This is a genomic window from Pseudoalteromonas sp. 120-MNA-CIBAN-0494 (assembly GCF_040308885.1).
Classification (GTDB): Bacteria; Pseudomonadota; Gammaproteobacteria; order Enterobacterales; family Alteromonadaceae; genus Pseudoalteromonas; species Pseudoalteromonas nigrifaciens.
Genome location: NZ_JBEOOE010000001.1, coordinates 230,686 through 288,356, shown reverse-complemented (window position 1 = coordinate 288,356; position 57,671 = coordinate 230,686). Strand labels below are relative to the sequence as shown.

At 40.8% G+C, this 57,671-nt stretch carries 51 protein-coding genes (2 of these 51 only partly in view); 33 read left to right on the top strand and 18 right to left on the bottom strand.

Going from position 1 to position 57,671, the window contains the following annotated elements; all coding sequences use genetic code 11:
- Positions 1 to 945: the 3' portion of a general secretion pathway protein GspB gene (locus AAEY55_RS01315; RefSeq protein WP_182677833.1), read on the top strand. Its footprint begins 171 nt before the window's first position; only the last 945 of its 1,116 coding nucleotides appear in the window; its start codon lies beyond the left edge, outside the window; its stop codon occupies positions 943 to 945.
- A gap of 7 nt (positions 946 to 952) precedes the next feature.
- Here the strand turns inward: AAEY55_RS01315 and AAEY55_RS01310 are convergent, their stop codons facing one another.
- Together AAEY55_RS01310 and putA are read right to left on the bottom strand one after the other, a co-directional pair.
- Positions 953 to 2,146, bottom strand: a complete 1,194-nt coding sequence (locus AAEY55_RS01310; RefSeq protein ID WP_182677831.1) for an HD-GYP domain-containing protein — start codon at positions 2,144 to 2,146, stop codon at positions 953 to 955.
- A gap of 120 nt (positions 2,147 to 2,266) precedes the next feature.
- On the bottom strand, positions 2,267 to 6,070 hold the full coding sequence (putA, locus tag AAEY55_RS01305; RefSeq protein WP_089368644.1) for a bifunctional proline dehydrogenase/L-glutamate gamma-semialdehyde dehydrogenase PutA: 3,804 nt from the start codon (positions 6,068 to 6,070) through the stop codon (positions 2,267 to 2,269).
- 169 nt (positions 6,071 to 6,239) lie between these two features.
- Between putA and AAEY55_RS01300 the strand changes: the two genes are divergently transcribed.
- Entirely contained in the window at positions 6,240 to 6,722 is a 483-nt protein-coding gene (locus tag AAEY55_RS01300) for a winged helix-turn-helix transcriptional regulator (RefSeq protein WP_011328920.1), read from the top strand.
- Between the two features lie 67 nt (positions 6,723 to 6,789).
- On the opposite strand, the gene AAEY55_RS01295 is transcribed toward AAEY55_RS01300, so the two are convergent.
- Positions 6,790 to 7,395: a TIGR04211 family SH3 domain-containing protein gene (locus AAEY55_RS01295; RefSeq protein WP_011328919.1), complete on the bottom strand. Its 606-nt coding sequence runs from the start codon at positions 7,393 to 7,395 to the stop codon at positions 6,790 to 6,792.
- Between the two features lie 216 nt (positions 7,396 to 7,611).
- Between AAEY55_RS01295 and AAEY55_RS01290 the strand changes: the two genes are divergently transcribed.
- Positions 7,612 to 9,132: a CYTH and CHAD domain-containing protein gene (locus tag AAEY55_RS01290; protein ID WP_182684338.1), complete on the top strand. Its 1,521-nt coding sequence runs from the start codon at positions 7,612 to 7,614 to the stop codon at positions 9,130 to 9,132.
- 60 nt (positions 9,133 to 9,192) lie between these two features.
- Here AAEY55_RS01290 and AAEY55_RS01285 read toward each other — a convergent pair whose 3' ends face one another.
- Entirely contained in the window at positions 9,193 to 10,713 is a 1,521-nt protein-coding gene (locus AAEY55_RS01285; protein ID WP_011328917.1) for a S10 family peptidase, read from the bottom strand.
- Positions 10,714 to 11,064: 351 nt separating this feature from the next.
- Here AAEY55_RS01285 and AAEY55_RS01280 point away from each other — a divergent pair, with 351 nt between their 5' ends.
- From AAEY55_RS01280 to mrcB, 4 genes are all read left to right on the top strand, one after another.
- Entirely contained in the window at positions 11,065 to 12,330 is a 1,266-nt protein-coding gene (locus tag AAEY55_RS01280; RefSeq protein WP_011328916.1) for a diguanylate cyclase, read from the top strand.
- A 181-nt stretch (positions 12,331 to 12,511) separates the two neighbouring features.
- Positions 12,512 to 12,850, top strand: a complete 339-nt coding sequence (locus tag AAEY55_RS01275; protein ID WP_011328915.1) for a P-II family nitrogen regulator — start codon at positions 12,512 to 12,514, stop codon at positions 12,848 to 12,850.
- 9 nt (positions 12,851 to 12,859) lie between these two features.
- Positions 12,860 to 14,089, top strand: a complete 1,230-nt coding sequence (locus tag AAEY55_RS01270; RefSeq protein ID WP_011328914.1) for an ammonium transporter — start codon at positions 12,860 to 12,862, stop codon at positions 14,087 to 14,089.
- Positions 14,090 to 14,265: 176 nt separating this feature from the next.
- Positions 14,266 to 16,608: a penicillin-binding protein 1B gene (gene mrcB / locus AAEY55_RS01265; protein WP_182678688.1), complete on the top strand. Its 2,343-nt coding sequence runs from the start codon at positions 14,266 to 14,268 to the stop codon at positions 16,606 to 16,608.
- Between the two features lie 75 nt (positions 16,609 to 16,683).
- Here the strand turns inward: mrcB and hemL are convergent, their stop codons facing one another.
- From hemL to AAEY55_RS01245, 4 genes are all read right to left on the bottom strand, one after another.
- Positions 16,684 to 17,964 carry a glutamate-1-semialdehyde 2,1-aminomutase gene (gene hemL / locus AAEY55_RS01260; RefSeq protein WP_011328912.1) on the bottom strand — a complete coding sequence of 427 codons (1,281 nt, stop codon included), beginning with the start codon at positions 17,962 to 17,964 and terminating at the stop codon, positions 16,684 to 16,686.
- Positions 17,965 to 18,000: 36 nt separating this feature from the next.
- Complete coding sequence (locus AAEY55_RS01255) at positions 18,001 to 19,017, bottom strand: aspartate carbamoyltransferase (RefSeq protein ID WP_011328911.1); 1,017 nt, start codon at positions 19,015 to 19,017, stop codon at positions 18,001 to 18,003.
- A 117-nt stretch (positions 19,018 to 19,134) separates the two neighbouring features.
- A complete protein-coding gene (locus AAEY55_RS01250; protein WP_011328910.1) occupies positions 19,135 to 19,569 on the bottom strand; it encodes a CopD family protein in 435 nt (144 codons plus the stop codon).
- A 16-nt stretch (positions 19,570 to 19,585) separates the two neighbouring features.
- Positions 19,586 to 21,268: a chloride channel protein gene (locus tag AAEY55_RS01245; RefSeq protein WP_058373927.1), complete on the bottom strand. Its 1,683-nt coding sequence runs from the start codon at positions 21,266 to 21,268 to the stop codon at positions 19,586 to 19,588.
- A gap of 253 nt (positions 21,269 to 21,521) precedes the next feature.
- On the opposite strand from AAEY55_RS01245, the gene erpA reads away from it, so the two are divergent.
- Positions 21,522 to 21,860, top strand: a complete 339-nt coding sequence (gene erpA, locus AAEY55_RS01240; protein ID WP_011328908.1) for an iron-sulfur cluster insertion protein ErpA — start codon at positions 21,522 to 21,524, stop codon at positions 21,858 to 21,860.
- Positions 21,861 to 22,175: 315 nt separating this feature from the next.
- On the opposite strand, the gene AAEY55_RS01235 is transcribed toward erpA, so the two are convergent.
- Complete coding sequence (locus AAEY55_RS01235) at positions 22,176 to 22,364, bottom strand: hypothetical protein (RefSeq protein WP_011328907.1); 189 nt, start codon at positions 22,362 to 22,364, stop codon at positions 22,176 to 22,178.
- Between the two features lie 401 nt (positions 22,365 to 22,765).
- Here AAEY55_RS01235 and AAEY55_RS01230 point away from each other — a divergent pair, with 401 nt between their 5' ends.
- Entirely contained in the window at positions 22,766 to 23,005 is a 240-nt protein-coding gene (locus tag AAEY55_RS01230) for a helix-turn-helix domain-containing protein (RefSeq protein WP_011328906.1), read from the top strand.
- A 75-nt stretch (positions 23,006 to 23,080) separates the two neighbouring features.
- Here AAEY55_RS01230 and AAEY55_RS01225 read toward each other — a convergent pair whose 3' ends face one another.
- From AAEY55_RS01225 to AAEY55_RS01210, 4 genes are read right to left on the bottom strand one after another with little or no spacing between them, the layout of a single operon-like run.
- Positions 23,081 to 24,460, bottom strand: coding sequence for an AmpG family muropeptide MFS transporter (locus tag AAEY55_RS01225; RefSeq protein WP_011328905.1), 1,380 nt, complete (start codon positions 24,458 to 24,460; stop codon positions 23,081 to 23,083).
- A gap of 50 nt (positions 24,461 to 24,510) precedes the next feature.
- A complete protein-coding gene (locus AAEY55_RS01220) occupies positions 24,511 to 25,131 on the bottom strand; it encodes a peptidylprolyl isomerase (protein WP_011328904.1) in 621 nt (206 codons plus the stop codon).
- A 2-nt stretch (positions 25,132 to 25,133) separates the two neighbouring features.
- Positions 25,134 to 25,694 carry a YajG family lipoprotein gene (locus AAEY55_RS01215; protein WP_182678696.1) on the bottom strand — a complete coding sequence of 187 codons (561 nt, stop codon included), beginning with the start codon at positions 25,692 to 25,694 and terminating at the stop codon, positions 25,134 to 25,136.
- Complete coding sequence (locus AAEY55_RS01210) at positions 25,695 to 26,843, bottom strand: methyltransferase (RefSeq protein WP_011328902.1); 1,149 nt, start codon at positions 26,841 to 26,843, stop codon at positions 25,695 to 25,697.
- Between the two features lie 43 nt (positions 26,844 to 26,886).
- Between AAEY55_RS01210 and AAEY55_RS01205 the strand changes: the two genes are divergently transcribed.
- From AAEY55_RS01205 to cyoE, 17 genes are all read left to right on the top strand, one after another.
- Positions 26,887 to 27,477, top strand: coding sequence for an alpha-ketoglutarate-dependent dioxygenase AlkB (locus AAEY55_RS01205; protein ID WP_011328901.1), 591 nt, complete (start codon positions 26,887 to 26,889; stop codon positions 27,475 to 27,477).
- A 62-nt stretch (positions 27,478 to 27,539) separates the two neighbouring features.
- Positions 27,540 to 27,845 carry a BolA family transcriptional regulator gene (locus AAEY55_RS01200; protein WP_011328900.1) on the top strand — a complete coding sequence of 102 codons (306 nt, stop codon included), beginning with the start codon at positions 27,540 to 27,542 and terminating at the stop codon, positions 27,843 to 27,845.
- 116 nt (positions 27,846 to 27,961) lie between these two features.
- Positions 27,962 to 29,155 (top strand): enoyl-ACP reductase FabV, encoded by a 1,194-nt coding sequence (fabV, locus tag AAEY55_RS01195; RefSeq protein WP_086993907.1) that lies wholly within the window; start codon positions 27,962 to 27,964, stop codon positions 29,153 to 29,155.
- 345 nt (positions 29,156 to 29,500) lie between these two features.
- Positions 29,501 to 30,844 carry a Na(+)-translocating NADH-quinone reductase subunit A gene (locus AAEY55_RS01190; RefSeq protein ID WP_011328898.1) on the top strand — a complete coding sequence of 448 codons (1,344 nt, stop codon included), beginning with the start codon at positions 29,501 to 29,503 and terminating at the stop codon, positions 30,842 to 30,844.
- A 4-nt stretch (positions 30,845 to 30,848) separates the two neighbouring features.
- Positions 30,849 to 32,051, top strand: coding sequence for an NADH:ubiquinone reductase (Na(+)-transporting) subunit B (locus AAEY55_RS01185; protein WP_011328897.1), 1,203 nt, complete (start codon positions 30,849 to 30,851; stop codon positions 32,049 to 32,051).
- Entirely contained in the window at positions 32,044 to 32,817 is a 774-nt protein-coding gene (locus tag AAEY55_RS01180) for a Na(+)-translocating NADH-quinone reductase subunit C (protein ID WP_011328896.1), read from the top strand. The genes AAEY55_RS01185 and AAEY55_RS01180 overlap by 8 nt, the downstream gene beginning before the upstream one ends.
- A complete protein-coding gene (locus tag AAEY55_RS01175; protein ID WP_011328895.1) occupies positions 32,817 to 33,449 on the top strand; it encodes an NADH:ubiquinone reductase (Na(+)-transporting) subunit D in 633 nt (210 codons plus the stop codon). Before AAEY55_RS01180 ends, AAEY55_RS01175 begins: the two co-directional genes overlap by 1 nt.
- A 10-nt stretch (positions 33,450 to 33,459) precedes the next feature.
- Positions 33,460 to 34,068 carry an NADH:ubiquinone reductase (Na(+)-transporting) subunit E gene (gene nqrE / locus AAEY55_RS01170; protein ID WP_011328894.1) on the top strand — a complete coding sequence of 203 codons (609 nt, stop codon included), beginning with the start codon at positions 33,460 to 33,462 and terminating at the stop codon, positions 34,066 to 34,068.
- 18 nt (positions 34,069 to 34,086) lie between these two features.
- Entirely contained in the window at positions 34,087 to 35,319 is a 1,233-nt protein-coding gene (nqrF, locus tag AAEY55_RS01165; protein ID WP_011328893.1) for an NADH:ubiquinone reductase (Na(+)-transporting) subunit F, read from the top strand.
- Between the two features lie 159 nt (positions 35,320 to 35,478).
- Entirely contained in the window at positions 35,479 to 36,510 is a 1,032-nt protein-coding gene (locus AAEY55_RS01160; RefSeq protein WP_350549809.1) for an FAD:protein FMN transferase, read from the top strand.
- 94 nt (positions 36,511 to 36,604) lie between these two features.
- Positions 36,605 to 36,817 (top strand): (Na+)-NQR maturation NqrM, encoded by a 213-nt coding sequence (gene nqrM / locus AAEY55_RS01155; RefSeq protein WP_011328891.1) that lies wholly within the window; start codon positions 36,605 to 36,607, stop codon positions 36,815 to 36,817.
- A gap of 373 nt (positions 36,818 to 37,190) precedes the next feature.
- Complete coding sequence (locus tag AAEY55_RS01150; protein ID WP_041454755.1) at positions 37,191 to 37,610, top strand: hypothetical protein; 420 nt, start codon at positions 37,191 to 37,193, stop codon at positions 37,608 to 37,610.
- A 315-nt stretch (positions 37,611 to 37,925) separates the two neighbouring features.
- Positions 37,926 to 38,840 carry a ubiquinol oxidase subunit II gene (gene cyoA / locus AAEY55_RS01145; RefSeq protein WP_086993897.1) on the top strand — a complete coding sequence of 305 codons (915 nt, stop codon included), beginning with the start codon at positions 37,926 to 37,928 and terminating at the stop codon, positions 38,838 to 38,840.
- Between the two features lie 2 nt (positions 38,841 to 38,842).
- Positions 38,843 to 40,846 carry a cytochrome o ubiquinol oxidase subunit I gene (cyoB, locus tag AAEY55_RS01140; RefSeq protein ID WP_179807874.1) on the top strand — a complete coding sequence of 668 codons (2,004 nt, stop codon included), beginning with the start codon at positions 38,843 to 38,845 and terminating at the stop codon, positions 40,844 to 40,846.
- A complete protein-coding gene (gene cyoC, locus AAEY55_RS01135) occupies positions 40,843 to 41,490 on the top strand; it encodes a cytochrome o ubiquinol oxidase subunit III (RefSeq protein WP_011328886.1) in 648 nt (215 codons plus the stop codon). The genes cyoB and cyoC overlap by 4 nt, the downstream gene beginning before the upstream one ends.
- A complete protein-coding gene (cyoD, locus tag AAEY55_RS01130) occupies positions 41,490 to 41,849 on the top strand; it encodes a cytochrome o ubiquinol oxidase subunit IV (RefSeq protein WP_011328885.1) in 360 nt (119 codons plus the stop codon). Before cyoC ends, cyoD begins: the two co-directional genes overlap by 1 nt.
- Before the next feature lie 9 nt (positions 41,850 to 41,858).
- The gene (gene cyoE, locus AAEY55_RS01125) at positions 41,859 to 42,743 is read left to right on the top strand and encodes a heme o synthase (protein WP_192532400.1); all 885 of its coding nucleotides are present in this window, start codon (positions 41,859 to 41,861) and stop codon (positions 42,741 to 42,743) included.
- Between the two features lie 168 nt (positions 42,744 to 42,911).
- Here cyoE and AAEY55_RS01120 read toward each other — a convergent pair whose 3' ends face one another.
- Positions 42,912 to 43,820, bottom strand: a complete 909-nt coding sequence (locus AAEY55_RS01120; protein ID WP_011328883.1) for a histone deacetylase — start codon at positions 43,818 to 43,820, stop codon at positions 42,912 to 42,914.
- A gap of 86 nt (positions 43,821 to 43,906) precedes the next feature.
- A complete protein-coding gene (ettA, locus tag AAEY55_RS01115) occupies positions 43,907 to 45,580 on the bottom strand; it encodes an energy-dependent translational throttle protein EttA (RefSeq protein WP_011328882.1) in 1,674 nt (557 codons plus the stop codon).
- 240 nt (positions 45,581 to 45,820) lie between these two features.
- On the opposite strand from ettA, the gene metA reads away from it, so the two are divergent.
- Genes metA through metH form a run of 3 tightly spaced genes read left to right on the top strand, consistent with a single transcriptional unit; the run spans position 45,821 to position 50,480 of the window.
- A complete protein-coding gene (metA, locus tag AAEY55_RS01110; RefSeq protein WP_011328881.1) occupies positions 45,821 to 46,768 on the top strand; it encodes a homoserine O-succinyltransferase in 948 nt (315 codons plus the stop codon).
- Positions 46,758 to 47,837 carry a homocysteine S-methyltransferase family protein gene (locus AAEY55_RS01105; protein WP_011328880.1) on the top strand — a complete coding sequence of 360 codons (1,080 nt, stop codon included), beginning with the start codon at positions 46,758 to 46,760 and terminating at the stop codon, positions 47,835 to 47,837. The genes metA and AAEY55_RS01105 overlap by 11 nt, the downstream gene beginning before the upstream one ends.
- A 12-nt stretch (positions 47,838 to 47,849) precedes the next feature.
- Positions 47,850 to 50,480 (top strand): methionine synthase, encoded by a 2,631-nt coding sequence (gene metH / locus AAEY55_RS01100; protein ID WP_350549712.1) that lies wholly within the window; start codon positions 47,850 to 47,852, stop codon positions 50,478 to 50,480.
- Between the two features lie 135 nt (positions 50,481 to 50,615).
- Here metH and AAEY55_RS01095 read toward each other — a convergent pair whose 3' ends face one another.
- Entirely contained in the window at positions 50,616 to 51,104 is a 489-nt protein-coding gene (locus tag AAEY55_RS01095) for an Sbal_3080 family lipoprotein (protein ID WP_011328878.1), read from the bottom strand.
- Positions 51,105 to 51,241: 137 nt separating this feature from the next.
- Between AAEY55_RS01095 and AAEY55_RS01090 the strand changes: the two genes are divergently transcribed.
- Together AAEY55_RS01090 and AAEY55_RS01085 are read left to right on the top strand one after the other, a co-directional pair.
- Entirely contained in the window at positions 51,242 to 52,216 is a 975-nt protein-coding gene (locus AAEY55_RS01090) for a transposase (RefSeq protein ID WP_350549709.1), read from the top strand.
- 460 nt (positions 52,217 to 52,676) lie between these two features.
- A complete protein-coding gene (locus AAEY55_RS01085) occupies positions 52,677 to 53,432 on the top strand; it encodes a hypothetical protein (RefSeq protein ID WP_350549706.1) in 756 nt (251 codons plus the stop codon).
- Between the two features lie 56 nt (positions 53,433 to 53,488).
- Here AAEY55_RS01085 and AAEY55_RS01080 read toward each other — a convergent pair whose 3' ends face one another.
- Positions 53,489 to 53,692: a CsbD family protein gene (locus AAEY55_RS01080; RefSeq protein WP_350549703.1), complete on the bottom strand. Its 204-nt coding sequence runs from the start codon at positions 53,690 to 53,692 to the stop codon at positions 53,489 to 53,491.
- A 266-nt stretch (positions 53,693 to 53,958) separates the two neighbouring features.
- Here AAEY55_RS01080 and AAEY55_RS01075 point away from each other — a divergent pair, with 266 nt between their 5' ends.
- Both AAEY55_RS01075 and hrpB read left to right on the top strand, forming a co-directional pair.
- Complete coding sequence (locus tag AAEY55_RS01075; protein ID WP_011328874.1) at positions 53,959 to 54,372, top strand: group II truncated hemoglobin; 414 nt, start codon at positions 53,959 to 53,961, stop codon at positions 54,370 to 54,372.
- Positions 54,373 to 54,521: 149 nt separating this feature from the next.
- Positions 54,522 to 56,948, top strand: coding sequence for an ATP-dependent helicase HrpB (gene hrpB, locus AAEY55_RS01070; RefSeq protein WP_350549700.1), 2,427 nt, complete (start codon positions 54,522 to 54,524; stop codon positions 56,946 to 56,948).
- Positions 56,949 to 57,023: 75 nt separating this feature from the next.
- Here the strand turns inward: hrpB and AAEY55_RS01065 are convergent, their stop codons facing one another.
- Positions 57,024 to 57,671, bottom strand: partial view of a LysR family transcriptional regulator gene (locus tag AAEY55_RS01065; protein WP_011328872.1) — the 3' portion only. The gene runs 219 nt beyond the window's last position; only the last 648 of its 867 coding nucleotides appear in the window; its start codon lies beyond the right edge, outside the window; it ends in the stop codon at positions 57,024 to 57,026.

The following is a 57,671-nucleotide window of genomic DNA, read 5'->3' as shown; positions in this document are numbered from 1 at the left end:
TTTGTTAGTGGAAAATGGCTACAAAACAGCTCATTTAATAGTAATAATGAGCAAGTTAGCACTACAGCAATATTAAAAAATACTAATGCCGATAAAGAACCAACAATAACAACCAAATCGGATATAGATAATACAGCAAAATTACAAAGTGCAGAGCAAAACATAGCTGTATTAGCGGCGCAACCATCAGCGCCAAAAACGGCCCCGCCAGACGCAGTAAATACAGCAACTTCCATTCAAGGGCAGTTAGTATATGTACAAACCCCAAGTGGTATTGTACAAATGTTACTTACGCCGCAAGGGCAATATATTCCAATAATGGAAAATCAAGCCACACTCCAGCAAAACCTAAATCCGCAAAATAGTTTTGCTCAGGGTACGTATGCGCAAGGCGCAATTAATCAGCAGGGATATTCACAACCACATTATAATCAACCTAGCTTCAATCAAACGAATAACCAGGCAACACAAGCAGCTGGGCAGCAACCTCAAACAAATATGCCTTCATCGGCATCGCTTGATTTAAGTAAGTATAAAGTGCTTGGTAAACCGCTCGATTCGCAAGGCTCTACAGCACAACAAACTAAAAGACCTGCGCTTGGAAAGAGCCCAACATTACTAGAAACAGCTTTTGATCAAGCTATTCAAGATACAGAAAAAACACAAAACTACGAAGTAACGCAAGCAACGCGCAGCTCATCACGCGTGCAACCAATAGAGCTGTTGCCAGATGGATTACAAGCCATGTTACCGCCACTTAAATATCAGGCGCATATATATTCGTCTGCACTCGATAAGCGTTGGATCAAGCTCAATGGTCGCGAGCTTTTTGAGGGCGATAGTATAGGTGCATTAACAGTGCGAGAAATAACACCAGAGCAAAGCGTACTTGATTTTGACGGCTACGAATTTAGCTTAAAGGCGCTACAAGATTGGCCGCAATAGCGGCTAATTAGGGTAAAATTGAATTTTTATAAAAGCGTTGTAAGTCAATATTGTATTCGTTAGTTTTAACTGCCGACTCAAGCGTATCTTGGCTTTTTTTATGTGCTAAATCTATGTCTTGCACTTGGGTGTAGCGCCCATGCTTTGCACTATAGAAAGTTTTAACAACGGGCTTTAGTGGGCTGGCAGGGTTGCTCTGTGTCACCAGTCCCACTTTTTGACTCGAGAGCTTAACCAGTGTGCCTACCGGGTGAATACCGATACACTGAATAAATTTAGTTAATAACTCACTATCAAAACTATCAGGGCAACCTTCTTTTAATATTTTAAAGGCTTTTATCGGCTCCATGCCCGCTTTATAAACGCGCTCAGCAGTGAGTGCATCATACACGTCAACAATTGACGCCATACGCACATACTGGCTTATTTCATCGCCTTTTTTACCAAACGGATAGCCTTTACCATCTAAGCGTTCATGGTGCATACCGGCAATATCAACAGCTATACCTTTGAGCCCTGCAGCTTGTAAAATTTCTTTACTAAAGCGCGCATGATTTTTCATTATTGTAAATTCTTCATCAGTAAAACGTCCTGGCTTATTGAGTACTGCATCGGGAATTTTTATTTTGCCAATATCATGCAGTAGCGCGCCAGTAGTTAGCTGTTCAATTATATTTTTATCTATATTTAAATGCTTGGCAAAAATACTAATTAAAATAGAAACATTAATAGAGTGCTCTAACAGGTAGGCATCTTTTTGGCGCATTTGAGTAAGACATGCAAGTGCATCTTGATTTCTAAATACCGAATCCATAAAACCACTAGCAAGCTCTCTAAAAGGCGCTATGTCTATATTTTTACCTGCTTTTATATCTTTAAATGCTTTAATCTGTAGTGATTTAGCTTCATCGTAAAGCTTTTTAGCTTTGCCCATTTCTTGCTCGGCACTGTGCGTTTTTTGCCAAGGATCGCGCTTTGCTATAGGGGAAGGTGTCTTAGCTGGATCTTTTTCAGGCACTGATTCGATGAGGGTTTTATCTGGATCTATTTCAACTTCTAAAATACCGACATTTTTTAATTTATCGATACCGGCTTGAGTTTTAACCCAGCCTTGGCTTTTTATTTTTATACGTCCGGTTTGCTTTGTTACGCTTTGTACAAACATGCCAGGTAATAACTGCGAAATTGGAATGACTTTCAATTTAATTCACTTCATATAAGTATTCTACTGGTTAAAGTAACAAAAATATTACAATTAACATAGTAAAAAAGGCACCCTAAGGTGCCTTTTTATACGAATAAGTAATTAGTGCTAAACTAGTTACTCATCATCTTCAACAAGCGTCATCAGCGATGTATTACCACCCGATGCCGTTGTATCTATACTGATGGTTTTTTCAGTTACTAAACGTTTAATAAGCGTATCGTAATATTCAGAGCTGATCACTGGCAAAATAGCACCTTTACGCTGCGCTAGTTGCTGGCTGAAATAACCAAAGCGAGAAGAGCGTGCTGCAACCACAGCGCCGGCTAAGTGCGGATGTGCCAATATAGCTTGTAACTGATTTGGTTTAGCTACTTGGAACACGCCTTCGGCAACACCGGTGGCAATAAATTTATCTCTAAAGGCAACCGCTTCTTCATAAAATATTTCAGAAGCCACGGTAATTACCGTATTACCCGCAGCAATTGCAGTAATGATCGATAATGCCCAAAAGTTAAATGATGTGCTCTTATCAGCGTAACATACAACACAACCACGTGCTTCAAGGTGCAAAGTATTAGACTCACCTGTTGGCCCTGGTAATGTAGTAAATTTACGCATGTGCTTTTCTAAGCGATTAAGTTGTGCACGTGCATCGGCAAGTGTTAGTGCTAAATCGTCTGCTAAGTCGTCAATAATTTCAACTGTGGCTATTTTAGCAAGCAATTGACGCACCGCAGAGACACGGTCGTTTAGTGGTGTTGAGCGCCAAATTTTTTCATCGCGCATAGAGTTAATCATTAGCTTTTCTACTTGCTCGTTTGCACCGCTGTAGTGGTGTAAATCCAGCTCGTCTGGCGTTAGATTGGTCATTTGCACGTTTTCTGGTGATGCTTTTTCTTTTACTAAACGTTGTAAGTAGTTAGGGCCGCCGGCTTTAGGGCCAGTACCAGATAAACCACGGCCACCAAATGGTTGCACACCAACAATAGCGCCAATCATATTACGGTTAACGTATACGTTACCTGCACGCGACATTTTAGCTAGGTATTCACAGCGCTCTTCAATGCGCGAATGCACGCCCATAGTTAAGCCGTAACCTGTGTTGTTTATTTGATCCATAACACTGTCTAGTTCGCTCGATTTAAAGCGTATAACGTGTACACATGGGCCAAATACTTCGCGCTTAAGTACCGATAAGTCTTTTATTTCGTATAAGCGAGGAGCAAAGAAGTACGCACCATTTACTGTGTTATCTGGAATTTTACACTCGTAATGTAATGTCGCATTACCTTTTAAGTACTCAACGTGATCGTTTAAGCTTTTCAGCGCTTTTTCATCAATTACCGGGCCTACGTCAGTAGATAGTAACGATGGGTCGCCTATATGTAATTCAGCCAGTGCACCTTTAAGCATTTCGATTATGCCATCGGCAACGTCTTCTTGAATAAATAATACACGTAACGCTGAACAGCGTTGCCCAGCACTTTGAAAACCAGAACTAATTACATCGTCAACCACTTGCTCAGGGAGTGCTGTTGAGTCAACGATCATACAGTTTTGGCCGCCTGTTTCAGCAATTAACGGTACTTGAATATCGCTACGAGCCGCGAGCGTTTGTGAAATAAGCGTGCCTGTTTCAGTCGAGCCAGTAAACATAATTGCTTGAACGCGTTCATCCGGAACAATTGTTTTACCTACGTCACTACCACGGGCTATTACCGTTTGCACAACATGCTCTGGTAAACCTACCGATAGCATAAGCTCAATGGCACGCAGCGCAATTAGACTCGTTTGCTCAGCTGGTTTTGCAATAACGGTATTACCGGTCACAATAGCAGCGGCTACTTGGCCTAAGAAAATAGCTAGCGGGAAGTTCCATGGGCTAATACATAAAATAACACCACGGGCTTCAAAGCGCTCATCTTGCGATAGCTCTTCAGCGCGGGCTGCGTAGTAACGACAAAAATCAACCGCTTCGCGTACTTCATCAATACCATCTTTAGCTATTTTACCGGCTTCTTTAATACAAATAGCCACTAGCTCGTCATGATGACGCTCTAAAATATCGGCAACGCGGCGTAATAAGTTAGCGCGTTCTTTTACCGATGTTTGTGACCATGATTCAAAAGCGTTTTCTGCGTTGGCTAGCAAAACTTGCATTTCATCGCTAGATTGCAGTTTTATATGGCCAATTATTTCTTTGTGGTTTGCCGGGTTTTTAACTGCCACAGAGCCTTCAGGTACTTGGCTTTGCTCAATTAAGTGTTCGTTAAACCACAGATCAAGGTTTTCTTTAAACGGGGTGATCACGTTTATATCGGTTAAATCCATGCCTTTTGAATTGGCACGCTCGGCGCCATATAAGTCAATTGGCATTTTAATTTGCGTATTGTATTTATTACGTAAACCTTGCAGTGTTTCTACCGGATCAGGTAATAGTGTCTCAACCGGCTTAGTGGTATCTACAATGGCATTAACAAACGATGAGTTAGCACCATTTTCTAATAAACGGCGTACTAAGTAAGCCAGCAGGTCTTCGTGTTGGCCCACTGGTGCGTATACGCGGCACTGAATTTTTTCCTCGGTAACAATTTGGTCAAATAAAGATTCGCCCATACCGTGTAAACGTTGGAATTCAAAACCGGTGTTATCACCTTTAGCCACTTCTAATATAGTTGCTGCTGAGTAGGCATTATGGGTAGCAAACTGTGGGTAAAGTACATCACGTGCTTCGAGCATTTTCATGGCACACGCTTTATAAGACACGTCGGTGGTTGCTTTGCGAGTAAATACCGGAAAATGCTCTAAACCATCTTGTTGTGTGGTTTTTATTTCAGTGTCCCAATAAGCGCCTTTAACTAAACGCACCATCATTTTGCGACCCACACGGGTTGCAAGTTCAGTTAGCCATTCAATTACAAATATAGCGCGTTTTTGATACGCTTGAACCGCTAAACCAAAGCCGTTCCAACCTGCTAGGTCGTCATCACTAAATACCGCTTCAATTACATCTAAAGAAATATCTAGACGGTCTGCTTCCTCAGCGTCAACAGTAAAGCCAATATCATATTGTTTAGCTGCTAGCGCAAGCTCTTTAAGCTTAGGCACAATCTCGGCCATTACGCGTTCTTTATGCGTAAACTCATAACGAGGATGAATAGCAGAAAGCTTAACTGAAATGCCTGGGCTTTTTATTGGGCCACGGCCATTTGCCGCTTTACCAATAGCATGAATCGCGTTCATGTAACTGTCAAAGTAACGCTGCGCATCTTTCATGGTGCGCGCGCCTTCGCCTAGCATGTCGTATGAATATACATAGCCTTTTTGTTCTTTATCGGCAGCACGTACTATTGCTTCGTCAATGGTACGACCCATAACGAATTGCTTACCCATAATTTTCATCGCAAAGTTTACTGATTTACGAATAACAGGCTCGCCTAAACGACCTATGGTTTTTTTAAGCATACCAAATTGCTGTTCTTTGGTTTTATCTGTGTAGTTAACCATTTTACCGGTTACTAATAGGCCCCAAGATGATGCGTTAACAAATAACGAATCGCTGCTGCCTAAATGAGAGCTCCAGTCGCCTTTTGCTAATTTGTCACGAATTAATGTGTCTTGAGTTGCTTTGTCTGGTACGCGAAGCAGAGCTTCGGCTAAGCACATTAATACTACGCCTTCTTCACTAGAGAGTGAAAACTCATTTAATAGTGCATCAACACCGCTTTGACCATCTTGGTCTTTACGAATATTTAAAACAATTTGGCGAGCTCTTTCCCAGGCACGACTTCGTGCTTTAACACCTACTTCAGCAAGTGGTAAAATATGATCGATAACCGCATTTTCGTCGATGCGGTAGAAGTCACGGATTTTTTGTCGAATTGGACAAGTCGTTGTCAAATCGCTATTGAATAACATAAGCAACCCTCAGGAGTGTTAAAACTTAAGGTAAAATTAATTACCACTAAATATTCGTTGGTGTAAGGCGTGCATTCTAATTAAAATTCAGCAGAATATGCTGGTTAAATTTGGCGTTTTACGCTAATTTACAGGGCATATTTTCTACTTATCCGTATAAAGTTCTGTTATGACGAGTCCAAATAGATTACGCCTGCTTGATCGTATCGATTTAGCTATTTTAGACGTTCTGCAACAGAACGGCAGAATTTCAAATGTTAACCTCGCAAAGCAGGTTAATTTAAGCCCCAGCCCTTGTCTTGATCGTGTAAAGCGTTTAGAGCAAGAAGGCTATATTGAAGGCTATGTTGCCAAGCTTAGCGAAGCCAAGCTTAATCAAAGCTTAGTTGCACATGTACAAGTGTCGCTGGTGACTTCAAATACCGCGGTATTTAAAGTGTTTAGAGAACACATTTTAAAAATTAGGCAAGTAGTGGAGTGCGACATGGTTGCTGGTGGCTACGACTACTTGCTGAAAATCAGGGTATCAAACATGGACGAGTACAGGCAAGTGCTTGGCGACTTAGTTGATATTCCAGGAGTGGGGACGCACCACACTTATATGGTAATTGAAAAAATAAAACAAGATCCGGGTCTGCGCCTAGATTTGTAATATAAACTGCAGGCATAAAAAAAGCATCTAATGATGCTTTTTTTATGCGACTAATTAAGTTGTCGTGTTATGCCCAGCCTTGGTAGCGCTTACGGCGAGACAACACAATCGTTAATATAATACCTAAAAACAATCCTAAAAATGCAATAGCACCGCCATAAGTAAGTAATTGGCGTTTTTCTTTAGAGCTAGTAGCTTGCTTTAAAGTGCGCTCTTGCTCAAGTGTAGTTTTTAATTGAGTTATTTGTGTAAACAATTGTTTGTTTTGGTTTGTTAACTGCACGTTTTGCTCTTGCAACTGCGGTAATTCAACTTGTGCTTGGCGCAGTTCATTTTGTATTGAGCTCATTTCATCACTTAACGTTTGGTACTGCTTATGTAAGCCAGCTGTTTGTGTGATGTATTTAGCTTCAACCCAACCTTCACGATCTTTATCATCCTTAACTTTTAAAAAACCGTTTTCTTCACTCGATAATAAGGTCAGTTGTGTGCCTGCATCAATAGAGCCGAGTAAACGATAGTTTTTGCTCGCACCAGAGCGCATAAACGTATAAAGATTGTCAATTATATAAGCTGTTTTTGCATTGGTGGGGGCTGCTGTTTGAGCTTCTTCTGCTTGGCTCGCAAATGTTGAGGCTGTTAAAAACAGCCATAATAAACAGTGTTTTAGCATTTATTTACCTTGTTAATCTAACCGTGTCCGTTTAGAACGTGATTTTATATTTCACATAAGTATAGCGATAATATGGATTAAATAGCGCAATAGCAAGGTTGATATTGTAACCGGTGTTATTTTATTAGCGGCCCATTTTGACTAAAATATTTGCAATATGGGGCGGCTTTGTTTATTTTGACCACTTATTAATTTTAAGGGTAATCCGCATAACTAATGGATACTGAGATAGAACTAAAATTTTTGGTATCAGATGCCGTCATTCCACTGATCCCCTCATTAATTACACAATTTGCAAAAACAGTTACTAATAAGCCATCTCGAAGTTTACAAAATGCTTATTATGATACGCCAAGCCGTGAGCTTAGAGCCCTTGATATTGGCTATAGAACGCGTTGTGCTGATAATAAATGTGAGCAAACAATTAAACTCGCCGGTGAGGTTGTTGGGGGCTTACATCAACGCCCTGAATTTAACTTACCAATAGAGTCTAATCGTCCAGATTTAATGGCATTTGACCCATCTATTTGGCCTCATGGCATGCAAGCCAATGTTATTGCAGAAAATATACATCCGATTTTTAGTACTAACTTTATTCGCCGTACTTGGTTAATTGAGACTCAAAACGGTGCAAAAATTGAAGTAGTGCTTGATAAAGGTGAAATTGCCGCAGCGGGTAAAGTTGAGGTGATCAGCGAGCTTGAAATTGAACTTGTTGAGGGCAGCCGTAATGAATTATTTGCGCTAGCCGATAAATTAGTAAGCCAAAACTGTATTCGCTTAGGTTTGTATTCAAAGGCCGCAAGAGGGTATCGCCTTGCTGACGACACGCCACTGCAACCAAGTAAATCTATTGGGTTTGTTAAACTCAAAGGGCAAGTAACCCAAGAGCAAGCATTAATAGAGGCTATGGGTTTTGGTATTCGTTTTGTGCAAAAGCACGAACAATGTTATTTCGATAAGCCAAGTTTAAAAACATTAAAGCGAGTAACCGACGGTATAAGCTTAATTCGTCATAACTTTTGGTTGTTTGACGATATTGTTAGCAAAGAAAGTACTGAGCATTTACGCAACGAATTAAAGTGGTTACTCAGCGAGTTAGCGTGGGTTGAAAATGCAATTCAATTAAAAACCTATACTTCTAAACGCCACGCTTTTTATAAAAAAATAAACAACGCACCGGCATTAACACAAGTTATTAATGACCTAAAAGAGCTACAGCCTAGCATTGACGACATTTATGCGCTGTTTCATAGTGCACGCTATAATCGTTTAATACTGTCGTTAACAACCTGGTTAATAGACAAACAATGGCGCAAGTTTTGGGATCAAAAGCAATTACAAAACGCTGACCAATCGGTAGCCAGCATTGCTAACCGTTTGTTTGATAAAGATTGGCGAAATTTGCATAAGCTGTTACCTAAAGAACAAACTTTAACCGCGAATGATTACCTTAATATACGCACACAATTAGAGAACAGTTTACTAAGTGGTAATTGTTTAGGTGCGTTATTTGATAAAGAAGAGCGCTTAGAGTTTAGACTCCCTTGGCTTGATATTTCTCATGGTATGTACGAGCTTAGTACCCTTGACTATTTAAAGCAGCTTTGCGGTGGTCAAGAAGATGAAAAGCTAGCTAAAATTCAAACATGGCTAGCACAAAAGACAGAATATTTGGTAAGTGCAATGGAGCAAAGTAGATTGGCTTCGTTCGATATAAAGCCTTATTGGCTTTAGATTTACAGAATATGATTAAATAAAAAAGGCTCATTATGAGCCTTTTTTTATATTTGCTGATTAGTATTTAGCAGCTTGGCCTTCTTTAGGTAATGCCGCCTTTATAAACTCACGTAAGTCGGTATTAGAGCTCTCTAAATCCGCATGGCGTAAGTACATCATATGTCCGCTTCTGTAGCCTTTAAAGCTTAAGCGGTCTTGCATTTTGCCACTTGGGTCTAACTGCCATAACGTATATTTAGCATCGAAGTAGTTAGTTGCACCGTCATAATAACCCGATTGAATCATTACCTTTAAATACGGGTTTTGCGCCATAGCTAAACGCAAGTTTTCGCCGGTGTTATTACCGCTTCTATCCCATGGGTGCACATTACCAAACAGGTTATATTTAATATCTGTTTTATAATTTAGCTCTTCACGTAAGTAATGATTAATAGCGGGTGTGAAAGAGTGTAACCACGACGTGAGTTCTGCCCAGTAATCAGGCGACTCGCCCGCATCGCGTTTATCAATACCTAAATAACGCGAGTCTAAGCGTCCTACCATTTGGCCGCGGTCACGTAATAGCTCTTTCCAAAAAAACTGCGTTGGAATATCTAAGTTATTTTGCTCTACAAAGGTTTCAGAAAGCCCAGCATATTGCGCCATTTTTTTAATTATGCGGCGCTTTTCATCATCTGCAATAAAGCCGCCTTTAGCCAGTGCGGGGATCAGTTCGTTAATTGTAAACTGCTCAACTTCAGGCAGTAACTCGTCTAGGTCTTTAGCTTGTAAGTTGGCATTTAATGCTTTGTGATACCAAGCTGTAGCGGCAAAGTAAGGCAGGCGGTTAGCTGCTTTAATTGGGCCGTCGCGCTTAATGCCAATATCGGTTGGTGAAACCAATACTACGCCGTTAATGTACATCCATTGGCTATTTTGCAGTTCATGGGCAAGGCCCGATACACGTGTTGTACCGTAGCTTTCGCCAATTAAAAACTTAGGAGAGCGCCAGCGCTCGTTTCTGTTTACAAAGGTATTAAGCCACTCAGCGAGGTACTTAATATCGGCTTTTACGCCAAAAAACTGCTCTTTTTGCTCAGCTTTAGAGAGTAATTTACCGTCTTTATCTTCAACTACGCGAGAGTAGCCGGTGTTTACCGGATTTACATATACAATATCGGCAATGTCGAGCACTGAGTAAGGGTTGTCTTTAACCCCATATGGTTGAATAGGGTAGCCTTCATCATCAATTTTTAATACGCGAGGGCCAGTATAAGCAAGGTGCATCCAAACCGATGCCGAGCCAGGGCCGCCATTAAACGAAATAAGCAAAGGGCGCTTTGCTCTGTCATCTACCTTATCGCGGGTGTAGTAAGTATATTGCAAGGTTGCTATAGCATCGCCTTTGTCATCCCAAACAGGTTGCGTACCGGTTGCAACCGTATATGAAAAGCGCTGATTATTAATTTTTGCTTTGTGCTCAGTAACCACTTTGCTGTCGATATCAATACGACGCTGGTTATTATCGGCAAAGGAGGCACTACTAAGTGTTAAGGCAATGGCGGCAATAGGTAAAAAAATACTTTGGCTAAACTTCATGAATGACCCTTTTTTATTGTTAATGTTCTATTAAAAGAAATATTCAGTAAAAAAACAAAAGTATTGAGACTAGTTGCCGATAATAGTGGTTGAGTAAATAGAATGTGTAAAAACTTAGCTTTTAACGCCTTGTATCGCTCTTTATTCCGATCGTAATGAAAGTAATGTATATTCGCATTTATTTATAAGTAACAGCTTAAATAAGTGAGATTTACTTTAAAAAATAGTGGCAAACCGACAGGGTGTGTAATTTGCTTTTTAATAAATTTAAAATCTCATTAAAGGCTTTAAATTTATGATGAACACATGGTTATAAAACAAGTAATCAAATTAGAAGTAAAGAGAAGCCCTATGCAAAGACTGTTGATAGTTGAAGATAGTAAAGTAGTACAACAAGTCCTTCGCCATATATCTGCACAGTATCTTGATGTTGCCATTGATTTTGCTTGGTCTTTATCTGAGTGTAAAGAGTTTGTAAGTAAGCACAGCTATACATTAGCCTTAGTTGATTTAACGCTCCCCGACGCACCAAATGGTGAGGTGGCCAAATATACCTTATTAAAAGGTATTCCTACTGTGGTGCTTACTTCTAAGATGGATGAGTACAAGCGCCTGCAAATGTTAGAATTAGGCGTAATTGATTATGTGATAAAAGATAACCGTGACTCATATAATTACGCTATAAAATTAGTTGCACAGCTGTTGCGTAACCAAGGCTGTAAAGCATTAATAGCCGACGACTCGGTTTTAAGTCGTACTTTAATGAAGCAAATGCTAGAAAAACAATTATTTGCAGTCAGTGAGGCGCACGATGGACGCCAAGCATTAGATATGCTCAAAAACGATGCTGAAATTAAATTACTCATGACAGACTATGCAATGCCAACAATGGATGGTTTTGAATTAGTTAAAGCGGTGAGAAACTTTAGAGGCCGTGATGACTTAGCAATTATTGGGTTATCAGGCGCGAGTAAGCATGGTTTATCGGCGCGATTTATTAAATATGGTGCTAATGATTTTTTAACTAAACCTTTTATGAATGAAGAGTTTCATTGTCGTGTATTGCAAACCATGGAGCAGTTATCGTTAATTGCAGACATTAAAGAAAGTGCTTTTCGAGATCATCTTACCGGGCTTTATAATCGTCGTTACTTTTATCAGTATGCTGAAAAACTACTCAAAAATAAAAATCAGAAAAATAGCTTAGTGTTACTCGATATAGATTTTTTTAAAGCAATAAACGATGAATTTGGGCATGACGGCGGCGATCAGGCACTTAAACAAGTGAGTAATTTAATCCGGACTTCATTTTCTAACAGTACAGTGGCACGTATTGGCGGTGAAGAGTTTGCAATTATATTAACGCAAGTAGAAGTTGAACAAGCCGAGAAGTGTTTAAATTTATTTATACAAAAGTTCGCAAGTTACGACTTTACTATCAGTGATAAAACCTTATCAATAACAGCAAGTATAGGCCTAGCCGAATTTCAAAATACCAGTTTAACCGCTGCTATGCGTGTTGCCGATAGAGCTTTGTATCAAGCTAAGGAGCAAGGGCGCAATTGTGTGGTTTTAAATAGTACTTTGCAGCTAGCAGAGGTTACAGCTATACGTTGAGTTAAATACACACGCACCAATCAAGTATTATATATAAAAAAACGCACCTAATTGGTGCGTTTTTTTGTTTTAAATATAAAATATTTTTATAAGTTATTGTTTTTTATTGCCATATATAAATGGCATAAAGCTTGGATTGTATTAACTAAGAAAAACAATAACGTGTCCTAAGGGGACTAAAATGAAAATGATTAGTGCAATCATAAAGCCATTTAAATTAGATGAAGTGCGTACAGCACTCGCTGATTTAGGCATAGAAGGGATGACAGTTGTTGATGTAAAAGGCTTTGGTCGACAGCGTGGTCATACCGAATTGTATCGTGGGGCTGAATACCAAGTTGATTTTATTCCTAAAATTAAACTCGAAATTGCCACTCGTACTGAAAACTGCCAACGCGTAGTTGACTCAATTACGCAAGTTGCAGGCACCGGAAAAATAGGTGACGGTAAGATTTTTGTGTACGACCTAGATCAAATTGTTCGTATTCGTACGGGCGAACTTGATGAAGATGCACTTTAAGGGGGATTTATGGAAAGTACACTGATAGAACTAAAGTTTTCGCTCGACACCTTTTATTTTTTAATTTGTGGCATATTAGTAATGTGGATGGCCGCAGGGTTTGCCATGCTAGAAGCGGGTTTAGTACGCTCAAAAAACACCACCGAAATATTAACTAAAAATATCGCCTTGTATTCAATTGCATGCACCATGTTTTTACTCGTTGGTTACAATATTATGTATGTAGGGAATACCGAGGGAGGCATCATTCCTTCATTTGGTGGCTTAATTGGTACACAAGCCGCTGATGCTGATCACTCTCTAGAATCTGATTTTTTCTTTCAAGTTGTTTTTGTTGCCACGGCTATGTCTATTGTCTCGGGTGCGGTGGCTGAGCGCATGAAGTTGTGGGCATTTTTGGTGTTTACCTTGGTGTTAACTGGGCTTATATATCCTATTGAGGGTTACTGGACTTGGGGCTCTGGATTTTTATCGGCAATGGGTTTTGTTGACTTCGCGGGCTCAGCAATAGTGCATGCAACCGGCGCATCAGCGGCATTAGCTGGCGTATTATTACTGGGTGCACGTAAAGGAAAATATGGTAAAAATGGCGAAATATACCCAATTCCGGGGTCAAACTTGCCTTTGGCAACGTTAGGTACGTTTATTTTATGGATGGGCTGGTTTGGTTTTAACGGCGGCTCGCAGCTACTTATATCAGATGCAGAAAACGCGACTGCTGTAGGAAAGATTTTATTAAACACCAATGCTGCTGCTGCAATGGGGGCTGTTTCAGCACTATTTGTTTGTAAAGCATTATGGGGTAAAGCCGATTTAACTATGGTATTAAATGGCGCGTTAGCTGGGCTGGTTGTGATTACCGCCGATCCGCTTTCACCTTCACCATTGATGGCGTGTTTATTAGGGTTATTAGGCGGCTCATTAGTGGTATTTAGTATTGTTATACTTGATAAGGCAAAAATAGACGACCCAGTTGGCGCTATTTCTGTGCATGGCGTATGTGGAGTACTTGGTATTATGCTAGTACCTGTGACAAACGCCGAGGCAAACTTGGTAACTCAGTTAATAGGCTTGTTGTGTATTATTGGTTTTGTGTTTATTTCTTCGCTGCTGGTGTGGGCAATCTTAAAGCATACTATGGGCATTAGGGTTACCGAAGAAGAAGAGCTAAACGGTATGGATCAACACGATTGTGGCATTGACGCCTACCCAGAATTTGTATCGGTTCGTAGTAATTAAATTTAAGTTATTGTGTGTTGTCCAAAGCGCTACTTAGGTAGCGCTTTTTTATTTCAGGGGAGGTTAACTTTAGTGCTGCTAAGATGGGTTGTTAATTTACCTTATAATGGTGAACTAGTAGGTGACTATGCTAAGCTCACGTCCGTAAAATAAACCTTGGAATAAATTACATTTAAATGGCTGATAACAAAAAAACACCGACAGGTAAAACCCCCACAAAGCGCAGCGCTAAACCCTCTAAAAGTACACCGCGTAACGGCGCTAAAAAAAGTACAAAAAACAAATCATCAGTTGCTCAGCGATCTTTACTCAATAAACTATGGTCTATTTTTTGGAAACTTAGTTTAGCGACATTTATTGCTATGGCGCTTTATTTTATTTACCTCGATGCAAAAATAACTCGTCAATTTGAAGGTAATAAATGGCAGCTTCCTGCGCAAGTTTATGCACGCTCGATGGCGTTTTACCCCGGGCAGTTCTTATCAAGCCAAGAGGTTATTTGGGAGTTAGAGCGGCTAAACTACTCAGCCGTTAATAGGTTAAGTCGTACAGGGCAATATGTTAAAACTGCCAACAGCATTAAAATATATCGTCGCGATTTTGAATTTTATGACGCGCTAGAACAGGCGCATATAATTGAACTGCGTTTTGGCGGGCAAAAAATTGCTAGTATTAAAGACAAGTTTGGTCGGCGTTTAAACAACGCTAGGCTGGAGCCGGTGCAAATAGCGCGTATAGGTAACGACTCTAAACAAGACCGTGAATTTGTACCGCTGGATAAATTTCCGGCAATGCTAAAAGACACGCTTTTAGTGGTTGAAGATCGTAATTTTTATCAGCACCACGGCGTATCGGTATTTTCTATTTTACGTGCGTTGTATAGTAATATTCGTGCTGGGCGAACAGTTCAGGGCGGCAGTACGCTAACGCAACAACTGGCTAAAAATATTTACTTAACCCGAGAGCGCTCACTTACACGAAAAATAAACGAAGCGTTTATTGCGCTTATTTTAGATTACCGTTATTCAAAAGATCAAATACTTGAAGCGTATTTAAATGAAGTATATTTAGGGCAGTCTTATAACCAAGGTGTACATGGTATGGGCTTGGCTGCTGAATTTTACTTTTCTAAACCAGTAGATGAGCTAGAGTACGATCAAATAGCGCTGCTGGTGGCTATGGTAAAAGGGCCGTCTTATTACAATCCACGTCGTTACGAAGAGCGCACAATGGAACGTCGTGACTTAGTGCTGCGCTTAATGGTTGAAGACAAACTTTTGAGTACTAATGAATACCGCGCTGCATTAAAACGTCCTTTGAATATAGCGCCAATGAAAGCCAGTTTACAAAAATCGTACCCAGGTTATTTAGAACTAGTAAATCGTGAACTCAAGCAGTTATTGCCCGATCAAAATGTGTTAGATGCCGGTGTTCGTGTGTTTACCTATTTTGACTTACAAAAACAAACGGCAATGGAAGAGTCGATTCAGGCAAGTTTGCCTTATTTAGAAAAACGCCCTAATACTCGCGCGCTTGAAGCGGCGATGATCTCAGTTAACGTAGAAAAAGGTGGCGTATCGGCATTAGTTTCTGGGCGCGATGTGCGTTATTCAGGCTTTAACCGAGTACTTGATACCAAACGTAATATTGGCTCATTAGTTAAGCCTGCGGTGTATTTAAGCGCGCTGCAGTTACCACATTATAACCTAGCCACTTTACTTGACGACTCACCGGTGCAAGTTACCAATGAGCAAGGTAAAGTATGGCAACCTGAAAACTACGATCGTCAATTTCGCGGAGCGATCCCGTTATACAAAGCTTTTAGTCGCAGTATAAATATACCTGCGGTAAATCTTGGCCTTGATGTAGGGGTAGATAAAGTTGCAAATACACTAAGAGGGTTAGGCGCGCAGGGAAGAATTAACGAATACCCATCGTTGTTATTGGGGGCACTTGAAATGTCTAGTTTTGAGGTAGCACAATTGTACACAACCATTGCTGCCGATGGCGAATATAGAAAGTTAACCGCTATTTCTGCGTTAACCGACTCAATAGGCAAAGTATTGTATAAGCATGAGGTGAAATCTGAGCCGCGTTTTGCTAAAGATGCCATGTACATGACAAAATACGCAATGAAACGAGTGACTAAAGATGGCACCGCAAAACGGTTAAACTTACACTTTCCGTCGATTCAACTTGCGGGTAAAACGGGCACTAGTAACGATTTACGCGATAGCTGGTTTGCGGGGTTTGATCAAAACACAGTGACCGTTGCTTGGCTAGGCCGAGATGATAACAAAAGTACCGGCTTAACCGGTAGTGTAGGGGCTTTAGAGACCTATATTCGTTATTTAAAACCGCTAAATCCCGAAGCGATAGCCGATACTCGTCCACCTTCAATTCGCTGGGCGTTTATTAACGAGCTAACGGGTAAACAAGCGCCACCAGGGTGCGGCAAAGTTATTCAGCTACCACTAAGAGCCAGTGAATTTGAACCAAGGCCGCAGTGTATTCGTTAAGCAGTTTTGAATAACTACAAGACATAAAAAAAGCCCGTTAGGGCTTTTTTTTATTGGCTGAATAAAACTGATGTTTTACAGCTTAGCAAACGCGCGCTCTGCGGCTGCAATGGTATCTTTTATTTCTTGCTCGTTGTGCGCTGCACATACAAAGCCTGCTTCAAAAGCAGAGGGGGCTAAGTAAACACCTTCTTCAAGCATCAGGTGGAAAAAACGTTTAAAACGCTCTAAATCACACTCAGTAGCTTGTTTGTAAGTTGTTACTTTTTCAGCATCAGTAAAGAAAAAACCATACATGCCACCGGCGTAGTTAGTGGTTAATGCAATGCCTGCTTTTTTAGCGCCGGCTTCAAAACCTTCACAAATTGCTTTACTGGTTGCTTCTAGTTTTGCATGTAATCCTGGCTCGCTTAATAACTCTAGCGATTTTAAACCTGCAGCCATGGCAATTGGGTTACCCGACAATGTACCCGCCTGATAAACTGGGCCAACCGGTGCAATATAATCCATAATTTCGGTTTTGCCGCCAAAAGCGCCAACTGGCATGCCGCCGCCAATTACTTTACCTAAACAGGTTAAGTCTGGTTTTATATTGTAGTAGGCTTGTGCACCGCCAAGTGCAACTCGAAACCCGGTCATTACTTCGTCAAAAATAAGTACCGATTTGTATTCGTCACAAACGTCGCGCAAACCTTCTAAAAATCCCGGAACCGGTGGAATACAGTTCATGTTACCAGCAACAGGCTCAACAATAATGCATGCAATTTCGTCGGCATATTTAGCAAAAATAGCTTTCACTTCATCTAAATTATTAAACGATACAGTAAGCGTATGCTTTGCAAAATCTTCAGGAATGCCCGGTGAATTAGGCACGCCCATAGTCAATGCGCCAGAGCCCGCTTTAACTAATAATGAGTCGGCATGGCCGTGGTAACAGCCTTCAAACTTAAGTATTTTATCGCGGCCAGTAAAACCACGCGCTAAGCGAATAGCGCTCATGGTGGCTTCTGTGCCTGAGCTAACCATACGTACTTTTTCGATTGATGGTACTAGCTCTTTTACTTTTTCAGCCATTAAAATTTCGGCTTCGGTAGGCGCGCCATAACTTAGGCCGTTTTCTACCGCGTCGTGTACTGCTTGTTTAATTGCAGGGTGGTTATGGCCCATGATCATAGGGCCCCAAGAGCCAACATAATCGATATAGCGATTACCATCGGCGTCAAATGTAAACGCACCCTCAGCTTTAGTGATAAATAGCGGTGTGCCGCCTACACCATTAAAAGCACGTACTGGTGAATTTACGCCACCAGGAATAGAAGCTTGAGCGCGTGCAAATAAGTCTTGGCTAATTGTCATGAAAAATCCTATTGTTTTGTCACAAAAAAAGTGGGTTTAGCTATCGCGTTTGCGGCTAAACCAAGGTACGTCTACTTCATACTGCTCGACTTTGTTTTCTACGCCGAGGGTTAAAGCAAACAGTGCCATACGAATTAATACGCCATTTTGTACTTGGCGAAATATAGCTAAATTGTCATTTGCGTTTAAGTCGTTATCTAGCTCGTTGGCTTCTAGGCGACTATCGCGTGGTAGCGGGTGCATTAACACTGAATTAGGTTTGCAATGTGCAGTGTAAATTGATTGACTAATTCTAAACCCACCACGGTATTTGTTGGCTTCTTCTTGCGAAGGAAAGCGCTCTTCTTGAATACGCGTTTGATAAACTATGTCGGCAGCTAAGTTACCTTCCATTTTGTTTACCAATTCAATTTTATGACCTGCATTATCTACTGCATCTAATATATAGCTAGGCATTTGTAGACCATCGGGTGCAACCATCGAGAATTTCACGTTTTTATAGTGGCATAATAGTTTTGATAAAGAGTGCACAGTGCGACCATATTTTAAATCGCCTACTAGCGCAATGTGCATACCATCTATGTTTTGCTCAAAACGGTTAAGCTCACGCTCAATGGTTAATAAATCGAGCAGTGCTTGAGTGGGGTGCTCGTTAGGGCCATCGCCACCATTAATCACAGGGATTGAGCAGCCTGTTGCAAATTCACTTACCGAACCTGCATCGGGGTGGCGCATAGCGACAGCATCGGCATACGCCGAAATAACACGGGCGGTGTCGTAAAGCGACTCGCCTTTAGCGAGCGCTGAGCTTTGCATGCCGGTTGTTTCGCGAACGAGTCCGCCGAGTAAGTTAAAAGCGGTGCCAAAGCTTACGCGTGTGCGTGTGCTAGGTTCAAAAAATAAGTTGGCTAAAATGGCACCTTCTAGCACGTTAGTACGCTTTTGTTTTTTAGCGTAGGGTTCCATTTTTTTAGCTACTGCAAATATACGTTCAATACAGTCTCTGTCGAGTTGATTAACTGAGAGTATATTTTCACCTTGGAAACTTAACATGGGGTTATTCCTACTTATTCAAAAAGGCGCGATAATCCTTAAAGGAGCACGCAATCGCGCATATTATAGCAAAGTTACTTAGCTAGTTGGCAGAGTAAATTACCTAGAAACATTTTATTATAAACTGGGTTTTATTACCGCCAGTGCCACTATTATTAATAGTGCTATAACGGGTAACTCATTAAAAATACGATAAAAACGGTCACTTTTAGTGTTACGGTCATGTTTAAAATCAGCTAAAAGCTTAAAACAGTAACCATGGTATAGGTATAAAATAATTACTAGCACTAGTTTATAATGCAACCACATGCTGTACTTAAACCAATCGCGGCCATATTCAACTATAGTGAGTACACCAAATACCGCGGTTAACACGGCAAACGGAGTGACAAAAAAAAGCAGCCTACGTTCCATTACTTTAAGCATAGAGTTGCATGCCCTTTCTTCGCTCATAGCGTGGTACACAAATAACCGTGGTAAGTAAAAAATACCGGCAAACCAGGCAATCATAAAAAATATATGCAAGGTTTTGTAAATTAATAATGCGCTCATATTACCCTCATTTAAATTAAAGTAAGCTGTTACGAATGGTTAAAATATGATGGATTTGATCCCAACGTAGTAATCCCATAATTTGTTGATTATCTAATAAGTTATATACATACAATGCGCCACTGCGCTTATCATTTAATAGCTCAAAGGCATCAGCTAAAGTGGCTTGGCTGCTAATACCGGCCAAGCTAATATAGCTAAGGTTAGTTGCTTGATCCGACATTAAGCTCAAGTCATATTCAGCCAATCGGTAACCATTTTCTTCATCGAATACAATTAATGGGGTTTGGCTGTCCATCGCATCAAGGGTGTTTTTTATTTGCTGTTTATCGTCGGAGTAAAGCAACTTAAAGTCTTCATCCATTTCATCCATTACCCCTACTTTTTGTAGTGCCTCAGTAGCGGGAGATACCTGGTAAGGTAACTCTTGAAAATCCAGCTGTTGTAAAAATATCGAGCGATTACCAAACACTTGCAGCGCGGTAACATAAGCGGTGGTAATAACTATCATTGCAGGCACTATTATTTCTGGAGACGAAGTGAGCTCCATCACTGTGGTTAAAGCCGCAAGCGGTGCATGCAGCGTTGCTGCTAATAATCCTGCCATGCCAAGTACACCATAAGTGCCTGCTATATCTGTACCTGGGCTAATAAACTGGGCAAAAAAGGCCATTAAAGTACCAATTAAAACCCCCAGCCCTATAACCGGTCCAATTAAACCACCGGGAATACCCAAACCTATCGCAAATAATGTGGCGAGTAACTTAGCAATTAAAATAGTAGTTAATAATTGCATGTCTTCAGGGGATTCAACCGCAATAGTAATTGCACTCATACCCGACCCCATAGCTTGGGGGACGGTATACGCAATTAAGCTGGCAATACAGCCAGCAATAAGTAAGCGAGGAAACATGCTAAGTGGTTTAAACGTTTTAATAATTAACATTAAGTTTTGATTAAAGCTATAGGCTATTGCGCCCAGCGCCATGCCACACAATATTAAGTACGGGTAATGCCAGCCACTTAGCGGTGCAATGCTTATAAGTGCTAACTCTGAGCCTTCGCCAAATACAAATTGGGTTGCTAAAGCGCCAGTAACAGCTGCAAGCATAATTGGCACAAATATATGTACTTTGTATTCTCGAAGTACTACTTCCATTACAAAAATAACCGCTGCTAACGGCGTGTTAAACGAGGCGGCAATACCAGCTGCAATGCCACAGCCACTAAGGGTACGCATGGCATTATGAGGTAAGTGCAGTTTAGTTGCTAAGATACTTGCCCCAGTTGCACCTAAATGCACCGAAGGTCCTTCGCGCCCCACCGAAAAGCCGCTGATCAGGGCCAATGCACCACCAACAAATTGGTTTAGGGTGTTATACAGTGGCATTTGCCCGTAATGGCGTTTAATACGATGAATTACAAACGGAATACCCAAGCGATAATGTTTAAAGCCAGTAAAAGCCGCAAAAAGCGCAATTAAGAGTGCCGCAATAAGGGGCATTAATACGCGTTCTAAAGTGGGGAGGGTGGTAAAGTCGTCGGGAGTTTCTAAAAATATACTTTGAAAAAAAAGAATCGTTAAGCGAAATAAAATAATAAAAAATGCAGCTATTAATCCGGCACTTACGCCTAATAAGCATAATTGTACGGATGTTTTAGGTTTGGCTAATCGACGCCTGAGTTGCTCAAGCCACATGCTTTATTTCCCCGCAGCATTTTTCAGCGGCCATTTTAGCAAAAGCCAAACGCTAAGTCGTTGTGATTTTGTAAAATAATTACATTTATAGAAAAGTTAACGTTAAAATACGCAAATAAGCGACGTTGGACTCAATATTAGGTTTAGTTTGCTGCTAGCAGGAGCGAGTGCCTGCAACCTTTATTTTACTATACTTGATTAAAACACTCGGGTATTAGATAATCACGGCATTACGATATTGAGGGTTTTTAAAATGTCTGAAGAATTACCAATTAAGTTCACTGACGCGGCAGCCGATCGTGTTAAACAGTTAATCGATGAAGAAGAAAATCCAGAACTTAAATTACGCGTATATGTAACGGGTGGTGGTTGTTCTGGTTTTCAGTACGGTTTTACCTTTGATGAAAAGGCCAATCCAGGTGATTTAGAAATCGTCAAAAATGGCGTGATGCTGGTGGTTGATCCGATGAGTTTACAATATTTAGTAGACGGCGAAGTTGATTACACTGAAGGATTAGAAGGCGCACGCTTTTTTGTAACTAATCCTCATGCAACTACAACCTGTGGCTGTGGTTCAAGCTTTACTATTTAACAAGGGTCTGTTGATCTTTCAAGGTTAAATTTGCAGCAGTCTGTTTGGTGTTTAGGCAAGGCAGAGCCTATGTGGTGTGGTTATTCCCCATAAATAGGCGATAACGTAGCATCAATGCCAAACAGGCGCTGCCCGAAGGGTTCTGCCTAGGGGCAATTAACTCTTTGTTGCTCGGTTTTTACTTAGCCCACTAGGTTACAAACCTAGCGCCGCGATTAAATTGCCCCTAGTTGGAACAAATATTAACCCGCAAAGGTCAACAAACCCTGGGTAAACAATAAAATATTAAAGCCGCTTTTGCGGCTTTTTTAATGCCTAAAATTCGCTAGGAGTGAATTCGGTTATTTGCATCATTAATATAAAAAAGCCAAGTACAAAAGTAGAAAACGCGAGTATATATACAAAGCCTCTTTTGCCTTTTTTAATAGGTACACCATGGTGGCGAAGAAAAAAACACCAGCCTAAGCACAGTATAATAGGAAGTAAAAAAAGTAGCCTGAACATTATTTAGCCTTTTAGGGTGCTCGTTATTGATTAAGCATAAACATGTAACACTAAAATGGAACAAAATTGTTACAAATATTTATTAATGGTTTAAGCTATCTATTCAGGCTTGGTAAATATATATTCATTATTTAACCTGTGCCGAATGTAATTAGCCATTTTACCAATGAGTTAATAGTATACAATATATAAGAATGAGACGGGCAAAATTTCATTCACCACCACAATAAGTAAGTATTATTTATAGCGTTTTTTAGCTCACAATGAGTAATTTGTAATTTGTAATTAGTAAAGCTGAGCTGCAATCAATGCCCAATTAGGCTGTTGTGCAGTGTACTCACTGAGCGCTATTAATAAATTGCATCAATTAGTATTTACACCGCATTAAGTAGGAGATGTACATGATGGGTAAAACAGTTTCATCAGAAGAAAATGCAAAACTGACCAAATGGCTTAAAAGTAAACGTCATGACAAAGGGCATACAATGCGTAGTTTAGCGCAGTTATTAGGCACACCACATTCGTTTATCGGCAAAATTGAAAACCAAGAGCGCCGCTTAGATGTAATTGAATTTGTGCGCTACTGTAATGCACTCGAAGTTGATCCGCATGAGGCATTAAACTTACTTAAAGTTGATTAATAGCCGCAAGTTACTTGGCATATTTTAATGCACCTTTAAATATGCCAAGTAAATAATTTATTTTAAGTATTGAGTTTAAGTATTTTGGTGATAATTACGCTCTAGCTGATACAGTTTATGACGAATTAAGTATAAAAATATCAACGATGGCAACACCATTAATGCCGTAAGAATAAAAAATAGCGACCAGTTACCCGCCAGCCAATCATCTATTACTACCCCACTGTAACTCGACAGTAAAGTACGCCCTAAGTTACCCAGCGACGCAAGTAACGCATAATGTGTTGCACTAAATGCTCTATCGCATAGCATAGATATAAATGCCACCATAGCTACTAGCGACCATGCCTGAGTAAAACCATCAACCACAATAGCCATGGCGTATAAATGCTCTTGTGGGCCGGCAAGTGCAATCCAAGAAAACATTAAATTAGATGCCGCCATTGCCACACCACTAATAAATAAGCCTTTAACAATGCCGTATTTATGATTAAAAATACTGCCTAAAAAGGCAAATACGATGGTAATTAATCCGGTGCCTAGCTTAGAGTAATTGGCTATTTGGGTATTACTAAAGCCAACCTCTTTATAAAATACAATCGACATGCGAGCTAAAAACGCTTCGCCAATTTTAAATAAGAAAATAAATGCAAGCAGTGCCAACGCGGTTTTAACGCCATTTTTAGCAAAAAAGGTTTTAAACGGATCAACCACAGTAACTGCAAGCCAAGCGAGTGTTTTAGTTAATGGTGTTTGCTTGCTGGCGGCAAGTTTTTCAAGGTATACCCGCTCAAGCTCAGCGTGCACTGCTTCGCGGTTTGATTCGGGTTCTTTTGCCCAAAATACACAGCTCATTAGTAGCAGCATTATGGCGGATAAAAAGTAGTATACTTGCGGCCAATCTATCGAAGGTATATCGGCCATATAAAACGGAATGGCCCCAAGTAGCGCATAACCCGACCACCAACCCGAGGTTGCCATGGCAGCGGCGGCGGTCGCTTTGTGAGATTCATTTTCGCCCAGGGCGTCTATTCTAAAAGCGTCAATAGCAATATCTTGAGTGGCAGAGGCTATGGCTATTAATAAACAAAGTGCGGCGACGAGCGCTAAATTGGCTTTTAAATCAAGCCCTGCTAATAGCAGTGTGCCAAGTAAAATAAAGCTTTGGCAAAACAGTATCCAGCTTCGGCGTTGGCCTAACCATTTGTATAAAAAGGGTAGTTTGGTACGATCAATTAACGGCGACCATAAAAAGTTAATGCTGTAAGCGCCAAACACAATGCCAAATAAGCCAATCATACTGCGGCTTAAGCCTTCGTCTTTTAGCCATGCCGACATTACAGAGCCAATCAGCACCCATGGAAAACCACTACTCATACCAAATATAAAAATATTGATAAGGCGTTTGTCTTTAAAATAAGAAAAATATTCGCGAATAGAGAGTGTTTTGCTCATAGGGCCTTCATTGGCTTTAACACAGAGCAGCTAGGCTGCTCTTTTAATTGTTACAGGGGAACTTGTTCAAGTAATTTAATATTTAAAATAACTACAGGCTCTTTGGGTACAAAGTCGTAGCCAATTTTTTCGTTAAATCCGGTTTTTACCGCCATAATTTTATCTAGCGTGTCGTAGCCGTCCATTACATTGCCAAATACCGCAAACCCCCATTCTCTGCCAGGGTTTAAATGGTCGTTATCGTCCATATTAAAAAAGAATTGGCGCGTTCCTGAATGAGGTTGGCGGTCTTGATACGCCATAGCTATGCTATACATATCGTTTTTTAAGCCATTACCGCTTTCGTTAAAAATAGGATCGTTTTCGTGTAGTCCATCGTAGTCTTTATCGTAGCCGCCACCTTGAATAACAAAGTCGCGGTCGTTTTCTACATCACGCTCAATACGATGAAACACACTGCCTTGATAGCTTTTATCCATTACGTAGGTTAAAAAGTTATTTGCAGTAATGGGGGCTTTAGAGCGGTCAAGCTCAATCACTATGCTACCCAGTGAAGTGACTATTTCAACACGCGGAAAAATATTATCTTTTTGTACAAAACGGCCTTCTTGAGCAGCAAGCGTAGTGGTACTAAAGAATAGGCTTAAGCAGATTAAAAAAAGTCGTTTCATTGTTAACCTTCTAAAAATTCTATTAATTCAGGGTCAGATACAATGCGGGTAATAATTTGCTCAGTCAACTTATTAAGCTGACCTTCTATTTTTGCTCTGTCGTGCCCCAGTGGCCCTGCTAAATTAGCATTGCCTCGGTATACTTTGCTAAAGTTACTGGTAGCGCGAATAACACGCACGCCAAACTCTATAGAAGCCGCGCTGGTGTGGCTCATTAGTTTTTCGGTAACAACTGCTTGCAAAGCATGAATATCTACTTCAAAGCGCACCGTGGCTAAGTTAGAAATGCTGGCACCGTTACGACTTAGGGCGCTGTCGAGCGCACTTTTTACTGAGGCTGTAATACCATGGCTGGCAAAAGTTTTAGTTTTGTCAGACTCTATAAGTTTTAAGGTGGCAGTATCGCCTCTTAAATCAATTACACTGGTACTTAAGCTGTTGTTGATTGAACTTATTTGCCCATTTTTATAAACAGGATTAAGTATTATCTGATTTGGCTGATTACTACATGCAGGCAGTGCCAAAAACACCAACCAAGGTAAAAGGTATTTTATAATTTGCATTTATAACATTCCGGTATTTTTTGTGGCACTAAGTACAACAAACTTTTTGTTAGAACCTAGTAGCTTGCAGTTACCAAACATACGGTTTAGTTTGTCGTGGTAATCTAAATGACGGTTACCAATAATACGCAATTCGCCACCTTCTTTTAAAGTATCTTTTGCTTCTTTAAACATTTGCCATGCAATGTGGTCGGTAACCGCTTGAGCTTGATGAAATGGCGGGTTACATAGCACCATATCAACACTGTCGCGCTCAAATCCCGATAAACAGTCATTTTCAACAAATGAACATTGCTCATATTTAGCTTCCATATTGAGCTCTACATTCAAGCGTGCCGATTCAACGGCCATATACGACTCATCAACAAAAGTAATATTTGCATTTGGGCAACGCGATAATGCCATTAAACCCACCACGCCATTACCACAGCCTAAATCAATAATGCTTTTAGCTTTATTGGTTTCTGGTAAGTAGTTAAAAAAGAACCGTGCGCCAATATCTAATGAATCACGCGAAAACACATTTGCATGGTTACTAATAGTAAAGTCAGTGCCTTCAAGTGGCCAATTTACCGGAAAATCAGCGGCTTTATACCCACCTTGTGCGTGGCTTATAATTAAGCGTGACTTTTTAACCGCTAAACTTGTTTTTGTTTCGCCAATAAACTGCTCAAACGCTTTAATTGTTGAATTATGCACATCTTTTGTTTTTGCCGCGGCAATAACAGGCGTTCCGGGTGCAAGCACTTCGCTAAGCTCAGACAGTTGATACTGTAAAAAGCCTAATGTGCGTGGTACTTTAATAAGTACCAAATCAACTTGTTCAGGTAAAGCCGATAAACTATCGAGCTGGCTAAAGGTAATAGCAGGTATTTTATTCTCTGCTAAGTTATAAGCTGCTGCTTGGTGGCTAATATAAGAGTCGTTTACTGAACAAACCGTTAATTGCTTGTGGCTAAAATAACAAGAAAGCGCGCCAAAACTATCATTTAAAATCAGCAAAGAGCGACAATCAGGATGATGTTCGCTAACATAGTCGATTAAATATTCGTCGGCTGAATCCCAAGCTTGTAAGCTGCGGTTTTTTTGATCCAAAGGAAAGCGTTCAAGAGTAAAGGTTTTATCGCCGAGCTGTGCTTGCATGGTCATAATAGTTTAGTGATCAGTAATCAAATGATAGGTAAATTCTAACATGCAACGGCCAAACGCCAACCCCCAACTGTTACCAAATGGCTTTTCTTATCAAAGTAGGGCGCTTAGTGCACAAAAAAGCCTCGATTTGTTCTACTATTTACAGCAAAACCTGTGTTGGCAGCAGCCTAATGTTACGGTTTACAATAAAACGGGGCCAATTCCTCGGCTGCAGTGTTTTATCAGTGAAAACAATATTGAGTATGGTTATTCTCACAGTAAGTTAATAGTAGAGCCTTGGCCTGATGTTTTACTGGCGATGCGCAAACGTTTAGAGCGGCATTTAAACCAGCCATTAAATTCACTATTAGTAAATTATTACCGCGATGGTAACGATACTATGGGGTGGCATAGCGACGATGAAGCAGAGCTTGGCCATCAACCTACTATCGTTTGTATATCGCTTGGGGCTGAGCGAGTATTAAAACTAAAACACAAAGCTAGCAATAAAGTTACTAATTTAAAGCTACATAGCGGCAGCTGTTTAATTATGAGTGGCAATAGTCAGCGCGACTATCAACACGCTATTGCTAAGCAAACTACCTTGGCTCATCCGCGAATAAGTTTAACCTTTCGCTTGATAAAGCGTTAGCCATTAGGCTTAGCAAGTTGCTATAGTGGGCTTATAAATAAGTAACAATAATGGTTTATGTCATGCAGCAACAAATTCAACAAAAAATCAGCGATGCAATTGCCTGTAAGCATTTAAATGTAATTAACGAAAGCCATATGCACAGTGCTGGCAGCGACTCGCATTTTAAAGTGATAGTGGTTAGCGAAGAGTTTGCTGGTAAGCGCTTATTACAGCGCCATCGCGAAATTAATGAAATTTTAAAAGATGAATTAGCCAATCATATTCATGCACTGGCTATTCATACTTATACGCCAGATGAGTTTGCTGAACATAATGGTGAAGCGCCTGATTCACCCAATTGTATGGGTGGCTCTAAGTCAGCTTAAACAATTAATAGCGATTTGATTGATGTTTACACTCAAGATTAACTGATCAGATCAGTGTTTTTAGTATTAGCCTTTAAACTAGCGCTAATTTTTATTGTAAAGATATAGGATGATCAATGGTCATTAAGCCTAAAATTCGTGGATTTATCTGCACCAATGCCCACCCAGTGGGCTGTAGCGAACATGTTCAAGAACAAATTAATTATGTAAAGCAACAAGGTGCATTAAAAAATGCGCCTAAAAATGTATTAGTTATTGGTGCCTCTACAGGCTATGGCCTTGCATCGCGTATTACTGCGGCGTTTGGTGGCGGTGCTAAAACATTAGGTATTTTCTTTGAAAAAGAAGGCACTGAGCGCAAAACGGGTTCTGCAGGTTGGTACAATACAGCTGCATTTCAAAATGCTGCAGACGAAGCAGGCCTTTGGTCAAAAAATATTAATGGCGATGCGTTCTCAAACGAAATTAAGCAAAAAGCAATTGATACTATTAAAGCCGATTTAGGCAAAGTAGATTTAATTATTTACAGCTTAGCGTCTCCGCGTCGTACCGATCCTAATACCGGTGAAGTGTTCTCATCTACGCTTAAGCCAATTGGTAATGCAGTTACAACTAAAAATCTGAATACCTCAAAGCGTGAAATTGATGAAATAACCGTTGAAGCGGCAAACCAAGATGATATCGACAATACTATTAAAGTAATGGGCGGTGAAGATTGGGAAATGTGGATTGATGCACTAAAACAAGCCGATGTGCTAGCCGATAACTTCAAAACCACTGCTTATACCTACATAGGTAAAGAGCTAACATGGCCAATATACGGGCATGCAACGATTGGTAAAGCAAAAGAAGATTTGGATCGTGCAACGGCTGCTATTAAAGCTTCGACTAGTGATTTAAATGGCGAAGCGTATGTATCGTCACTTAATGCGGTAGTAACACAAGCTAGCTCGGCTATTCCTATTATGCCTTTGTATATTTCTGCTTTATTTAAAGTGATGAAGGCCGATGGCACCTACGAAGGTACTATTGAGCAAATACAGGCGTTATTTAGCGAAAACTTATACGGCGACACGCCACGTTTTGACGAAGGCGGTCATTTATTCCAAAACTATAAAGAGCTAGAAGATGACGTACAAGCACGTATTCAAGCTATTTGGGATAAAGTAGATACTAGTAGCATTGATGAACTAACCGATTATGTTGGTTATCATAATGAGTTTTTACGCTTGTTTGGTTTTGGTATACAAGGCGTAGATTATGAGCAAGAGGTTGACCCTGTTCAGCCTATTGCGAATATGATTGACTAATCAATTGTACAAAACAGTTTGAAAAGTCGCCTAGTGCGACTTTTTTATTACTGATTTTTTTATAAAAATAATGTTTCTTAGTAAACGTACAACTTTGGTCTAGCTTGAATTTTATTAAATAGCTACATCAAGCGTAAATAAGTCTTTCTCTGGTATAATTTTTATAAATACACTCGCATAGTGTTGCACAATGATGTTAAAATCATAGCAATATGTGAGGAGTTTTACTGCGTTGCTTGTTTAGTATTTATAGCAAGTTAGTTTTACACAACTTGTTATAGTTAATATGGCGACGTGGTTGATACGATTTTTCAGTTTCTTTCCGTTAATGTAGTGCAAGTGCGTATGATCAATATAAAAAAAGGTCTGGACTTACCCATAGAGGGCGCTCCTCAGCAAGTTATTCATGATGGTTCTACCGTCAAACGTGTAGCTGTGCTAGGTGAAGAATTTATCGGTATGCGTCCAACCATGCATGTTCGTGTGGATGACCAAGTGAAAAAAGGCCAGGTACTTTTTGAAGATAAAAAGAACCCAGGTGTATTATTTACTGCTCCAGCTTCTGGCACAGTAAAAGAAATTAATCGTGGTGCTAAACGTGTACTGCAATCTGTTGTTATTGAAGTTAACGGCAGTGAGCAAATCACCTTTGGTACTTTTTCTGATGCCGAGCTTTCGAGCTTAGATCGTGAAAAAGCCAAAGAAGTACTTATACAGTCTGGTCAGTGGACAGCACTTCGTGCTCGCCCATTCAGTAAAGTAGCGGCAGTGGATGCAAATCCTAGCTCTATTTTTGTGACCGCAATCGACACTAATCCACTTGCTGCAGATCCTGCGGTAATTATTGCTGAAAATGTGCAAGCATTCGAAGCAGGTTTAGCTGTTGTGTCGCGTTTAACCGACGGTAAAGTATTTGTTTGTAAACAAGCAGGTAGCCAAGTTCCTAGCTCATCTATAGCTCAAGTAGAAGTACATGAGTTTGGTGGTGTGCATCCGGCTGGCCTTGTTGGCACACATATCCATCATCTTGATGCAGTATCTATTAGCAAGCAGGTTTGGCATATTGGTTACCAAGACGTTATCGCCTTTGGTCACTTATTCCTTACCGGTGAAATTTACACTGATCGTGTAATTTCTCTTGCAGGTCCTCGCGTTAAAAACCCTCGTTTAGTGAAAACACAATTAGGTGCTTCATTGGATGATTTAGTTGCTGGCGAATTAGAAGACGGTGATAACCGTGTTATTTCTGGTTCAGTATTGTCAGGTTCTATTTCAAACGGTGTTCATGCATTCTTAGGTCGTTACCACGTTCAAGTATCTGTTTTACTTGAAGGTCGCGAAAAAGAATTGTTTGGTTGGATTGCACCAGGTAGTGATAAATTTTCCGTAACGCGTACCTTTATTTCTCACCTTGCACCGAGTCGTTTATTTAAAATGACAACGTCAACAGGTGGTTCAAAACGTGCCATGGTACCAATTGGTAGCTATGAGCGTGTAATGCCGTTAGATATTTTGCCAACTCTATTATTACGCGACCTATTGTCACGCGATGTAGACAGTGCAATGTCATTAGGCGCGCTTGAACTAGATGAAGAAGATTTAGCGTTATGTACCTTCGTTTGTCCGGGCAAATACGAGTATGGCGCAGCCCTACGCGATTGCTTAACTACGATCGAGAAGGAAGGCTAGAGAGATGGGTTTAAAAAAATATCTTGAAGATATCGAGCCGAATTTTGAAGCCGGTGGTAAATATGAAAAGTTTTATGCTCTGTATGAAGCAGCAGCAACTATTTTTTATACACCAGGCTACGTAAATAAAGGCGCGACACACGTTCGTGACAACATCGACCTAAAACGCATGATGATTTTAGTGTGGATGGCAACGTTCCCTGCTATGTTTTTTGGTATGTTCAATATTGGCCATCAGGCCGCTGGTGCTTTAGCACAAGGTTTTGAACTAGCTAATATATGGCAAGTTGATTTGTTTCAACTGTTAGGCGGTCAATTAACCGCTGATGCAGGCTGGGGCGCTAAAATGTTCTACGGAGCGTGTTTCTTCCTACCAATTTATGCAGTTACTTTTGCTGTAGGTGGTTTTTGGGAAGTTATATTTGCTTCAGTGCGTAAACACGAAATTAACGAAGGTTTCTTCGTAACATCAGTGTTATTTGCACTTATTTTGCCAGCAACTATTCCTTTATGGCAAGTTGCGCTTGGTATTACATTTGGTGTTGTAATTGCTAAAGAAATCTTTGGTGGTACAGGTCGTAACTTCTTAAACCCTGCGTTAGCTGGTCGTGCGTTTTTATTCTTCGCATACCCTGCACAAATTTCAGGTGACACAGTATGGACAGCAGTAGATTCGTTCTCTGGTGCGACTATGCTTGGTCAAGCGTTTGTTGGCACACTTGATTTTTCAAACATGGAGTTATGGTGGAATGCGTTTTACGGTTTCATTCAAGGTTCTGTAGGCGAAACATCAACACTTGCATTATTAGTGGGTGGCTTGTTCCTTATTTACGTGCGTATCGCTTCTTGGCGTATAGTGCTAGGTGTATTTTTCGGTATGGTAATCACTGCATTACTGCTAAATACAGTTGGCTCTGAGACTAACCCAGTATTTGCTATGCCTTGGCATTGGCACTTTGTACTAGGTGGTTTTGCGTTTGGTATGTTCTTTATGGCTACCGACCCTGTGTCTGCTGCATTTACCGATAAAGGTAAGTTAGCTTATGGCGCGCTTATTGGTTTTATGGTTGTTATGATCCGTGTTGTGAACCCTGCTTTCCCAGAAGGTATGATGCTAGCAATCTTATTTGCTAACTTATTTGCTCCACTGTTCGATCACTTTGTAGTGCAAGCTAATATCAAACGGAGGTTGGCACGTAATGTCTAGTAATAACGAATCAATCGGTAAAACGTTAGCAGTAGTTGTTGCGCTATGTTTAGTGTGTGCAATTATCGTATCGTTTGCTGCTGTACAGCTTCGTCCTTTACAGCAAGCTAATAAAGCGAAAGATATTCAAAGTAATATCTTAGTTGCAGCGGGAATCGGAAAAGTTGAAAATGTTTCTGAAACATTCAACAACAAAATCGAAGTACGCTTAGTTAATATGAAAACGGGTGAGTCTTTTGCAAGCGACTCAAGTGAAGAAGTTCAGGCTAAGGTTAATGCATTTGACTTTGAAAAAAGTAAATTTGACCCTAAGCTAAGCTTTGCGCTTGCTGAAAAAGGCATTACTGACATTGCGGGCATTCAGCGCGTAACGACAGAGGCACCTGTATACATCTCTAGAGCAGATAATGGGTCAGTTGACACTATTATTGTTCCTATTCAAGGTTACGGTTTATGGGGCTTAATGTATGGTTTCCTTTCGCTTGAAAACGATGGCGAAACAATCAAAAACATTATCTTTTATAAGCATGGTGAAACACCTGGTTTAGGTGGCGAAATCCAAAATCCACAGTGGACTGCAAAATGGGAAGGTAAAGAATTACCTATCGATGTTGTAAAAAGTGGCGCTAGCAATGAGCATCAAATTGATGGTCTATCGGGTGCAACTTTAACGTCTAACGGTGTTGATAATACAGTTGACTTTTGGACTGGTGACAATGGCTTTGGTCCATTCCTTGCGGAAGTACGTAAAGGAGCATTGAAATAATGGCTGATACTAAAGAAATGAAAGCGGTCCTATTTGGTCCGGTTTTAGCTAACAACCCAATCGCACTACAAGTACTTGGTATTTGTTCTGCGCTAGCGGTAACATCTAGCTTAAAAAACGCATTAATCATGTCAATTGCTTTGACCTTGGTAACCGCGTTTTCTAGCTTCTTTATCTCGACTATTCGTAACCAGATCCCATCGTCAGTACGTATTATTGTACAAATGACGATTATTGCATCTTTGGTAATTGTTGTTGACCAAGTACTACAAGCATTTTCTTACGCTACGGCAAAAGAGCTTTCGGTATTTATCGGTCTAATTATTACTAACTGTATTGTAATGGGTCGTGCTGAAGCATACGCAATGAAGTCACCGCCACTTATGTCGTTTCTTGACGGTATTGGTAACGGTTTAGGTTATTCAGTAGTACTACTTACCGTTGGTTTCATTCGTGAACTATTTGGTAAGGGTTCACTATTCGGTGTTGATATTATCCCATTAGTACAAAATGGTGGTTGGTATCAACCTATGGGTCTATTGATATTACCACCGAGTGCATTCTTCATCATTGGTTTATTCATATGGGTACTACGTACTTATAAGAAAGACCAAGTAGAAGCTAAAGCGTAAGGGGCACACAGTGGAACATTATATTAGTTTATTTGTAAAAGCCGTTTTTATTGAAAACTTAGCGTTATCATTCTTCTTAGGCATGTGTACTTTTTTAGCAGTATCTAAAAAAGTAACCACATCAATTGGCCTAGGTGTAGCGGTTATTGTTGTATTAGGTATTTCGGTACCAGTTAACAACTTAGTTTACCATGCAGTGTTAGCACCGGGTTCACTTACGTGGCTTGGTTACCCAGATGCAGATCTTAGCTTTTTACGTTTCTTAACTTTCATTGGTGTTATTGCAGCACTTGTGCAAATTTTGGAAATGGCATTAGATAAGTTCTTCCCAGCACTTTACAACGCGTTAGGTATCTTCTTACCACTAATCACAGTTAACTGTGCAATTTTTGGTGCGGTATCTTTCATGGTTGAGCGTAACTATAACTTCGGCGAGTCTGTGGTTTATGGTATTGGCGCTGGTGTTGGTTGGGCACTTGCAATTACATTACTTGCAGGTATCCGTGAGAAAATGAAATATTCAGACGTTCCAGATGGCTTACGTGGTTTAGGTATTACCTTTATTACTGTTGGCTTAATGGCTCTTGGCTTTATGTCATTCTCTGGTATTTCACTGTAAAGGTAGCGAGGATAAATCATGGGTTATACTGATATTTTCTTAGGAGTTGGTGTTTTCATCGCTATCGTTGTACTACTAGTTTTAGTGATCATTGGTGCTAAATCTCAGTTAGTTGCAAGTGGCGATATCATCATTGGGATTAATGGCGACCCAGACAAAGCCATTAAAACATCAGCAGGTAGCAAGCTATTAGGCGCGCTATCTGAGTCAGGTATTTTCGTATCTTCTGCATGTGGTGGCGGTGGCTCTTGTGGTCAGTGTCGTGTACACATTAAAGAAGGTGGCGGCGATATTCTGCCAACTGAACTTGATCACATTTCTAAAGGTGAAGCCCGTGAAGGCTGTCGTTTAGCGTGTCAGGTAAATGTTAAAAATGACATGGAAATTGAGCTTGAAGAGTCAATTTTCGGTGTTAAAAAATGGGATTGTGAAGTTATCTCTAACGATAACAAAGCAACGTTCATTAAAGAACTTGTACTACAAATTCCAGATGGCGAGTCAGTGCCGTTCCGTGCGGGTGGTTACATCCAAATTGAAGCGCCAGCTCATCATGTTAAATATGCTGATTTCGATGTTCCAGAAGAATATCGTGGTGATTGGAATCATTTTGGTTTCTTCGACCTGGAGTCAAAAGTAGACGAAGAAACAATTCGTGCTTACTCAATGGCTAACTACCCAGAAGAAGAAGGCATCATTATGCTTAACGTGCGTATCGCTGCTCCACCGCCAAGAAACCTAAGCCTGCCATGTGGTAAAATGTCTTCGTACATTTGGTCACTAACTAAAGGCGATAAAGTAACTATTTCTGGTCCATTTGGTGAGTTCTTCGCTAAAAATACTGACGCAGAAATGATCTTCGTTGGTGGTGGTGCTGGTATGGCGCCAATGCGTTCTCATATCTTTGATCAACTTAAACGTTTGAACTCTAAGCGTAAGATGAGCTTTTGGTATGGTGCACGTTCTAGACGCGAAATGTTCTATGTTGAAGATTTTGACGGCCTAGCTGCTGAAAACGATAACTTCGTTTGGCACACCGCGCTTTCAGATCCGCAAGCAGAAGATAACTGGGAAGGCTACACAGGCTTTATCCATAACGTGTTATTTGAGAACTATCTTAAAGATCACGAAGCCCCTGAAGATTGTGAGTACTACATGTGTGGTCCTCCAATGATGAACGCGGCAGTTATTACTATGCTTAAAGATTTAGGTGTTGAAGACGAGAATATCTTACTAGATGATTTCGGTGGCTAATAGCTAAATGGGTTGAACCTATTTCAATCCTTAAAGGTCAACAAGATCTATATCAAAACAACTTAGTTTTGGTTAAAATATCAGCCTCGTAGCATATTATGCTACGAGGCTTTTTTATTCATAAAGTTTTATTCTTAAATTAATGGAAGTAGGGTTGTGATGAATCGTGTAAGTATTCCCCAAGGCATAATGGCCTTGTTTTTAATATCGCTGATTTTTTTACTTAGTGGATGTAATGAAAAACCACAGCCAGAGAGCTTTTACCTAGAAGGTAAAACAATGGGTACTACTTACCATATTAAATTTTACGATGAGCAGCCTCAGCGCGACGTAGTAGTGCTTAAAGAGGAAGTTGACGCTGTTTTACACGATATAAATCAGTCTATGTCAACGTACATACCTGACTCTGAAATAAACACTTTTAACCGTTTACCAGCCAATGAAGTAATGCCAATAAGTGCAGACTTTAGAGCGGTTGTTACTGAGTCAATTCGATTAGGCGAATCAACTAAAACTCTCGATGTTACTATGGGGCCGCTCATTGATTTATGGGGTTTTGGCCCTAATAAAAAACCAACTAAGCGCCCAAGCGATGCAGCCCTAGCAAAAATGTTGGCAAATATTGGCGTTGATAAACTTACTTTAACCGAGCAAGGTTTGGCTAAAACCGTTGATGGCTTAGAGCTGACGTTTTCGGCAACCGCTAAAGGTTATGGCATAGATAAAGTAGCGCAACTATTAGAAAGCCATAATATTAGTAACTATATGGTAGAAATTGGTGGCGAGCTGCGTATAAGCGGTGTTAAACCCAATAATCAAGATTGGAAAATAGCCATTGAACAACCAGATGCACAGCCAGGTGAGCGCGAAGTGCACAGAGTTTTAGCGCCAGGTACCAATGGCATTGCTACATCGGGCGATTACCGTATTTTTTATGAAATGGAAGGTGAAACATACAGCCACTTAATTGATCCAGTAACCGGTATGCCTAGCCGTCACGATTTAGTATCGGTAACAGTATTGCACCCAAGCGCTATGACAGCAGACGGGCTTGCAACGGCATTAACCGTAATGGGTATGAAAAAAGCCCAAGCATATGCACAAAAACATGATTTACCAGTGTATTTAATAGGAAAGTCAGACAAGGGTTTAATAACATATTCAAGCCCTGCATTTAAGCCTTATTTATAACGCTTAGGTTTATATTTTAATCACTAAGGTATATAATAACAGTTGCTCAAATATGTTTGAGCCTAATTTATTGCTGAACAATAGGGGCTAAGCAATGTCACTTTTTCTTCTTACTTTTACTTTACTTATTTTGATTGTGGCAGCGATGGCTGTGGGCATGATTGTACAAAAAAAATCTATGGCTGGCAGTTGCGGTGGCCTAGGTGCCGTAGGTATTGATAAAGCCTGCGATTGCGATGATCCGTGTGATAAACGCAAACAGCGCATGGCAAAAGAGCAAGTTTGGAAAGAAAACCAAATTATGTAACGTGTTTTTATTTAAAATATACGTACTAAAAAGCCCCCAATATTTAATTATTGGGGGCTTTTTAGTATCTGCTTTTTATACGAACTCAAACAGTTATGCACACGGGTATTATGTTACTCGAGTTTAAAGAAAGCTCTTTTTAAAAAATATTAATTTTTTCTTGTGCCGCACACTCGCTTTGTTATACTCACGTTCGAACTTTCAGTAAGTTTTGAAAGTTTGATTGATGCAAATCAATTGCCACTTAGCTAATTTGTGCTAATCGGATTTAATTGTATTTAGCAGCTGATTTTAGGCTTACAGCAGATGTGATTTTTCACTATTTGCGTATTGAGTTATTTTTGTTATTAGTCATTTAAGTAGGTTAATGTCTTTGAACGCACTATCTTGTAATCATACTAATGTTCAGCTTGCCTTTGGCGAGAGTGCATTGTGTGGGCGCTTGAATAAGGCTGGGAAAGGCGTGTGCGTGGCTATAACATTAGTCGTATTTAATACCCTAATGCTGCTAAGCGGAGCTGCAGAGGATGCATTTAGCCTTGAAGCTTTGTTAAGCGATAACACTTTTGTAGAGCCGTTATTACTAACAATTGCTGAATTTTTAGCTTATCCGATTATTTCTAGCCAGTTACTTATTGGCCTTTGTTGGTTATTGTTTCATACATTTTCAGCACGTCGTGCTGGAATAATCCTCCGTAAAGCAGCCTTTGCTTTTAGCGAGGCTAAAGTTAGCCAACCAGTGCAAGCCGCACATGGTTGTCGTGCTCCACCTAGCTTTACAGGTTGTCTGTAAGGTTACCCCTTGTTATTGGTTTAATTATTTTGTCTTGCTGTAAATAATTAGCCTGTTGTAAACAAAGTAGCTCAGTGTTTTTTAAACACATTTCAGCCAACCACCACTCACCCAAGTTAACTTTTATTACGTTATATAAATGCGTTTAGAAAGCTGGGTTTGTTGCTAGGTCTTTATTGGCATGAGCTTTAGATTTTGAATAGCCCCCTTATTTTTTATAATTTGATATTAGTTAACTTGGGTTTACCGATAAACCGTTGCTTAGCGCTATTTTAAAGCAGCACCTTAGAACTTTTAGGTTTGTAGGATAGTCCCTTGATAATTCGTAACCTCTGTAATATTGCTTTAGCTAGTACAGTACTGGCGTTGTCAGGCTGTAAAGGCGGGATACTCGATCCAAAAGGGCAGATAGGCATTGATGAGAAAAACTTAATCATCATAGCTACTGTGCTTATGTTACTGGTAGTGATCCCCGTTATTGTGATGACTTTATATTTCGCTTGGAAATATAGAGACACACAAACTCATGAAATTTACGCTCCCAAATGGGCTCATTCTAATAAGATTGAAGCTGTTGTGTGGGCTGTTCCTATTGTTATTGTTGTTATTTTAGGTGTTATTACTTGGCAGTCTACACAAGCGTTAGACCCTTACAAGCCAATTGAAGGCAAAGGCAAGCACCTCACTGTAGAAGTGGTATCGCTAAACTGGAAGTGGTTATTTATTTATCCGGAGCAAGGCATTGCTACGGTTAACGAATTAGTGTTTCCGGCAAATGTACCGGTTGAATATAAAATCACTTCAGAGAGCACCATGAATTCATTTTTTATTCCGCAATTGGGGAGTCAAATATACTCAATGGCTGGCATGGAAACCAAGCTGCATTTAATCGCCAATGAACCGGGTACTTTTAAAGGTTTTTCGGCCAATTACAGTGGTGCAGGTTTTACCGGTATGAAGTTTAATGCCATTGCTACTCCTACCCAAGCCGGTTTTGACAAATGGGTAAGCGATATAAAAGCACAAGGTAATAACCTTACTCATGCAAATTATGTTGAGCTGGCTAAAGCGAGCGAAAACAACCAGGTGGCCTATTACGGCGACGTTGAAGCAGGCTTATTTCATACCATAGTGATGAAATATATGGGCGCACACGGCGATATGAATAAAAAGCACCCTGCAATGGGCGAGCATTCAACGCACTCATCTCACAGCCAAGGCGAGGAATAACCATGTTGTTTTTAGGTAAACTTTCAATGGATGCAATTCCGTTTCATGAACCCATTATTATGGTAACCATGGCCGTTATTGCATTAGCTGGGCTTATTATTGCCGGGCTTATTACAAAATATAAAAAATGGGGCGTGCTGTGGCGCGACTGGATCACCTCGGTTGATCATAAACGCTTAGGCGTAATGTACATTTTATTAGCGTTAATTATGCTATTTCGTGGTTTTTCTGATGCCATTATGATGCGTGCTCAGTTAGCACTTGCTACCAGTGGAGCTCCTGGGTATTTGCCACCAGAACATTACGACCAAATATTTACCGCACACGGCGTTATTATGATCATCTTTATGGCCATGCCATTTATGATAGGTTTAATGAATATTATAGTGCCATTGCAAATTGGCGCACGTGATGTCGCTTTTCCATTTTTAAATAACTTAAGCTTTTGGCTTACTGCCAGTGGCGCTATTTTAATTAATTTGTCACTTATTTTTGGTGAGTTTGCAAAAACAGGTTGGGTGGCTTATCCACCGCTCTCGGAGCTAACTTTTAGTGCCGGGGTGGGGGTCGACTATTATATATGGGCGTTGCAAATATCAGGGCTTGGCACATTATTAACCGCAGTGAACTTTTTAGTTACCGTGTTTAAAATGCGTGCACCAGGTATGAGCTTAATGAAAATGCCGGTTTTTACTTGGACCTGTACATGGGCTAATATTTTAATTGCCGCATCATTCCCTATTTTAACAGCCGTATTGGCCATGCTAACGCTTGACCGTTATCTCGATTTTCACTTCTTTACCAATGATCTGGGCGGAAACGCCATGATGTACATCAACCTATTTTGGGCGTGGGGTCATCCAGAGGTTTATATTTTAGTGCTGCCAGCATTTGGTGTGTTCTCTGAAATAATTTCTACCTTTACCAGCAAACGTCTATTTGGTTATAAGTCGATGATTTACGCCAGTGGTGCTATCTCTATTTTAGGCTTTATTGTGTGGTTACATCACTTTTTTACCATGGGTTCGAGCGCCAACGTTAATGCGTTTTTTGGGGTAATGACCATGGTTATTGCCGTACCAACCGGGGTTAAATTGTTCAACTGGTTATTTACTATTTACCGTGGCCGTTTACGTATAACCGTACCCGTATTGTGGACGCTTGGCTTTATGGTTACCTTTACCGTAGGTGGCATGACCGGGGTGCTATTAGCAATACCTGGTGCCGACTACGTACTGCATAACAGTTTGTTTTTAATCGCACATTTTCATAATACTATTATTGGTGGCGCGGTATTTGGCTACCTTGCTGGCTTTGCATTTTGGTTCCCTAAAGCAATGGGCTTTAAGCTAAATGAAGGCTGGGGTAAAGGCGCATTTTGGTGTTGGATTATTGGCTTTTTTGTCGCGTTTATGCCGCTGTACGTATTAGGCTTTTTAGGTATGACCCGTCGTTTAAATCACACCAATAACCCAGATTGGAATATTTGGTTATACATAGCTGCAGTAGGCGCAGTCATTATTATGTTTGGTATTATTTGCCAAGTAATTCAATTGTATGTGAGCTTTAGAGACCGTGAAGCACTTGACGATGCTACCGGCGATCCATGGAACGGTCACACGCTTGAATGGTCAACATCGTCACCACCACAGGCTTATAACTTTGCCCAAATACCGCATGTTGACGATATTGATGCCTGGACCGACATGAAAGAAAAAGGCCAAGCTTATCAAGGTAAAATAAGCTATAGCCCAATTCATATGCCTAAAAACACTTCGGCAGGGGTACTTATGGCTGCTAGTTTAACCGCATTTTGTTTTGCCATGATCTGGCATATTTGGTGGTTAGCTGCGGCAGGTTTAGTAGGAGGCATAGCTATATTTATCAAACGTTGTTATGCAAGCGATGTTGACTACTATGTGCAGCCCGACGAAGTAGCACGTATTGAACAAGCACATAACTTAAGTGCCACTATTTTAGCCACTGATAAGGAGCTAAACGCATGAGTACCTTGTCTGTTAGTCAAGAGTCAGTAACTTTAAACTCTGCAATTGTAAATACCAAACAGGATCATGATGCTCACGCGCATCATGATACCTCTAGTAATACTACTTTTGGTTTTTGGCTTTACTTAATGACCGATTGCCTATTGTTTGCCTCGTTTTTTGCTACCTACGCGGTGTTGTTTATGAACACCGCTGGCGGCGTATCGGGTAAAGATATTTTTGAGCTCGACTTTGTAGCAGTAGAAACTGCCGCACTGCTTATTAGTAGTATTACCTTTGGTTTTGCAATGATAGCCGCGCAAGGGCAAAAAAAGGCGCTGACCTTAATATGGTTAGCGGTTACTTTTTGTTTAGGTGTGGTGTTTATTAGTATGGAAGTTTACGAATTTAATCACCTAATTGTGCATGGCAATGGTCCACAAAAAAGTGCTTTTTTAACCTCGTTTTTTGCATTAGTTGGCTTGCATGGTTTACACGTAACCGCAGGTTTAATTTGGATGAGTGTAATGATGATTGAAGTTGCTAAACGTGGCTTAGGTAAAGCAACCGTAACGCGTTTGAGCTGCTTAAGCTTGTTTTGGCACTTTTTAGATATTGTGTGGATTTGTGTATTCACCCTAGTTTATTTAATGGGAGCAATGTAATGAGCCACAGCGAAACACATGCTTTAAAGCAAATGCAAAATGAGCATCACCACGATGAATCTCATGGCAGTGTTAAAAGTTATTTAATTGGTTTTGTATTGTCGGTAATTTTAACCGCTATACCATTTTATATGGTAATGAGTGGCGACTTTTCAAAAGCAACCACGCTTTACAGCATTATTACTCTAGCCGTAGTACAAATTTGGGTACATTTAAAATACTTTTTACACCTTAATTTTATTACCGAAGATGGCCGTGCAAGTACCTTCTCGTTTTTATTCAGTGCCCTAATTATTGTTATGGTGGTTGGGCTATCTGTTTGGATTATTTACGAATCTAACGCAATGATGATGTATTAGGAGCTAAAGATGTTTCGTCGTTATTTATCAGTAACTAAGCCAGGTATTATTATGGGTAACTTAATCAGCGTAGCGGGCGGGTTTTTACTAGCCTCCCGCGGTGATATAAACCCATGGCTAATGGTTGCTACCTTAATTGGCTTATCGCTAGTGGTTGCATCAGGTTGTGCTATTAATAATGTGATTGACCGAGATATAGATATTGCCATGGCGCGTACTCGCACCCGGGTAACAGTAACGGGCGAAATGTCTGCAATGGCTGCTTTATGTCATGGGGTGGTATTGGGGATTATAGGCTTTGGTTTATTAATAGCTTATACCACTCCTGCAGCAGTATTTTTTGCCGTCTTTGGTTACTTTATTTATGTAGGGGTTTATAGCCTTTACATGAAGCGTAACTCAGTTTATGGCACTTTTATTGGCAGTTTATCGGGGGCTGTGCCACCGGTTGTTGGTTACTGCGCAGTATCAGGGGAGTTTGATATGGGGGCATTAATTTTACTGGTAATGTTTAGCCTGTGGCAAATGCCGCACTCATACGCCATTGCTATTTTTCGCTTTAAAGATTACCAAGCAGCGGGTATTCCTGTATTACCTGTAGCGCAAGGTATTGATAAAGCAAAACGCCATATTGTGCTTTATATTGCCATATATGCCTTGGTTGTAATGCTGCTACCTATTAGTGGTTATACCGGTGCTGCTTTTATGGCGGTTGCCTGTATTACTAGTTTTTGGTGGCTGTTAATGGCGCTGCGGGGCTATCGTCGTAATATAGATATAAGCGGCTGGGCGCGTCAAGTATTCGCGTTTTCAATTATTAATATTACCGCACTTAGTATTGCTATGGCGGTAGATTATCAAAGCATAGCGCCGCAGTTACTCGTACTTAGTTAATTTAATCATACCTAATTAATACACCTAGTTAATAGTACCGAGTTAATAGTACCGAGTTAATAGTACCGAGTTAATTCCAAAGTTAACAAAGGCTCTGAGATATTCGAGGAGCCTTTTTTCGTTTTAACGCCCGCTGCAATATGTATTTATACCAAAACTCTAAAACTATTAAAAACGTGCTGCTTGCTCAACTACAATGCCATGACGCTGAGCTAAACGCTGGTGATCTCTGTCGTAACCGCCGCCAATAACCGTAGCTACCGGAGTGTTGTGCTCAAGGCAGCGTTTAAGTACGAGATGGTCGCGCTGCTCTATACCTTGCCAGCTAATATCGAGTTTGCCTAAACCGTCTTGTTGCCACACATCAACTCCCGCATCGTACAACACTAAATCGGGGTTTAGCTCTTTGAGCAAAAATTGCAGGGTGTCGTCAACTATGCCTAAATACTCAGCGTCTTGCATATTGTTAGTTAAACCAATATCTAAATCGCTAGGGGATTTACGAAACGGAAAGTTTTTTTCGCAATGAATCGAGCAGGTATACGCATAAGGCTGATGTTGCAGCATGGCCGCGGTGCCATCGCCTTGATGTACGTCTAAATCAAAAATAAGTACATTAGTAACCTCACCCGACTCAATTAATGTTTGCGTAGTAAAAGCCAAGTCGTTAACCATGCAATAGCCTGAGCCAAAATCAGTATGCGCGTGGTGTGTACCGCCTGCTAAATGGCATGCCATACCGTGTTTAAGGGCTAAGCGAGCGGTTTGTAGTGTACCTTGTGGGGCTGTAAAGGTACGCGCCATTAGCTCTTTTGACCAAGGTAGACCAATACGGCGCATGGCTTTTTCGTCTAATTGATTATGATATAGGTCGTGAATATAGTTTTCGCAGTGTACTAATTCTAGTGCCTCTGGCGTACCTAATAACGGCTGTACTAAGTTATCGCCAACTAATCCTAACTGCTTAACGTGCTGGTATAAATGTGCAAATTTACTCATTACAAAGCGATGTTTAGGATCAAAGCTAAACGAGTAATTAGGATGATAAACTAACGGCAAGTGAGGATTTAGGGTCATAAAATTCTATTTGTAGTTATAGTTATAAAACAAAAGCCCTACATAAATGCAGGGCTTAATTATTGCCTAGAGCTTAAAATTAGCTATTAACCAATCTTTTTGTACTTAATACGCTTAGGTTGAGTTGCCTCAGCACCTAAGGTCTTTTTAAGCCACTCTTCGTACTCAGTGTAGTTACCATCAAAGAAGTTAATTTGGCCTTCGTCGCGGTAATCTAAAATATGTGTAGCAATACGGTCAAGGAACCAACGGTCATGCGATATACACATTACACAACCAGGAAACTCTAAAATAGCGTTTTCTAGTGCACGTAGTGTTTCAACGTCCAAGTCGTTAGTTGGCTCATCGAGTAGTAACACGTTACCGCCAGCTTTTAATAACTTAGCAAGGTGTAAACGGTTACGTTCACCACCCGATAGGTCTTTAACAAACTTTTGCTGATCGTTACCTTTAAAGTTAAAACGGCTAACGTAAGCACGGCTTGGGAACTCAAAATTACCAATTTTAAGTACGTCTTGCCCGTCAGATATTTCTTGGAAAACAGTTTTGCTTTCGTCCATACCGTCACGGAACTGATCAACCGTTGCAATGTGTACGCTTTCACCTATGGTGATGTTGCCGCTGTCTTGCTGTTGCTCGCCGCTGATCATTTTAAACAGTGTTGATTTACCCGCGCCGTTAGCACCAATAATGCCCACAATGGCACCTTTTGGCATGCTAAAGCTTAAATCGTCGATTAATACACGGTCGCCAAAGCTTTTACGTAAGTTAGTTATTTCAAGCACTTGATCCCCTAAACGTGGGCCAGGCGGAATAAACATTTCGTTGGTTTCGTTACGTTTTTGATAATCAGACTGCTGCATTTCGGTAAACTGCGCCATACGTGCTTTTGACTTAGCTTGGCGGCCTTTAGGGTTTGAACGAACCCATTCAAGCTCTTGCGCAATTGACTTTTGACGTGCTTTTTCAGATTTTTGCTCTTGTTGTAGGCGCGCATCTTTTTGCTCTAACCACGAAGAGTAGTTACCTTCCCATGGAATACCTTCACCACGGTCAAGCTCTAAAATCCAACCTGCTACATTATCTAGGAAGTAACGGTCATGCGTTACCGCCACAACTGTGCCTTCGTAATCGTGTAAGAAGCGCTCTAACCAGGCAACCGACTCAGCGTCTAAGTGGTTAGTTGGCTCATCGAGAATAAGCATGTCTGGTTTTTCAAGTAACAGTCGGCATATAGCAACACGGCGGCGTTCACCACCCGAAAGGTGCTCAATTTTAGCATCCCACTCAGGTAAACGTAGTGCATCGGCAGCGCGCTCTAAAACGTTGTCTATGTTATGACCATCGTGCGCTTGAATAACCGCTTCAAGCTCGCCTTGCTCTTTTGCAAGTGCGTCAAAGTCAGCGTCTTCCATGGCGTATTCGTTATACACTTCGTCAAGGCGTTTAAGCGCGTATTTAACTTCGCCAACAGCTTGCTCAACGATTTCGCGTACGGTTTTGCTTTCGTCTAAAACAGGTTCTTGCGGTAAGTAACCAATTTTAGTGCCTGGTTGTGGAAAGGCATCACCTTCAAAGTCTTGGTCAACACCGGCCATAATACGTAGCAATGTTGATTTACCAGAGCCGTTTAAACCAAGCACACCAATTTTAGCGCCCGGGAAAAAGTGTAACGAGATGTCTTTTAAGATAGTGCGCTTAGGTGGCACAACCTTAGAAACTCGACTCATCGAGAATATAAATTTATCAGGTAAAACCATGGAAAAAACCTTCAAATAATAATAAAAATTACAATGCTCTATTGTAGTGGTTGACGGGTGAGGCAGTCAACGAATGGCCAATTTTAAACCGACAAACAAACTATAAAGTGCACAAAAACGATTATAAAATAGGATGAAAAAAATTCATTTGGATATTTAGACATCTATACATCTATTGGTTGATATTTTTTCTTATCTGTTCATAATAAGTTTTCGGTTTTGATGAATAGGAGTAAAAGGATGCCAATTACAGTAAAAGACGAACTACCAGCTATTGCTCGCCTGCGCCAAGAAAACGTATTTGTAATGCCACAAACTCGTGCAAAAACGCAAGAAATTCGCCCCATGCGTTTGGCTATTCTTAACTTAATGCCTAATAAAGTTGAAACCGAAGTACAGTTTATTCGTTTGCTTGCCAATTCGCCCTTGCAAGTAAATGTAGAACTACTGCGTCTAGACACTCATCGCAGTAGCAGTAATTCAGAGCAGCACCTAGACACCTTTTATCGTTATTTTTCAGAAGTAAAAAACAATAACTACGATGCATTAATAGTTACCGGCGCGCCGCTAGCGCATTTAGAGTACCAGGATGTAGCTTATTGGGATGAGTTTACCGCAATTTTAGATTGGGCTGAGCAGCATGTTACGTCTACACTTTTTTCGTGTTGGGCAGCGCATGCAGCGCTTTATCATCATTATAAAATAAAGCGCGATTTAAAAACCGATAAACTGTGCGGCGTATTTACGCACCAATGTTACTTTGAACATGGGGCGTTAACGCGCGGCTTTGACGACACCTTTTTAGTGCCGCATTCGCGTTATGGCCATGTAGATGTAAATAAAATAAATGCTTGCAATGAACTAGTCGTGCTAGCGGGTTCTGAGAAAGTAGGTGCTTACTTAGTTAAAAATAAGTCGGGCAGCCAAGTGTTTATTACCGGCCACCCAGAGTATGACGCCGACTCGTTAAAAGCTGAATACCAACGCGATTGCGAAAAAAGCGACAATGCGCCCAAGCCCGAAAATTACTTTCCAGATGACGATGCAACTAAACAACCTTCAAAAACGTGGCAAAGCCATGCTTTTTTACTTTTTTCGAACTGGTTAAATTATTACGTGTACCAAACTACACCCTATGATATTAATTTAGTTAGCCAAGACGTAAGGACTAACAACTATGCCGAATAACCCTCTTAATAATGACCAAAATAAGCACGACGAACTAAGTGCAGCGTTAAAAGAGCGAATTTTAATTTTAGACGGCGCTATGGGCACTATGATCCAAGCACACCAATTAGAAGAGCAAGACTATCGCGGTGAGCGCTTTAAAGATTGGCATGTACTTATTCGCGGTAATAACGATTTACTAAGCCTTACGCAGCCTAAAATAATTACCGATATTCATCGTAGCTTTTTAGCTGCCGGTGCCGATATTATCGAAACCAATACCTTTAACTCCACCACCATTTCGATGGAAGATTACGACATGGCTAATCTAAGCCGTGAAATAAACCTAGAGTCGGCAAAATTGGCACGGCTACTTTGCGATGAGTTTAGTGCTAAAACACCCGAAAAACCACGTTATGTAGCGGGCGTACTTGGGCCAACGTCAAAAACTTGTTCATTGTCGCCCGATGTAAACGATCCGGGCTATCGTAATGTTACCTTTGATCGTTTAGTTACTGCCTATGTAGAATCGACCTTGGCACTGATGGAAGGTGGCGCCGATATTATTTTAATCGAAACCATATTCGATACCCTCAATGCTAAAGCTGCATCGTTTGCAGTAGAGGAAGCGTTTGAGCAAGCAGGGCGCACATTACCAGTTATGATCTCCGGCACTATTACCGATGCCTCTGGGCGTACGCTTTCGGGGCAAACTACCGAAGCCTTTTATAACTCTATTCGCCATATTAAACCGCTTTCTATTGGCCTTAACTGCGCCTTAGGCCCAGATTTACTGCGCCAATATGTGCAAGAGTTGTCGCGTGTATGCGAAACCTTTACCTCGGTGCATCCCAATGCAGGCTTGCCTAACGAATTTGGTGGCTACGACCTAGAAGCAAAAGAAATGGCAACCGAAATTATTGATTGGGGTAAGTCGGGCTTTATTAATATTGTAGGTGGTTGCTGCGGCACCACACCTGCGCATATTCGCGCCTTTGCAAAAGGGCTTGAAGGCGTTAAACCACGCCAGTTGCCAGAAATTGAAGTACGCATGCGTTTATCGGGCCTCGAAGCCTGTAACTTAAATTAAGGAGCCGCCAACATGACTCAAAAAATAGCAGTATTTACTAATGTCGGCGAACGTACCAATGTAACCGGCTCCGCCATGTTTAAACGTTTGATCATGGAAGAAGACTATGAAACCGCGTTAACAGTTGCTCGCGAACAAGTAGAAAACGGCGCGCAGGTAATTGATATAAACATGGACGAAGCCATGTTGGATTCAAAAGCCGCCATGGTTAAGTTTTTAAATTTAATTGCCTCAGAACCCGATATTTCTCGCGTACCTATCATGGTCGACTCCTCTAAATGGGAAGTAATAGAAGCCGGTTTAAAGTGCATTCAAGGCAAAGCCATTGTTAACTCAATTTCGTTAAAAGAAGGCGAAGAGCCGTTTATTCGTCAAGCCAAAACCATTAAACGTTTTGGTGCAGCGGCTGTAGTTATGGCCTTTGACACCGACGGCCAAGCCGCCACCGCCGATAGAAAGTTTGAAATATGTGAGCGTAGCTACAAAATATTAGTAGAAGAAGTTGGCTTTGCGCCCGAAGACATTATTTTTGACCCAAATATATTTGCTGTAGCCACAGGGATAGAAGAGCACGACAACTACGCGGTCGAATTTATTGAAGGCACACGGCGCATAAAGCAAAATTTGCCGCACTGTAAAGTGTCGGGTGGGGTGTCGAATGTGTCGTTTTCGTTTCGCGGTAATAACCCAGTACGTGAAGCTATTCACTCAGTATTTTTATATCACGCTATTCAAGCGGGTATGAATATGGGGATTGTTAACGCGGGGCAACTGGCGGTTTACGACGACATACCAGAAGAACTACGCAAAGCCGTTACAGACGTAATACTCAACACCGATCCAGGTGCAGGCGAGCGTTTAGTAGAGCTTGCGCCTAAGTACTCAGGCATGGCACAAGCTGAGCGCGTTGAAGATTTAGAATGGCGCAGTTGGAGCGTTGAAAAACGCCTTGAACATGCCCTTGTTAAAGGTATAACTACCTTTATAGACGAAGACACCGAAGAGTGCCGCGCAGCTGCCGCTAAACCTATTCACGTAATTGAAGGTCCGTTAATGGACGGCATGAACGTAGTAGGTGACTTATTTGGTGCAGGTAAAATGTTTTTACCACAAGTAGTTAAATCAGCCCGTGTAATGAAGCGCGCCGTAGCTTACCTAGATCCCTACATTGAGCTTGAAAAAGAAGAAGGTTCAACCAACGGCAAAATTGTAATGGCCACAGTAAAAGGCGACGTACACGATATAGGTAAAAACATTGTTGGCGTAGTACTGCAATGTAATAACTACGAAGTAATCGACTTAGGCGTAATGGTGCCTGCTGATAAAATACTGCAAACCGCAATCGATGAAAAAGCCGATATTATTGGTTTATCGGGGCTAATTACCCCATCGCTTGACGAAATGGTACACGTAGCCAAAGAAATGAAACGCCGTGGTTTTGAACTGCCGCTGTTAATTGGTGGTGCTACTACATCAAAAGCGCACACCGCTGTTAAAATTGAGCCTCAGTACGATAAAGGCGTAGTGTATGTGAGTAACGCCAGCCGTGCGGTGGGTGTGGTTTCAAACTTATTATCGAAAGAGCACAAAAGTGACTTTTTAGAAAAAACACAAGCCGAATACGTGAAAGTACGCGAGCAACAGGCGCGTAAAAAACCACGCTCAAAACCAGTGACAATTCAGCGTGCTCGCGATAACGCCGCAAAACTCGATTGGGATAACTACACACCACCAGTGCCTAAACAGCTTGGCGTGCAAGAGTTTAAAAATGTATCTATAACTACATTGCGTAAATACATAGATTGGACGCCATACTTTATGACCTGGTCAATTGCTGGTAAATACCCGCGCATAATGACCGATGAAGTAGTTGGCGAGCAAGCGCAAAGCTTATTTAAAGACGCCAACGACATGTTAGACGACCTTGAAAAAGCAGGCAGCTTGCAACCACTGGGTGTAATTGGTTTATTTCCGGCAAACCGCGTTGGCGACGACATAGAAATATACACAGACGAAACACGCAAAGAGGTGTTAACTACCTCGTGCCATTTACGCCAGCAAACCGAAAAAACCGATTTTGCTAACTACTGCCTAGCTGATTATATAGCACCCAAAGGTACGCCAGATTACTTTGGCGCATTTGCAGTAACGGGGGGGTTGGAAGAAGACGACCTAGCTAATGCGTTTGACGCCCAGCAAGACGACTACAACAAAATAATGATTAAAGCCGTTGCCGACAGGCTCGCCGAAGCGTTTGCCGAGTACCTACACGAGCAAGTACGTAAAGAATACTGGGGTTTTGCACCAGATGAAAACCTAGAAAACGATGAGCTAATACGCGAAAACTACCAAGGTATTCGCCCTGCGCCAGGTTACCCAGCGTGCCCAGAGCACACCGAGAAAAAGAAAATTTGGCAGTTGCTCGACACCGAAAAACGTATTGGCATGCAGCTAACAAGCTCGTACGCCATGTGGCCAGGTGCGGCCGTTTCGGGCTGGTACTTTTCGCACCCGGAAGCTAAATATTACGCCGTAGCCGCAGTACAAAAGGATCAGGTGGAAGATTACGCTAAACGAACTAATATGACGTTAGAGGAAGCTGAAAGGTGGCTATCGCCTAACTTAGGGTATGATCCGGAATAGAGCGGAGCGGTCAGTTATCAGTAAAACAAAAACGAGCCAAATTTGGCTCGTTTTTAACAACTATTGTGACCAATTAATTCAGTGTCTAGAATTAATTGGCCACAACACATTAATTTTATTATTCAATTTTTTAGATTAGTTTTTAGGTTGGCCACCAAGACAAATCAGTTCATTGGCTTCTTCTTTGCTCAAGTCACTTAGGAGTAAATCTAAGGTGATCTCAGTGCGTCGTTGGGCTGAACCAAACTTGTCAAAACCACCACACTTCACGGTGTCAATTTTTACCAGTGCGATAGTTTGGCTGTTGTCTTTTATCTCAATGTTCAAATAGCGCATATAACTAGCCATGTCCCACCACCAGTTTGCAGAGTAAGTCAGCTTAGGGTTATTTGTTACGTTAGAGTTAGACTGTGAAATATCGACAATTTGATATTTAAAGCCGTATTTATCTAACTTGCCAGCAATGATATGTTTAATTGAATCTTTAGTTTTACCATCATCGATTATTTGTATATTTTTGTTTGTTAAACTTTTTGAATCTAGTTTTTGAAGCTCAACAATTGCATTGTTAGCACAACCAGAGAGTAACAATATTGTAGATATAGCGGTGAAGCATCTTAACATTAAATTAATTTCCAATAATTATATAGATCTTATAAATAATACCATGGTAAAAATTAAACAGACACCCACCTTAACATTTGTAATATCAGTGTAATTAACTATGCTCTTTTTAGTGCAATAATTAAGCAGGGTGTCACATGGCTATCGCAAGAAAGCGTCAGGTAAGTTTGGTCGATACAAAATACTATCACTGTATTTCGCGCTGTGTACGCCGTGCATTTTTATGCGGCGTAGACAACTTTACTAATCAATCGTATGAACATCGCAGAGGGTGGGTTGAAAGCAAATTACTTGCCCTCGCTAACGTATTTTGTATCGATGTGTGTGCCTATGCAGTAATGAGTAATCACACCCACTTAGTACTCTATGTTGATGATAAAAAAGCCAAGCGACTAACCGATAAAGCCATTATTCAGCGGTGGCACAGGCTTTGTAAAGGCACTGTTCTCACTAACAAATATCTGCAAGGTGAAGAGCTAAGTAAAATTGAATGGCTCTTTCTAAATGAAACAATCAGTGAATACCGAGAACGCTTAGCTAATATCAGTTGGTTTATGCGCTTATTAAATGAAGACATTGCGCGCAGAGCTAATAAAGAAGATAACTGTACCGGCCGCTTTTGGGAGGGACGCTTTAAATCACAAGCCCTTTTAGATGAAGCGGCATTAATCGCCTGTATGGCATATGTTGATTTAAACCCAATAAGAGCAAAGGCAGCAGCAACACCTGAAACATCAGACCATACCAGTGTAAAAATACGCATTGAAAGTGCCACTGCGGGTAAGCAACCGAAGCAACTCCTACGCTTTTCAGGTAAACCAAAAAAGCAAATGGCAAAAGGATTACCATTTGAGCTTAAATCTTACCTTGAACTAGTAGAATTAACCGGACGTTGTATACGCGAAGGTAAAGCAGGCTATATCGAAAGCAGCACTTTACCCCTGTTACAAAGAGTAAACATTACCCCCGAAAACTGGCTAAAACTCACCACACAATTTAGTCGCGTATTTCATGGTGCAGTAGGTCGCCCAGCGTCGCACGAAGGATACTGCGAACACCTAAACAGAAAGCGGCGCACCAACGTGAGTAACTGTGAAAAACTACTGGCTTAAACCTTCACTTCAAAAACTCTCCGTAATTCCCTCTCACTGTGAAAGCACAGTATTTCGCATGCCTAAAAATGAATAAAAAAGCAGTTTAATACAGCGTTATTTGAATAAGCAGAGGGATTTTAAAAATTAAGGATGCTTTTAAGCCTAGCAATGTTTGTTTAGATAAAGACTGAAGGGATTAATTATTAGGGTGGGTGTCATTCTATGTTTTCTATGCTCTGTGAAAACACAGTATTTCGCATGCCTAAAAATGAATAAAAACAGCGTTATTTGAATATTATTTAAATAAGCAGAGAGATTGTCAAAGCTAAGGGGATTTTAAGCTCAGCAATGTTTTTTTAGATAAACACCAAAAGGATTAATTATTAGGATGGGTGTCATTCTATGTTTTTTATGCTTCGTTTCATTATAATATTGCTAATTGTTAGAAACGGAAAAATATCAAATTAAAGGACTATAAATGAAATTTATTAATCACATAGTATTTTGTTTATCTCTACTTTTTACATCGAACACATTCGCGCTTGAGCAAAAATATCACGAGTTCATTTTACCTGTTATTGCTGCCTTTGAGGGTGACGATAAAGCAGCTATTGCCTCGCTTGTTTATTACCCATTAAAACGACGATACCCCATACCTGACATTAAAGATGAGGCTGAGCTTATTAACCGCTTTGATGAAGTGTTTGACGATGAACTCACCGCAGTTATTGCCAGTTCAAGCATTGATACCGATTGGGATAGTGTAGGTTGGCGCGGTATTATGCTCAATAACGGCGTTATGTGGGTAGATACCGACGGTAAAATTATTGCTGTAAATACCCAAAACGCTAAAGAGCAGGCACTTGCTAAAAGCTTAATAAAACAAGGTAAGCAATCTTTGCATGCAAGTATCAATACTTTTGAAAAGCCAGTACTTGATTGGAAAACAGCTAACTACCATATTCGTGTTGATGATTTAGGCGATCATAATTTTCGTTATGCAGTGTGGGGTATTGATAAAAAGCCAAGCGACAAGCCTGATATGGTTTTACTAAATGGCGATATTACATTTGAAGGTAGTGGTGGCAATCATAATTATACGTTTAAAAATGGTCGTTATAGTTATGTGTTACAGGTAACTATTATTGGTTGCGATACATCCCCGCCAGGTTGGCTCGAAGTATTTAAAGGCGATGAGCTACTATTAGCTGAAGATGTGATAAGTGCTCATTAATGTTTAGCCAAAAACAAAACCGCCAACAAAGGCGGTTATTTTTAAGTAGCTAATAGCTAAAATGAATGGTCTTTTTCAAATTCATCAACTTCGCGTTCGGCTTCTTCTTTCGACTTACCGTATTGCTGTTGAATTTTGCCAACTAACTCTTTGCGGCTACCTTCAATTTTATCTAAATCATCGTCGGTTATGTCGCCCCATTTACGTTGCGCTTTACCTTTAAGTTCTTTCCAATTACCTTTGATACGATCGCTGTTCATAAGTAGCTCCTTACTTTAGATTAGTGAAATTAACAGTCAACTATAAAGTAGCAAGTCGTATACCAAAAAAAAAGTATAAATATTTTTTGTAATTAATATCAGTAGCTTAATATCAATCATAAATAGAGTAAGGCTAAAAGGTGGGTGTAATTATGTGGTCCTTCTTTAAATGCATACAAAATATACATAGCAGTTTGTAATAATTGCTTATCCAATATAGGTTTTAAGTTATTATGTTGCGATAAAACAGACGGTATGAGTGAGTTATGGATACTAAAGTGTGTGAATATGGCGTAGGAGATTGCTCTTACAAAATGGCGGGGGAGTTAGTAGGTATTACCCAGCTGGTTGATGCATTTTATGATTATATGCAACAGTTAAAAGAGGCTAAGCACATAAGAGATATGCACAGTAAAGACTTGTCGCAGTCGCGTAAAAAGTTAGCTTACTTTTTGTCAGGTTGGATGGGCGGACCTAAGCTGTACGCGGAGCATTTTGGCAGCATTAACATTCCCCAGGCGCATAAACATTTGGCGGTAGGCGTTGCCGAAAGTGAAGCTTGGCTATTATGCATGCAAAAAGCCGTAGATGATCAGCCTTATGCAGAGTCGTTTAAAGTGTATTTAATGCAGCAATTGCGCGTACCCGCAGAGCGAATTAGAATGGTATCGGGTAGCTAGTAGAGAGTTAATAGGTAGAAAGTGGGTAGCTAATGGGCAACCTATTGAGCTTAGTTGCTTGTAAAAGAGTATTAATTATTAAACATCAACCGCAGTCACGCTGCGGTTTTTTGTTACAATGCCGGTAAAGCAATTTAGGGTAAATAGCTGTGCTGCCGGTTCAAAACATATATCAACAACTCGTAATAACATTACAAAGCAACCCAATTACGCTACTGCAAGCGCCGCCGGGTGCAGGTAAGTCTACTTGGTTGCCGCTGCAACTTATGCGTGATGGGCACTTTAAACGTATTGTAATGCTAGAGCCGCGTCGTTTAGCTGCGCGTAATATTGCTAGTTACTTGGCAAAGTGTCAAAACGAGAGTGTTGGCCAAAGTGTTGGCCTGCGTATAAGAGGTGAGAGCAAAGCAAGTGTTAATACGCGCCTTGAAATAGTTACCGAAGGCATGCTTACTCGTATGCTGCAAAACGATCCTGAGCTTAGCGATGTTGATTTACTGATGTTTGATGAGTTTCATGAGCGCTCTATTGCAGCCGATACTTCATTGGCATTTGCGTTAGAGACTCAAAGTGCGCTGCGCGAAGATTTAACCATAATGTTGATGTCGGCAACCCTTGATACCCAGCGCTACACTGAGTTTTTTGCTTGCCCTGTAATTCAATCAAATGGGCGCAGCTATCCAATAGATGAAGTATATATACCCATAAAAGATGAAAGCCGCTGGTTTGATGCAATCCCCACTATAATAAAACAAGCACTGAGTGAGCAAACAGGCAGCGCGTTGGTGTTTTTACCAGGGCAGCACGAAATACTCAGGGTACAACAAGCACTCACTGACTTACCAAACAATTGTATAGTGGCAACGCTATTTGGCGAGCAAGATAAAGCCAACCAGCAAGCAGCTATTGCTCCTGCGCCTGAAGGGATGCGCAAGGTGGTACTTACTACCAATGTGGCCGAAACTAGCTTAACCATTGAAGGCATAAGGATTGTGATTGATAGCGGTAAACGCCGCGCCGCGACCTTTAATTTAAAAACCGGTGTTACTGAACTCACAACACAAAGCATATCGCGCTCATCGGCAGTGCAGCGTGCAGGGCGTGCAGGGCGAATAGAGCCAGGTGTGGTTTATAGGCTTGGCTCTAAGCAAACTTTTGAGCGCCGTAATAGTCACGACAATCCTGAAATACTCACATCAGACATTAGCCAACTAATGCTAGAAGCTAAGCAGTGGGGGACAAGCATTGAGGAGCTAACCTTGCTTGATAAGCCTACCGAGCAGCAAGGCATACAGGCAAGTAACTTACTTAGCATGCTTGAAGCCATAGACAGCAAAGGTAAGCTCACACCGCTGGGCAGTAAAATGTTAGGCTTTGGCGCTGATATTCGTTTGGCGCATATGCTATTAAAAGCGCAGGCATTAGAGCAAGCACTCCCCGGTATTTATCGACTCGCTATTTATTTGGTGGCATTACTTGAAAGCCGAGTTAATACTGCTAATGAGCTAAGCTTAGCGCTGCATAGCCAACAACAACGGCTACATCCGGTATTCAAGCAGCAATTAAAATATTGGCAAAGTCGCTTAAAAGTAAAAGAATCAAATGGCGATTTAAATACCGAGCACTTAAGCTTGCTGGTGGCGCTTGCTTACCCCGATCGAATCGCGAAAAAGCGTGGCAATGGTTACTTACTTGCCAATGGTGCAGGCGCTGAGTTAAACCGCGATTACTGGCATAACGACGACTACCTTGCAATTGCCACTATGGGCGGGCACAAAGGCGGGCGTATTTTTAGTGCCACATCACTTAGCCCATTTGAGCTGCAAGCCTATTTGCCGCATTTATTTAGCATGCAAACTCGCTGTGAGTTTGATGAAAAAACCGCACGCTTTATCCATCAAGACGAAGTTAAACTTGGCGCTATTACGCTTACTAGCCAGCCAAGTGCGCAAAAACTCGATAAAAGTGAGCGCGCCAAAGCATGGTTAAATTTATTTACTAAACATGGCTTTGCACTGTTTAATGAACAAAAAGACGCTGAGCAACTATTAATTAGAATGAGCTTAGCAAGTAAGCTAATGAGCGAAAAGTTTCCGAAAATTAACGAGCAACAACTTATTCAAACGGCACCGCAGTGGCTAGGTGTATTTTTACAAGATATTAAAACCCTGGAGCAGCTTAAAAAGTTTAACTACTTTGAGGCATTACAAAATTGTTTTGACTGGCAACAACAAAGTGCCTTAAAAAGCTTACTGCCACTGCGTTTAACGGTAGCGAGCGGCTCTAATATTAGGATTGAATATCAGCTTGAAGGCCCTGCAAAGCTCAGTGTACGTATGCAAGAAGTATACGGTATGACCAGCACGCCGTTGTTGGCGCAGGGGAAATTGCCACTGCTGATGGAGTTATTGTCGCCGGGGAAACGCTCGTTGCAACTTACTCAAGATTTAGCGCACTTTTGGAATACCAGTTATCGCGATGTACAAAAAGAAATGAAAGGGCGTTACCCCAAGCATTTTTGGCCCGATAGCCCTGCAACCAGTATTGCAACTAACAAAGTGAAAAGTAAAATGTGAGCGTGTACTTAGTTGAAGTAATAATATTAACCTCACAGTTAAATTCGAGATTAATATTATTCAAATACGTAAATACTAACTAAGATGCTTTGCTAAATAGTCGACCAACAACCTTATTTTTGGCGATAAGTGACGATTATGAGGGTATATGGCCCAAATGCCTTCATCAGGCACCCGATAGCTATCTAATAAGGTAATTAGTTCACCACTTTGCAGGTGATTTTGCACGTAGTAATCGGGCAGTTGTACTATTCCTAATCCTTTTAATGCTGCATCCGCTAGGCTATAGCCACTGTTGTATCTTAGCTTACCGGCAACGCGAATGTTTTTTTCTTTTCCCGATTCCATAAAGTGCCAATAATCAAGCGTGCCTAGTAGGCAACTATGTTTACTCAGTTCAGAAATTGCATGTGGTATGCCGTGTTTTTCCAGATATTCTGGCGATGCGCACACATAACTGGTTCTGGTTCCGAGTTTTTTTGCCATCATTGACGAGTCGGCCAGCTTACCAATACGTATAGCTAAATCGTATCCGCCTTCAACTAAGTCAATTTGTTGATTACTCAAGTAAGCAGAAACCGCGACCTCACTATATTGCAGCATAAAGTCAGAAACCAAAGGCAGTACTTGCTGCTCTCCATAAGTTACCGAAGCCGTAAGCTTTATTTTACCTTGGGGCGTTGTTTGTAAATTAGTTATAGCCCGCTCTGCAGCATCTAAGCC

Excerpts from the sequence above, each read along its gene's own strand:
- AAEY55_RS01220 (WP_011328904.1), bottom strand. The coding sequence starts at position 25,131 with ATGAAACGACTTTTTTTAATCTGCTTAAGCCTATTCTTTAGTACCACT.
- AAEY55_RS01255 (WP_011328911.1), bottom strand. The coding sequence starts at position 19,017 with ATGTTAAGTTTCCAAGGTGAAAATATACTCTCAGTTAATCAACTCGAC.
- nqrM (WP_011328891.1), top strand. The coding sequence starts at position 36,605 with ATGTCACTTTTTCTTCTTACTTTTACTTTACTTATTTTGATTGTGGCA.
- AAEY55_RS01225 (WP_011328905.1), bottom strand. The coding sequence starts at position 24,460 with ATGAGCAAAACACTCTCTATTCGCGAATATTTTTCTTATTTTAAAGAC.
- AAEY55_RS01270 (WP_011328914.1), top strand. The coding sequence starts at position 12,860 with ATGGAAAGTACACTGATAGAACTAAAGTTTTCGCTCGACACCTTTTAT.
- erpA (WP_011328908.1), top strand. The coding sequence starts at position 21,522 with ATGTCTGAAGAATTACCAATTAAGTTCACTGACGCGGCAGCCGATCGT.
- AAEY55_RS01075 (WP_011328874.1), top strand. The coding sequence starts at position 53,959 with ATGGATACTAAAGTGTGTGAATATGGCGTAGGAGATTGCTCTTACAAA.
- putA (WP_089368644.1), bottom strand. The coding sequence starts at position 6,070 with ATGTTATTCAATAGCGATTTGACAACGACTTGTCCAATTCGACAAAAA.
- AAEY55_RS01205 (WP_011328901.1), top strand. The coding sequence starts at position 26,887 with ATGCAACGGCCAAACGCCAACCCCCAACTGTTACCAAATGGCTTTTCT.
- AAEY55_RS01285 (WP_011328917.1), bottom strand. The coding sequence starts at position 10,713 with ATGAAGTTTAGCCAAAGTATTTTTTTACCTATTGCCGCCATTGCCTTA.
- AAEY55_RS01120 (WP_011328883.1), bottom strand. The coding sequence starts at position 43,820 with ATGACCCTAAATCCTCACTTGCCGTTAGTTTATCATCCTAATTACTCG.
- AAEY55_RS01280 (WP_011328916.1), top strand. The coding sequence starts at position 11,065 with ATGCAAAGACTGTTGATAGTTGAAGATAGTAAAGTAGTACAACAAGTC.
- metH (WP_350549712.1), top strand. The coding sequence starts at position 47,850 with ATGACTCAAAAAATAGCAGTATTTACTAATGTCGGCGAACGTACCAAT.
- AAEY55_RS01290 (WP_182684338.1), top strand. The coding sequence starts at position 7,612 with ATGGATACTGAGATAGAACTAAAATTTTTGGTATCAGATGCCGTCATT.
- fabV (WP_086993907.1), top strand. The coding sequence starts at position 27,962 with ATGGTCATTAAGCCTAAAATTCGTGGATTTATCTGCACCAATGCCCAC.
- nqrF (WP_011328893.1), top strand. The coding sequence starts at position 34,087 with ATGGGTTATACTGATATTTTCTTAGGAGTTGGTGTTTTCATCGCTATC.
- mrcB (WP_182678688.1), top strand. The coding sequence starts at position 14,266 with ATGGCTGATAACAAAAAAACACCGACAGGTAAAACCCCCACAAAGCGC.
- cyoC (WP_011328886.1), top strand. The coding sequence starts at position 40,843 with ATGAGTACCTTGTCTGTTAGTCAAGAGTCAGTAACTTTAAACTCTGCA.
- AAEY55_RS01210 (WP_011328902.1), bottom strand. The coding sequence starts at position 26,843 with ATGACCATGCAAGCACAGCTCGGCGATAAAACCTTTACTCTTGAACGC.
- metA (WP_011328881.1), top strand. The coding sequence starts at position 45,821 with ATGCCAATTACAGTAAAAGACGAACTACCAGCTATTGCTCGCCTGCGC.
- AAEY55_RS01090 (WP_350549709.1), top strand. The coding sequence starts at position 51,242 with ATGGCTATCGCAAGAAAGCGTCAGGTAAGTTTGGTCGATACAAAATAC.
- AAEY55_RS01175 (WP_011328895.1), top strand. The coding sequence starts at position 32,817 with ATGGCTGATACTAAAGAAATGAAAGCGGTCCTATTTGGTCCGGTTTTA.
- AAEY55_RS01235 (WP_011328907.1), bottom strand. The coding sequence starts at position 22,364 with ATGTTCAGGCTACTTTTTTTACTTCCTATTATACTGTGCTTAGGCTGG.
- AAEY55_RS01295 (WP_011328919.1), bottom strand. The coding sequence starts at position 7,395 with ATGCTAAAACACTGTTTATTATGGCTGTTTTTAACAGCCTCAACATTT.
- cyoD (WP_011328885.1), top strand. The coding sequence starts at position 41,490 with ATGAGCCACAGCGAAACACATGCTTTAAAGCAAATGCAAAATGAGCAT.
- AAEY55_RS01250 (WP_011328910.1), bottom strand. The coding sequence starts at position 19,569 with ATGAGCGCATTATTAATTTACAAAACCTTGCATATATTTTTTATGATT.
- AAEY55_RS01300 (WP_011328920.1), top strand. The coding sequence starts at position 6,240 with ATGACGAGTCCAAATAGATTACGCCTGCTTGATCGTATCGATTTAGCT.
- AAEY55_RS01180 (WP_011328896.1), top strand. The coding sequence starts at position 32,044 with ATGTCTAGTAATAACGAATCAATCGGTAAAACGTTAGCAGTAGTTGTT.
- AAEY55_RS01185 (WP_011328897.1), top strand. The coding sequence starts at position 30,849 with ATGGGTTTAAAAAAATATCTTGAAGATATCGAGCCGAATTTTGAAGCC.
- AAEY55_RS01085 (WP_350549706.1), top strand. The coding sequence starts at position 52,677 with ATGAAATTTATTAATCACATAGTATTTTGTTTATCTCTACTTTTTACA.
- AAEY55_RS01245 (WP_058373927.1), bottom strand. The coding sequence starts at position 21,268 with ATGTGGCTTGAGCAACTCAGGCGTCGATTAGCCAAACCTAAAACATCC.
- AAEY55_RS01105 (WP_011328880.1), top strand. The coding sequence starts at position 46,758 with ATGCCGAATAACCCTCTTAATAATGACCAAAATAAGCACGACGAACTA.
- AAEY55_RS01215 (WP_182678696.1), bottom strand. The coding sequence starts at position 25,694 with ATGCAAATTATAAAATACCTTTTACCTTGGTTGGTGTTTTTGGCACTG.
- AAEY55_RS01160 (WP_350549809.1), top strand. The coding sequence starts at position 35,479 with ATGAATCGTGTAAGTATTCCCCAAGGCATAATGGCCTTGTTTTTAATA.
- AAEY55_RS01080 (WP_350549703.1), bottom strand. The coding sequence starts at position 53,692 with ATGAACAGCGATCGTATCAAAGGTAATTGGAAAGAACTTAAAGGTAAA.
- AAEY55_RS01190 (WP_011328898.1), top strand. The coding sequence starts at position 29,501 with ATGATCAATATAAAAAAAGGTCTGGACTTACCCATAGAGGGCGCTCCT.
- cyoB (WP_179807874.1), top strand. The coding sequence starts at position 38,843 with ATGTTGTTTTTAGGTAAACTTTCAATGGATGCAATTCCGTTTCATGAA.
- cyoE (WP_192532400.1), top strand. The coding sequence starts at position 41,859 with ATGTTTCGTCGTTATTTATCAGTAACTAAGCCAGGTATTATTATGGGT.
- AAEY55_RS01230 (WP_011328906.1), top strand. The coding sequence starts at position 22,766 with ATGATGGGTAAAACAGTTTCATCAGAAGAAAATGCAAAACTGACCAAA.
- hemL (WP_011328912.1), bottom strand. The coding sequence starts at position 17,964 with ATGACAATTAGCCAAGACTTATTTGCACGCGCTCAAGCTTCTATTCCT.
- AAEY55_RS01275 (WP_011328915.1), top strand. The coding sequence starts at position 12,512 with ATGAAAATGATTAGTGCAATCATAAAGCCATTTAAATTAGATGAAGTG.
- AAEY55_RS01200 (WP_011328900.1), top strand. The coding sequence starts at position 27,540 with ATGCAGCAACAAATTCAACAAAAAATCAGCGATGCAATTGCCTGTAAG.
- ettA (WP_011328882.1), bottom strand. The coding sequence starts at position 45,580 with ATGGTTTTACCTGATAAATTTATATTCTCGATGAGTCGAGTTTCTAAG.
- AAEY55_RS01095 (WP_011328878.1), bottom strand. The coding sequence starts at position 51,104 with ATGTTAAGATGCTTCACCGCTATATCTACAATATTGTTACTCTCTGGT.